At 57.2% G+C, this 53,702-nt stretch carries 47 protein-coding genes and 1 tRNA gene; 23 read left to right on the top strand and 25 right to left on the bottom strand.

Annotated features, from left to right (window positions below):
- Positions 1-109: 109 nt before the first annotated feature.
- From GHO32_RS21655 to GHO32_RS21635, 5 genes are all read right to left on the bottom strand, one after another.
- Positions 110-811: an ABC transporter ATP-binding protein gene (locus GHO32_RS21655; protein ID WP_123751931.1), complete on the bottom strand. Its 702-nt coding sequence runs from the start codon at positions 809-811 to the stop codon at positions 110-112.
- On the bottom strand, positions 812-1,579 hold the full coding sequence (livG, locus tag GHO32_RS21650) for a high-affinity branched-chain amino acid ABC transporter ATP-binding protein LivG (RefSeq protein WP_123751932.1): 768 nt from the start codon (positions 1,577-1,579) through the stop codon (positions 812-814).
- Positions 1,576-2,832, bottom strand: a complete 1,257-nt coding sequence (locus GHO32_RS21645) for a high-affinity branched-chain amino acid ABC transporter permease LivM (RefSeq protein WP_153332397.1) — start codon at positions 2,830-2,832, stop codon at positions 1,576-1,578. The genes livG and GHO32_RS21645 overlap by 4 nt, the downstream gene beginning before the upstream one ends.
- A complete protein-coding gene (gene livH / locus GHO32_RS21640) occupies positions 2,829-3,752 on the bottom strand; it encodes a high-affinity branched-chain amino acid ABC transporter permease LivH (protein WP_123751934.1) in 924 nt (307 codons plus the stop codon). The genes GHO32_RS21645 and livH overlap by 4 nt, the downstream gene beginning before the upstream one ends.
- A 246-nt stretch (positions 3,753-3,998) precedes the next feature.
- Positions 3,999-5,126 (bottom strand): branched-chain amino acid ABC transporter substrate-binding protein, encoded by a 1,128-nt coding sequence (locus GHO32_RS21635; RefSeq protein ID WP_368668499.1) that lies wholly within the window; start codon positions 5,124-5,126, stop codon positions 3,999-4,001.
- Positions 5,127-5,484: 358 nt separating this feature from the next.
- Here GHO32_RS21635 and GHO32_RS21630 point away from each other — a divergent pair, with 358 nt between their 5' ends.
- Positions 5,485-5,790, top strand: coding sequence for a DUF2288 domain-containing protein (locus GHO32_RS21630; RefSeq protein ID WP_123751965.1), 306 nt, complete (start codon positions 5,485-5,487; stop codon positions 5,788-5,790).
- Positions 5,791-5,957: 167 nt separating this feature from the next.
- Here GHO32_RS21630 and GHO32_RS21625 read toward each other — a convergent pair whose 3' ends face one another.
- Together GHO32_RS21625 and rapA are read right to left on the bottom strand one after the other, a co-directional pair.
- The gene (locus tag GHO32_RS21625; RefSeq protein WP_153336690.1) at positions 5,958-8,153 is read right to left on the bottom strand and encodes a bifunctional diguanylate cyclase/phosphodiesterase; all 2,196 of its coding nucleotides are present in this window, start codon (positions 8,151-8,153) and stop codon (positions 5,958-5,960) included.
- 236 nt (positions 8,154-8,389) lie between these two features.
- A complete protein-coding gene (gene rapA, locus GHO32_RS21620) occupies positions 8,390-11,236 on the bottom strand; it encodes an RNA polymerase-associated protein RapA (protein WP_153442992.1) in 2,847 nt (948 codons plus the stop codon).
- 155 nt (positions 11,237-11,391) lie between these two features.
- On the opposite strand from rapA, the gene GHO32_RS21615 reads away from it, so the two are divergent.
- From GHO32_RS21615 to ccoM, 3 genes are all read left to right on the top strand, one after another.
- On the top strand, positions 11,392-11,703 hold the full coding sequence (locus tag GHO32_RS21615) for an aspartate-semialdehyde dehydrogenase (protein WP_153336692.1): 312 nt from the start codon (positions 11,392-11,394) through the stop codon (positions 11,701-11,703).
- A gap of 96 nt (positions 11,704-11,799) precedes the next feature.
- On the top strand, positions 11,800-11,961 hold the full coding sequence (locus GHO32_RS26515) for a hypothetical protein (protein ID WP_088500241.1): 162 nt from the start codon (positions 11,800-11,802) through the stop codon (positions 11,959-11,961).
- Between the two features lie 143 nt (positions 11,962-12,104).
- Positions 12,105-12,218 carry a cytochrome c oxidase subunit CcoM gene (ccoM, locus tag GHO32_RS27085; protein WP_048386544.1) on the top strand — a complete coding sequence of 38 codons (114 nt, stop codon included), beginning with the start codon at positions 12,105-12,107 and terminating at the stop codon, positions 12,216-12,218.
- 132 nt (positions 12,219-12,350) lie between these two features.
- Here ccoM and GHO32_RS21610 read toward each other — a convergent pair whose 3' ends face one another.
- Together GHO32_RS21610 and GHO32_RS21605 are read right to left on the bottom strand one after the other, a co-directional pair.
- Positions 12,351-13,823 carry an inorganic phosphate transporter gene (locus tag GHO32_RS21610; protein WP_123751938.1) on the bottom strand — a complete coding sequence of 491 codons (1,473 nt, stop codon included), beginning with the start codon at positions 13,821-13,823 and terminating at the stop codon, positions 12,351-12,353.
- A gap of 346 nt (positions 13,824-14,169) precedes the next feature.
- The gene (locus GHO32_RS21605; RefSeq protein WP_048369479.1) at positions 14,170-14,370 is read right to left on the bottom strand and encodes a hypothetical protein; all 201 of its coding nucleotides are present in this window, start codon (positions 14,368-14,370) and stop codon (positions 14,170-14,172) included.
- A gap of 798 nt (positions 14,371-15,168) precedes the next feature.
- Here GHO32_RS21605 and pcaR point away from each other — a divergent pair.
- The 8 genes from pcaR (at position 15,169) to pcaC (ending at position 23,071) form a co-directional block, all read left to right on the top strand.
- Positions 15,169-16,011, top strand: coding sequence for a pca regulon transcriptional regulator PcaR (pcaR, locus tag GHO32_RS21600; RefSeq protein ID WP_048386546.1), 843 nt, complete (start codon positions 15,169-15,171; stop codon positions 16,009-16,011).
- 196 nt (positions 16,012-16,207) lie between these two features.
- Complete coding sequence (locus GHO32_RS21595; protein ID WP_048369484.1) at positions 16,208-17,065, top strand: CoA transferase subunit A; 858 nt, start codon at positions 16,208-16,210, stop codon at positions 17,063-17,065.
- Positions 17,062-17,844 carry a CoA-transferase subunit beta gene (locus tag GHO32_RS21590; protein WP_368668498.1) on the top strand — a complete coding sequence of 261 codons (783 nt, stop codon included), beginning with the start codon at positions 17,062-17,064 and terminating at the stop codon, positions 17,842-17,844. Before GHO32_RS21595 ends, GHO32_RS21590 begins: the two co-directional genes overlap by 4 nt.
- Positions 17,841-19,046, top strand: coding sequence for a 3-oxoadipyl-CoA thiolase (gene pcaF, locus GHO32_RS21585; RefSeq protein ID WP_368668496.1), 1,206 nt, complete (start codon positions 17,841-17,843; stop codon positions 19,044-19,046). The genes GHO32_RS21590 and pcaF overlap by 4 nt, the downstream gene beginning before the upstream one ends.
- Before the next feature lie 114 nt (positions 19,047-19,160).
- Positions 19,161-20,453 (top strand): MFS family transporter, encoded by a 1,293-nt coding sequence (locus tag GHO32_RS21580; RefSeq protein WP_153335696.1) that lies wholly within the window; start codon positions 19,161-19,163, stop codon positions 20,451-20,453.
- 48 nt (positions 20,454-20,501) lie between these two features.
- Positions 20,502-21,854: a 3-carboxy-cis,cis-muconate cycloisomerase gene (locus GHO32_RS21575; protein WP_153335695.1), complete on the top strand. Its 1,353-nt coding sequence runs from the start codon at positions 20,502-20,504 to the stop codon at positions 21,852-21,854.
- Positions 21,855-21,867: 13 nt separating this feature from the next.
- On the top strand, positions 21,868-22,659 hold the full coding sequence (gene pcaD / locus GHO32_RS21570) for a 3-oxoadipate enol-lactonase (protein ID WP_368668495.1): 792 nt from the start codon (positions 21,868-21,870) through the stop codon (positions 22,657-22,659).
- Positions 22,660-22,678: 19 nt separating this feature from the next.
- Complete coding sequence (gene pcaC / locus GHO32_RS21565; protein WP_368668494.1) at positions 22,679-23,071, top strand: 4-carboxymuconolactone decarboxylase; 393 nt, start codon at positions 22,679-22,681, stop codon at positions 23,069-23,071.
- A 58-nt stretch (positions 23,072-23,129) separates the two neighbouring features.
- On the opposite strand, the gene GHO32_RS21560 is transcribed toward pcaC, so the two are convergent.
- Genes GHO32_RS21560 through GHO32_RS21550 form a run of 3 tightly spaced genes read right to left on the bottom strand, consistent with a single transcriptional unit; the run spans position 23,130 to position 28,888 of the window.
- The gene (locus GHO32_RS21560) at positions 23,130-24,581 is read right to left on the bottom strand and encodes an AdeC/AdeK/OprM family multidrug efflux complex outer membrane factor (RefSeq protein ID WP_153335693.1); all 1,452 of its coding nucleotides are present in this window, start codon (positions 24,579-24,581) and stop codon (positions 23,130-23,132) included.
- Positions 24,578-27,733 (bottom strand): efflux RND transporter permease subunit, encoded by a 3,156-nt coding sequence (locus GHO32_RS21555; RefSeq protein WP_153338304.1) that lies wholly within the window; start codon positions 27,731-27,733, stop codon positions 24,578-24,580. Before GHO32_RS21555 ends, GHO32_RS21560 begins: the two co-directional genes overlap by 4 nt.
- A 3-nt stretch (positions 27,734-27,736) precedes the next feature.
- Positions 27,737-28,888, bottom strand: coding sequence for an efflux RND transporter periplasmic adaptor subunit (locus GHO32_RS21550; RefSeq protein ID WP_048369498.1), 1,152 nt, complete (start codon positions 28,886-28,888; stop codon positions 27,737-27,739).
- Positions 28,889-29,153: 265 nt separating this feature from the next.
- Here GHO32_RS21550 and GHO32_RS21545 point away from each other — a divergent pair, with 265 nt between their 5' ends.
- A complete protein-coding gene (locus GHO32_RS21545) occupies positions 29,154-29,804 on the top strand; it encodes a TetR family transcriptional regulator (RefSeq protein WP_123751945.1) in 651 nt (216 codons plus the stop codon).
- A 211-nt stretch (positions 29,805-30,015) separates the two neighbouring features.
- Here GHO32_RS21545 and fdxA read toward each other — a convergent pair whose 3' ends face one another.
- Entirely contained in the window at positions 30,016-30,339 is a 324-nt protein-coding gene (gene fdxA / locus GHO32_RS21540; protein WP_123751946.1) for a ferredoxin FdxA, read from the bottom strand.
- Positions 30,340-30,468: 129 nt separating this feature from the next.
- The gene (gene mutS / locus GHO32_RS21535) at positions 30,469-33,048 is read right to left on the bottom strand and encodes a DNA mismatch repair protein MutS (protein WP_123751947.1); all 2,580 of its coding nucleotides are present in this window, start codon (positions 33,046-33,048) and stop codon (positions 30,469-30,471) included.
- 192 nt (positions 33,049-33,240) lie between these two features.
- Here mutS and GHO32_RS21530 point away from each other — a divergent pair, with 192 nt between their 5' ends.
- The 5 genes from GHO32_RS21530 (at position 33,241) to recX (ending at position 36,848) form a co-directional block, all read left to right on the top strand.
- Positions 33,241-33,975 (top strand): XRE family transcriptional regulator, encoded by a 735-nt coding sequence (locus GHO32_RS21530; protein ID WP_153335691.1) that lies wholly within the window; start codon positions 33,241-33,243, stop codon positions 33,973-33,975.
- A 280-nt stretch (positions 33,976-34,255) separates the two neighbouring features.
- Positions 34,256-34,597 carry a phage holin family protein gene (locus GHO32_RS21525; RefSeq protein ID WP_048386556.1) on the top strand — a complete coding sequence of 114 codons (342 nt, stop codon included), beginning with the start codon at positions 34,256-34,258 and terminating at the stop codon, positions 34,595-34,597.
- A 77-nt stretch (positions 34,598-34,674) separates the two neighbouring features.
- Positions 34,675-35,175 (top strand): CinA family protein, encoded by a 501-nt coding sequence (locus GHO32_RS21520; protein WP_153335690.1) that lies wholly within the window; start codon positions 34,675-34,677, stop codon positions 35,173-35,175.
- 84 nt (positions 35,176-35,259) lie between these two features.
- Positions 35,260-36,372, top strand: coding sequence for a recombinase RecA (gene recA / locus GHO32_RS21515; protein ID WP_153335689.1), 1,113 nt, complete (start codon positions 35,260-35,262; stop codon positions 36,370-36,372).
- 8 nt (positions 36,373-36,380) lie between these two features.
- Positions 36,381-36,848, top strand: a complete 468-nt coding sequence (gene recX / locus GHO32_RS21510) for a recombination regulator RecX (protein WP_153335688.1) — start codon at positions 36,381-36,383, stop codon at positions 36,846-36,848.
- 84 nt (positions 36,849-36,932) lie between these two features.
- Here the strand turns inward: recX and GHO32_RS21505 are convergent, their stop codons facing one another.
- On the bottom strand, positions 36,933-38,042 hold the full coding sequence (locus GHO32_RS21505; RefSeq protein ID WP_153335687.1) for a TIGR00730 family Rossman fold protein: 1,110 nt from the start codon (positions 38,040-38,042) through the stop codon (positions 36,933-36,935).
- Between the two features lie 197 nt (positions 38,043-38,239).
- A complete protein-coding gene (locus GHO32_RS21500; RefSeq protein WP_048369514.1) occupies positions 38,240-38,650 on the bottom strand; it encodes a PA3611 family quorum-sensing-regulated virulence factor in 411 nt (136 codons plus the stop codon).
- 229 nt (positions 38,651-38,879) lie between these two features.
- On the opposite strand from GHO32_RS21500, the gene GHO32_RS21495 reads away from it, so the two are divergent.
- From GHO32_RS21495 to GHO32_RS21485, 3 genes are all read left to right on the top strand, one after another.
- Positions 38,880-39,626 carry a tRNA-uridine aminocarboxypropyltransferase gene (locus GHO32_RS21495; protein WP_153335699.1) on the top strand — a complete coding sequence of 249 codons (747 nt, stop codon included), beginning with the start codon at positions 38,880-38,882 and terminating at the stop codon, positions 39,624-39,626.
- A gap of 302 nt (positions 39,627-39,928) precedes the next feature.
- Positions 39,929-40,579 (top strand): response regulator transcription factor ErdR, encoded by a 651-nt coding sequence (gene erdR / locus GHO32_RS21490; RefSeq protein ID WP_153335686.1) that lies wholly within the window; start codon positions 39,929-39,931, stop codon positions 40,577-40,579.
- 75 nt (positions 40,580-40,654) lie between these two features.
- Complete coding sequence (locus GHO32_RS21485) at positions 40,655-41,017, top strand: diacylglycerol kinase (RefSeq protein ID WP_048369518.1); 363 nt, start codon at positions 40,655-40,657, stop codon at positions 41,015-41,017.
- Here the strand turns inward: GHO32_RS21485 and GHO32_RS21480 are convergent.
- On the bottom strand, positions 41,014-41,940 hold the full coding sequence (locus GHO32_RS21480) for a LysR family transcriptional regulator (RefSeq protein ID WP_048369520.1): 927 nt from the start codon (positions 41,938-41,940) through the stop codon (positions 41,014-41,016). The genes GHO32_RS21485 and GHO32_RS21480 overlap by 4 nt on opposite strands.
- Positions 41,941-42,057: 117 nt before the next feature.
- Here GHO32_RS21480 and fpr point away from each other — a divergent pair, with 117 nt between their 5' ends.
- Positions 42,058-42,837, top strand: coding sequence for a ferredoxin-NADP reductase (gene fpr, locus GHO32_RS21475; protein ID WP_048369522.1), 780 nt, complete (start codon positions 42,058-42,060; stop codon positions 42,835-42,837).
- 108 nt (positions 42,838-42,945) lie between these two features.
- On the opposite strand, the gene tsaA is transcribed toward fpr, so the two are convergent.
- The 5 genes from tsaA to rimO all read right to left on the bottom strand — a co-directional run bounded on the left by tsaA (position 42,946) and on the right by rimO (position 46,896).
- Positions 42,946-43,647, bottom strand: a complete 702-nt coding sequence (gene tsaA / locus GHO32_RS21470; RefSeq protein WP_048386569.1) for a tRNA (N6-threonylcarbamoyladenosine(37)-N6)-methyltransferase TrmO — start codon at positions 43,645-43,647, stop codon at positions 42,946-42,948.
- A 15-nt stretch (positions 43,648-43,662) separates the two neighbouring features.
- Complete coding sequence (locus GHO32_RS21465) at positions 43,663-44,124, bottom strand: DUF1456 family protein (RefSeq protein ID WP_048386571.1); 462 nt, start codon at positions 44,122-44,124, stop codon at positions 43,663-43,665.
- A 75-nt stretch (positions 44,125-44,199) separates the two neighbouring features.
- A complete protein-coding gene (locus GHO32_RS21460) occupies positions 44,200-44,910 on the bottom strand; it encodes an rRNA pseudouridine synthase (RefSeq protein ID WP_123751954.1) in 711 nt (236 codons plus the stop codon).
- Between the two features lie 71 nt (positions 44,911-44,981).
- Complete coding sequence (locus GHO32_RS21455; protein WP_153335685.1) at positions 44,982-45,455, bottom strand: GNAT family N-acetyltransferase; 474 nt, start codon at positions 45,453-45,455, stop codon at positions 44,982-44,984.
- Positions 45,456-45,558: 103 nt separating this feature from the next.
- Complete coding sequence (rimO, locus tag GHO32_RS21450) at positions 45,559-46,896, bottom strand: 30S ribosomal protein S12 methylthiotransferase RimO (RefSeq protein ID WP_123751956.1); 1,338 nt, start codon at positions 46,894-46,896, stop codon at positions 45,559-45,561.
- 309 nt (positions 46,897-47,205) lie between these two features.
- On the opposite strand from rimO, the gene GHO32_RS21445 reads away from it, so the two are divergent.
- Complete coding sequence (locus GHO32_RS21445; protein WP_153335684.1) at positions 47,206-49,107, top strand: potassium transporter Kup; 1,902 nt, start codon at positions 47,206-47,208, stop codon at positions 49,105-49,107.
- A 105-nt stretch (positions 49,108-49,212) separates the two neighbouring features.
- On the opposite strand, the gene GHO32_RS21440 is transcribed toward GHO32_RS21445, so the two are convergent.
- The 3 genes from GHO32_RS21440 to GHO32_RS21430 all read right to left on the bottom strand — a co-directional run bounded on the left by GHO32_RS21440 (position 49,213) and on the right by GHO32_RS21430 (position 53,469).
- Positions 49,213-50,493, bottom strand: coding sequence for a virulence factor family protein (locus GHO32_RS21440; RefSeq protein ID WP_153335683.1), 1,281 nt, complete (start codon positions 50,491-50,493; stop codon positions 49,213-49,215).
- Positions 50,493-53,135, bottom strand: coding sequence for a bifunctional lysylphosphatidylglycerol flippase/synthetase MprF (gene mprF / locus GHO32_RS21435; protein WP_048386654.1), 2,643 nt, complete (start codon positions 53,133-53,135; stop codon positions 50,493-50,495). Before mprF ends, GHO32_RS21440 begins: the two co-directional genes overlap by 1 nt.
- A gap of 257 nt (positions 53,136-53,392) precedes the next feature.
- Positions 53,393-53,469: transfer RNA gene (locus GHO32_RS21430), tRNA-Met, on the bottom strand.
- Between the last annotated feature and the right edge of the window lie 233 nt (positions 53,470-53,702).

Here is a 53,702-nt window from a genome sequence, read left to right as displayed (position 1 = left end):
GCGAGCAGTGAAGCAGCGCCCAGCAAAATATCCGACCCGAAAATAAAAATGCCAGTCAGCTTAACTGACTGGCATTACCCCGAAGGGCCGTTTTGTGCAGCAGGCAGGGTTAACCGCCCAGGTACGCGTCACGCACTTTTGGATCGTTGAGCAGTTGCTCGCCAGTGCCTTGCATGACCACCCGGCCGTTTTCCAGCACGTAGGCGCGGTCAGCAATTTTTAGCGCCTGGTTGGCGTTTTGCTCAACCAAAAACACGGTCACGCCTTCATCACGCAGTTGTTCGATGATGTCGAAAATCTGCTGAATGATGATCGGCGCCAGCCCCAGCGACGGCTCATCGAGCAGCAGCAGCTTGGGCTTGCTCATCAGCGCACGGCCAATGGCGAGCATCTGTTGCTCGCCACCGGACATGGTGCCGCCGCGCTGTGTAAAGCGCTCTTTAAGGCGCGGAAACAGGTGCAGAACCTTGTCGAGTTGCTCCTGATAATCGTGCTTTTCAGTAAAGAACCCGCCCATGGCGAGGTTCTCTTCTACGGTCAAGCGGGCAAATACCCGACGACCTTCCGGCACGACCGCGATGCTTTTGCGCATGATCTGCGCCGAAGTCAGGCCCACCAGCTCTTCACCCATGTAGCGAATACTGCCGCTATGGGCTTGCGGCGAACCGCACAAGGTCATCATCAGCGTCGATTTGCCGGCACCGTTGGCACCGATCAGGGTCACGATTTCACCCTGACGCACTTCGACGTTGACGCTGTGCAGGGCCTGGATCTTGCCGTAGAAGGTCGAGACGTTTTCGAACTGCAGCATTTACGCTTCCCCCAAATAGGCTTTGATCACGTCAGGGTTGTCGCGGATTTGCTCCGGGGTCCCGTCGGCCAAAGGTGTGCCCTGATTGATCACCACGATATGGTCGGAAATGCTCATGACCAGTTTCATGTCGTGTTCAATCAGCAAGACCGTCACGTTGTGCTCATTGCGCAGTACGCTGATGAGCATCTTGAGGTCTTCGGTCTCTTTAGGGTTGAGGCCCGCCGCGGGCTCGTCGAGCATGAGCAGACGCGGGCGCGTCATCATGCAGCGAGCGATTTCCAGACGGCGTTGCTGCCCGTAGGCCAAGGTGCCCGCCGGGCGGTTGGCGAACTCGGTCAGGTTGACCTTGTCCAGCCAGTACGCGGCATATTCCATAGCCTCGCGCTCGCTTTTACGGAACGCCGGGGTCTTGAACAGACCGGCCAGGAAGTTGGTGTTGAGGTGACGGTGCTGTGCGATCAGCAGGTTCTCAACGGCAGTCATGTCCTTGAACAAACGAACGTTCTGGAAAGTGCGCACCACGCCTTTGCGGGCGATTTCATGGCCAGACAGCCCTTGAATCGGCTCGCCATCGAGCAGGATGGTTCCCGCAGACGGTTTATAAAAGCCCGTCAGGCAGTTGAACACGGTGGTTTTACCGGCACCGTTAGGGCCGATCATCGATACAACCTGTTTTTCCTGAACGGTCAGGGCTACGCCATTCACCGCCAACAAGCCGCCAAAGCGCATGCTCAGGCCGCTGACTTTCAGTAACTCGCGGCTCATTTTCGCAGCTCCAGGTGAGGACGTTGCATAGGCAGCAGACCTTGTGGCCGCCAGATCATCATCACAACCATCAGGGCTCCGAACAGCAGCATCCGGTACTCACTGAATTCACGCATCATTTCTGGCAGCAGGATCATCACCACGGCCGCCAGAATCACGCCTAGTTGCGAGCCCATGCCACCCAGTACCACGATCGCCAGAATGATCGCCGACTCAAGGAAGGTGAACGATTCCGGGGTCACCAGGCCTTGGCGAGCGGCAAAGAAGCTGCCTGCGAAACCGGCAAAGGTAGCGCCCAGGGTGAACGCCGACAGTTTGATAATGGTCGGATTCAAGCCCAGTGCGCGGCAGGCGATTTCGTCTTCACGCAGGGCTTCCCACGCGCGACCAATCGGCATGCGCAGCAAACGGTTGATCACGAACAGCACGATCAGCACCAGTACCAGCGCGATCAGGTACAGGAAGATGACCTTGTTGATCGAGTTGTAGGCGATACCGAAGTATTCGTGGAAGGTTTGCATGCCTTCGGCAGCAGTCCGGTCGAAGCTGAGGCCAAAGAGGGTAGGTTTTGGAATGTTGCTGATGCCGTTCGGTCCGCCGGTGATGTCCGTCAGGTTACGCAGGAACAAACGGATGATTTCACCAAAGCCCAAGGTCACGATCGCCAGGTAGTCACCGCGCAAGCGCAGCACCGGGAACCCCAGCAGGAAACCAAAGGTTGCGGCCATCAACCCCGCCAATGGCAGGCACACCCAGAAGCTCAGGCCGAAGTAATGCGCGAGCAGCGCGTAGGTGTAGGCACCGACCGCGTAGAACCCCACATAGCCCAAGTCCAGAAGGCCGGCCAGGCCGACCACGATGTTCAGGCCAAGGCCCAGCATCACGTAGATCAGGATCAGGGTGGCGATGTCGACGGCGCCGCGCGAGCCGTAGAACGGCCAGATCAACGCTACAACGACCAGCCCTAGAATGATCCAGCGTTGGGTGCTGGGCAGGGTCAGGAAGTTGGTCGCTTTGGCAGGGACTTTCGGTAAGCCCGGTGACGCACGCCAGGCAGCGCTCAGTTGGTGGTGGAACAGCACGCGTAAAAACATCAGCAAAGAGCAGATCGCAATCACGCTCAGGGTGAAGGTGCTGGTGTTGTGAACTTCAATGTTGATCCCGACGATTGTCAGTTTCAGGCCGAGTACCGGGTAGGCGACGGCCCAGACCAACAGGGCGCTGAAGAGCGCCGCTTTAAGATTCCTGATCATACTTTTTCAATCTCCGGACGTCCCAGAATGCCGGTCGGACGGAACAGCAGTACCAACACGAGCAGGCTGAATGCCACGACGTCTTTGTACTGGTCGCCGAAAATATCAGCACCAAAGGCCTCAGCTACGCCGAGCACCAGGCCACCGAGCATCGCGCCGGGAATGCTGCCAATCCCGCCCAATACCGCTGCTGTAAAGGCTTTAAGCCCTACAAGGAAGCCGGAGCCGGGGTTGATAACACCGTATTGAACGCTGATCAGAACAGCGGCAACGGCTGCCAGGGCAGCACCAATCACGAAGGTCAGGGCGATCACGTTGTTGGTGTTGATGCCCAACAGGTTGGCCATCTTCATGTCTTCGGCGCAGGCGCGGCAGGCGCGGCCCAGGCGTGAACGGGAGATGAACAGGGTCAGGCCGAGCATGGCCACCAGAGTGACGACGAAAACCACGATTTGCATGTAGGAGACGACAACTTCGCTCGCACCACCCGGGCCGAAGCTGAAGCCGCCGGGGATCAGGTTAGGAATCGATTTGTCTTTTGAGTCCTGGGACAGCAGCACCATGTTTTGCAGGAAGATCGACATACCAATGGCAGAGATCAAGGGGATCAAGCGGTTACTGCCACGCAAGGGACGGTAAGCCACCCGTTCAATGCTGTAGCCGTAGGAACTGGTTACTACGATGCTCGCGATAAACGCCCCGGTCAGCAGCAATGGCACGCTGTCCAGGCCCATCATGGTCAGACCGGCGATGGCGATAAACGCAATGTAGGAACCAATCATGTACACCTCGCCATGGGCGAAGTTGATCATTCCAATAATGCCGTAAACCATCGTGTAGCCGATGGCGATCAGGGCATACGTGCTGCCAACGTTGAGGCCGTTAACCAGCATTTGGAAGAAGTGATAGATGTCAGGCATTACAAGCTCCTAAAAACCTGAGACGCATTTCACTGGTGGAGTCATTTTCCGGCCTGTTTCGTACGCTTTTTTAGCCGTTTGAGCACAGGTCTTTTGCCAGCGAACCGCTGGTGACGGTTTTAAAGATTTTCAGGTGGGGAGACTTTCGGATCACGAAAGCGCGGCCCAATTTCTGTGGGCCTACGGCCCTAAAACAAAGCCCACCGTTCGCGCAGTGGGCTTTGTAGTCAGATCAAGAACCGACCCTTATTGAGGGCTTACTTCTGTTTTAGGCTTGCCGAAGTGCCATTCGTAGACCACGAATTTGAAGTCTTTGAGGTCACCTTTGGCGTCGTAGCTCAGATCACCAGTAGGGGTTTTGAACGTGCCAGCATGGATGGCTTCAGCCACTTTGGCCGGGTCTTCGCTCTTGGCGGCGGTGATGCCCTGGGCAATCAGCTCAACCGCAGAGTAAGCCGGGAACACGAACGGGCCGCTCGGGTCCAGCTTGTCAGCCTTGATGGCATCCGCAATCGCTTTGTTTTCCGGGTCTGTGTCAAAGGATTTCGGCAGAGTGACCAGCAGACCTTCGGAAGCATCCTGGGCAATTTGCGAGATGGAGTCGTTGCCCACGCCTTCAGGGCCCATGAACTTGGCGTTCAGGCCTTTCTCTTTGGCTTGGCGCAGGATCAGGCCCAGTTCAGGGTGATAGCCGCCGTAGTACACGAAGTCGACGTTGGCTTGTTTGAGCTTCTGAATGACGGACGCGAAGTCTTTATCGCCAGCGTTGACGCCTTCAAAAACTGCGACCTTGATGCCGTCTTTTTCAAGCGTCTGTTTGACTGCAGTCGCGATGCCTTCGCCGTATTGCTGCTTGTCGTGCAGGACAGCAACGACTTTAGGCTTCACAAACTTGGCGATGTAGTTGCCCGCTGCCGGGCCTTGGGCGCTGTCCAGACCAATGGTGCGGAAGACCAGCTTGTAACCACGATTGGTGATGTCCGGGCTGGTAGCAGCCGGGGTGATCATGATGATGCCTTCGTCTTCGTAAATGTCCGAAGCCGGCTGAGTGGAGCTGGAGCACAAGTGGCCTACAACGAACTTGACGCCATCATTGACCACTTTGTTAGCGACAGCGACGGCTTGTTTTGGGTCGCAAGCGTCGTCGTATTCTTTGGCTTCCAGCATCTTGCCATCGACACCGCCTTTGGCGTTGATGTCTTTGATAGCTTGTTTGGCGCCCATGAACTGCATGTCGCCGTACTGGGTCACAGGCCCGGTTTTAGGGCCAGCAATACCGATCTTGATGGTGTCTGCAGCAAACGAATGGCTGGCAACCCCGGCCAAAACCATAGCGGCAAACAGTTTAGTAATCTGCTTCTTAGCCATCTTTATTGGTGCTCCACTCTTCTGTTGTAATTTTTATAGTCCTGGAAGCCAAGGCAGCCGGACCGGGTTTTTTCTGAGCGAAATTCCCGACCTATCTCCCCTGCAACTGTACCGGTACAGTGTAGAGCGCCGGTTCAACGCTTGAATAGCGGGCTACCGGGAGAAAAAGCAGGAAATGTCGCTTAAACGAAAGAAAGAGACAGAATGGCGGCGGATTATGTTGTTGATCTATATCGGGATGTTGCCAGCTCAACAGGTTCGTCCTTGGCGCGTCGCTCTTTCCTCGTTTCCATACCTCTTTTCGGGTTTTTCTACCGGGTGCGCGGCGCTATCATTGCGCCGATTTTTTTACCTGGTGAATCCCATGAATCAAGAACCTAGCACCCTCTATGCCAAGCTGCTTGGTGAGACCTCAACAATTGAATGGAAGGTGTTGCAGCCGTTCTTCGCCAAAGGTGATTTGTTGTGGGTTGACCCCGCACTGGACTTGATCGACGCGGCCATTGCCGTGACTCAGGATGAAGCAGAGAAGATCAAGGCCTGGATGGCTTCTGGCGTCTTTGGAAAGATGACTGCAGAGCACGCGCTAGACGTTAATGCACGTGATCCTGAGCTGTGGGCCGTAGTGGTTTCGCCTTGGGTGATGGTCCAGGAAAGGGCAAAAAATTAATTGAGCGCACCAAACAGGAGCGTTTATTGAGGTGCGATTTGGGCGAGGTGGTGTGTAGGCCAGTAACTGGTTTCACAATAGTGGCCACTTGCCGTAGAGAAACGCCACAGTCAGTTCTGTGGCATTTCGCTAAATGGGTCGCTGCGAAATGGCTGGCGATTACGTCACTACAGTTGAAGCGCCGAATAGCCCGATGCAAAGCGGTGAGATTGATTGAGCTGTTCCAGCACGCCGGACAGCGCTTCAAACGGCACAGGGCGGCTGATCAGATAGCCCTGGATAAAGTCGCAACCGTAGTGACTTAAAAGCTCGAGTTGCTGGGGGGTTTCGACACCTTCGGTCACCACTTGCAGTTGCAGCGTGTGGGCCATGACGATAATCGCCTGAACGATTTCCATGTCCTGGCTGGAGGTTTGGATGTCCTGGATAAATGAGCGATCAATTTTCAGGGTATTGAGGGGCAGGCGTTTTAAATAGGCCAGGGACGAGTACCCGGTGCCAAAGTCGTCAATCGATAAGGACACGCCCAGTGCGCGTATCTGCCTTAACAGCTGCGAGGTATTGCTGATATTGCCCATCAGCGCGTTTTCAGTGACTTCCAGTTCCAGCCGATGCGGGGCGATCCCGGATGAATACAGCGCATTTTCAATGTCTTCAGCCAGTTCTTCGCGCACCAGATTGAGGGCTGAGCAGTTCACGGCAACCCCAAGCTGCTGCCAGCCGAGTCGTGAAAGCGTGGCCAGGTCGGTGCAGGCTCTGCGTAACACCCAATGATCCAGTTCGGCTATCAGCCCGTTGGCCTCAGCAATATTGATAAAACGATCCGGGCCGAGAAGGCCATGTTCCGGGTGCTGCCAGCGGATCAATGCCTCCAGCTTGGCGACTCGCCCCAGCTTCAGGTCGATGATGGGTTGGTAGTGCAAAAGCAACCCGGTGTCTTCATTCAGCGCCTGGCGCAGTTCCTCTTCGATTTGCAGTTCCAGTGAGGCGCGGGTAGTCAGGTTCGGGCTGAAAAAATTCAGGCTGTTGCGGCCACCGCCCTTGGATTGATAGAGCGCCAGATCCGCGTGCTTGAGCAGCTCAATGCTGCTGGTGCCGTCGTCCGGGAACACACTGATGCCAATGCTGGTGGTCATGACCATGCGCCTGCCCGTCAGCTCGATGGGCTCTTTGAGCGTGTGCATGATGCGCTTGGCCATGCTTTGCGCTTCGTCGCGATCGTGGATGTCGATCAAAATACAAAACTCGTCGCCGCCAAATCGCGCCACCACATCCCCGTGATTGCGAGCGGCGCCTCTGATCTGATTGGCAATGGTCTTGAGCAACTCATCACCTGCGTCGTGGCCCAGGCTGTCGTTGATCCGCTTGAAGTGATCGATATCGAGAAACAGCACCGCCAGTTTGCTGTTCTTGGCGGCCGCGTCTGCGAGTTTTTCAGCAAAGATCTGGTTGAAGCCGCGCCGATTTATCAGGTTGGTCAGCGGATCGTAATGCGCCACTTGCTGCAATGACATGCGGGCTTCATCAAGCTGGCTGAGCAGGGCATTGACCCGTGCCAGGTCGTGTTCTTTTTGCTGCAGCTTCTTGTCGACCAAGGCGGCACTGATGCTGCTGCCGATCAACAGCAGCGTGATCATGGCGACCATCAGGGCGACTTGCCAGTGGTTGGTTTCAATGTGGGTCTGGTTGATGTCGCCCTCTGGCGAAAGCGTGTGCAACGCCCACATGCCAATAAAGTGGACGCATAGAATGGCGGTGCCCGCGGTGAGGCTGATGGCGTATTTAAAAAACTGATGGGCTATACCGTGGGTCGTGCGCAAGGCTATGGCCATCTGCAATGCCCAATAACTGGCACCCACGGCCAGGATTAATGAAAGGGCAACGCCGATGAATTCGTAGTGCTGCTCGCTGTTGGAGTGCATGGCAGTCATGCCGGTGTAGTGCATGCCGCCGATGCCCAGGCCAAAAATCAGCGCCGCGAGCATTAAGGGTGTACGCGAAAGGCCGGGTTGGTTGAGCAGGTGCATGGCAATCAGAGCGCTGACCCAGATGATAACCAGCGAGCCGATGGTGATGCTCAGGTTGTAATGAACCTCAAGCGATGACTCAAAGGCCAGCATGCTGATGAAGTGCATGGCCCAAATACCGCCTGCCAGGCAGCTAGCGCCGAGCCACCGCCAGACCGTTTTGGCTGTCGGTTTTTCTGCATTGGCGGCACGTTCACCCATGTGCAGCGCGGCCAAACTCGAGGCGCAGGCCACCAGCCAGGCAAGAAACACCAGGTACAGGTTGTGGCTGCTGTGCAGTGTCTGGAGGCCGTGCTCAGCATGTGAGCTGAGAAACTGCCATTCGAACCATTCCATTGCGGCCCTCGGCACTGAGTCCAAGTGTTGCTAGTCAACAGGTGCTGACGTGTTTTCAGTGTAGAGGCTGGGATAAGGCGGGGGAGGGTGGTGGCTATATGATGCTAATCATTTCGTAATAAACAATTAGTTTTTAATCGCGAAGTGAGGTTGAAAATCTGTAGGAGCGAGCTTGCCTCGCGATCTTTTAAGGATCAAAAGATCGCGAGGCAAGCTCGCTCCTACAGAGAGCCGGGTTAGCCGGCGACCAGTACGCGAATCGCTTCTAGGCGCAGCGCGGCTTTTTCAAGCATGGCCAACCCTTGTTCACGTTGTTTGCGCAAGGCAACCAACTCGCTGTCACGAACGGTCGGGTTGACCGCTTGCAGTGCAGTCAGGCGCGCCAGTTCTTCTTCCGTGTCGGCTGCCAGACGGCGTTGCGCTTCGGCCACACGTTCAGCATGACGTGGCGCAACCTTGGCTTCGCCGGCATTGATTTTCGGCGTCAGGTTATCGCGCTGCGCCTGGATGAACTTGTTGGCGCTGGCACGGGGCACGCTTTCCAGTTGTTCATTCAGGGTGTCGAAGGCCACGCGCGAAGATAGATCGTTGCCGTTGGCATCGAGCAGGCAGCGCAGCGCAGCCGGCGGCAGGTAGCGGCCCAGTTGCAGGGAGCGCGGGGCAACGGCTTCACTGACGTAAATCAGTTCGAGCAGAACGGTCCCGGGCTTGAGCGCCTTGTTTTTGATCAGTGCCACGGCGGTATTGCCCATCGAGCCCGAGAGCACCAAGTCCATGCCGCCCTGCACCATCGGGTGTTCCCAGGTGATGAACTGCATGTCTTCACGCGACAGCGCCTGGTTGCGGTCGTAGGTGATGGTCACGCCTTCGTCGTCACCCAGCGGGAAGCTGGCGTCGAGCATTTTCTCGCTCGGCTTGAGAATCAGGGCGTTTTCGGAATGGTCTTCACTGTCGATGCCGAACGCGTTGAACAGGGTTTCCATGTAGATCGGCAGGGTGAACTGATCGTCCTGCTCAAGAATCGCTTCTACCAGGGCTTCGCCTTCACCTGCGCCACCGGAGTTGAGCTCCAGCAGGCGGTCACGACCGGTGTGCAGTTCTTGCTCCAGACGCTCGCGCTCGCTGCGGGCTTCGTTGATCAGCGCTTGCCACGGGGTGTCGTCGGTTTCTTCAAGCAACGGCAGCAGGCGTGGGCCGAACTGGTGTTGCAGGGCGTTGCCGGTCGGGCACGCGTTGAGGAACGCGTTCAGGGCCTCGTGGTACCACTGGAACAGGCGCTCTTGCGGGCTGGTTTCCAGGTACGGCACGTGCAGTTCAATGATGTGCTTCTGGCCGATACGGTCCAGACGGCCGATACGCTGTTCCAACAGGTCCGGGTGGGACGGCAGGTCGAACAGCACCAGGTGATGGGCGAACTGGAAGTTGCGACCTTCACTGCCGATTTCCGAACAGATCAGCACTTGTGCACCGAACTCTTCATCAGCGAAATAAGCAGCTGCGCGGTCACGCTCAAGAATGTTCATGCCTTCGTGGAAGACCGTGGCAGGAATGCCGGAGCGAACGCGCAGGGCGTCTTCCAGATCCATGGCGGTTTCGGCGTGGGCACAGATCACCAGCACTTTGGTGCGCTTGAGCATTTTAAGGGTGTCGGTGAGCCACTCAACGCGTGGGTCAAAGCGCCACCAGCGCTCTTCATCGCTGGCGTCCGGCTGGGCCTGGAAGCTGACTTCCGGGTACAGCTCGGCGTGATCACCGATGGGCAGCTCGAGGTATTCGTCCGGGCATGGCAGCGGGTAAGCATGCAGTTTGCGCTCCGGGAAACCTTGGATCGCGGCGCGGGTGTTACGGAACAAAACGCGGCCAGTGCCATGACGGTCGAGCAGTTCGCGGACCAGGCGCGCGCTGGCTTCGGTATCGCCTTCGTTGACTGCGGCGAGCAGCGAGTCGCCTTCAGCACCCAGGAAGTTATGGATGGTGGTGTGCGCTTCAGGGGACAGGCGGCCTTTATCCAGCAGTTCCTGTACCGCTTGGGCGACCGGGCGATAGTTCTCACTCTCGGCGCGGAAGGCAGCCAGGTCGTGGAAACGGTTGGGATCGAGCAGGCGCAAACGTGCAAAGTGGCTGTCCTGGCCCAGTTGTTCCGGGGTCGCCGTCAACAGCAGTACGCCAGGGATTACGCCGGCCAGTTGCTCGACCAGACCGTATTCCGGGCTGACTTGATCTTCGTGCCACACCAGGTGGTGAGCTTCGTCGACCACCAGCAGGTCCCAGTCTGCGTCGAACAGGGCTGCTTGCGCTTTAGGGTCGTCAACCAGCCATTCCAGGGCCACCAAGGCCAACTGGCAGTCTTCAAACGGGTTGCCGGCATCGCTTTCAATGAAGCGTTCTTCGTCAAACAGCGCGACTTCAAGGTTGAAGCGGCGACGCATTTCGACCAGCCATTGGTGTTGCAGGTTTTCCGGGACCACGATCAGCACACGGCTGGCGCGGCCACTGAGCAGTTGGCGATGAATCACCAGGCCCGCTTCGATGGTTTTACCCAGGCCCACTTCGTCAGCCAGCAGTACGCGTGGCGCGATACGGTCGGCCACTTCACGGGCAATGTGCAGTTGGTGAGCGATGGGTTGCGCACGCACGCCACCCAGGCCCCACAGCGGCGATTGCAACTGACGGCTAGTGTGTTCAAGGGTGTGGTAACGCAGTGAAAACCACGACAGCGGGTCGATTTGCCCGGCGAACAGACGGTCGCTGGCCAGACGGAACTGGATAAAGTTCGACAGTTGCGTCTCTGGCAGGGTCACCAGCTCGTTTTGTTCGTTGAAACCGTGATAAACCATCAGACCGCTGGAGTCATCGACTTCGCGGACGGTCATCTTCCAGCCTTCAAAGTGGATGATGGTGTCGCCCGGCGAGAAACGCACGCGCGTCAGTGGGGCGTTACGCAGCGAATATTGGCGGGTTTCGCCAGTGGCCGGATAGAGCACGGTCAGCAAGCGACCGTCCTGTGCCAGAACGGTGCCTAAGCCTAGCTCAGCTTCGCTGTCACTAATCCAGCGTTGCCCCGGTTGATACTGCTGCGCCATGCTGCCTGACTCCCGCTTTGAAAAAGCCGAGTATATTAACGCAGCAGAGTCCTCAGTCCAAAGGACTCTGACAAAAAGCTGCTCTACTCAAAAGAAGCCAAGGGTGCTTTTCGATGAGTGGTTTTCAGCCGGACGCAGAACAGGAGCACACGATCATGCTGCCGCCGATTCTACCGCTGAGCGTTGTCCCCGTGACGTCACAACAAGACCCGGTACGCCCGCGCCCTGAAATCCCCGCGGTGGTGCCTGCCCAGGCCAGCTCTGGGGACAGTACGGTCAACCTCAAGCACCATGATGCTGATCAGGCAGCGTTGTTACTGCGCGAAGAGCAGCAGCGTCAGCAACACAAACGCCAACAGGAGGGGCAGCCGCCGCTGTCCGATGAAGTCCAGGCGGATCAGCCCGGCCCTGATACCGTGGTCGATGGAACACAGCGTCAGGGTTTATGGATTGATATCGAGGTATGACTGGATTTTTTCTGGCCTGTTGTCCGGCCTCAACGCATTATTGCGCTGTCCCTTGAACCCTTTTAGCCAACAGCCTCTGACAGTGACCTGATTTTTATGAGCCAAGACAGCAATCTGGTTGACCTGGGTGCAGAACGTGCCAAGCGTGTGCATGACCTTAAAGAGAAGCGTCTGAACGAAGTGCGCCAGGCATTCGAGCAAGCAATGCCATTGGCAAATGCCAAGAAAAAGCCGAAAAAGAAACCTAAAAAGCGCTGATCTACGGCTTTTTTGCTGATCTGCATCAACTTTTCTTCCACGTCCCCGCCGTGCCGCGACCACTATTGATCCCGGTCAAGGTATGCGCCTGCTTGTGTGGTTAATCTAGCTCCAACACAAACAGACACGAGCAGGAGGCCGTCATGTTTCTCGACAATGTGGTTATCGCAGGGGTAGTGACGGTCGGTCTCATGGTGTTGTTCTTCGCAGGTCTGGGTTTTTTTATCTGGAAAGACTCCCAGAAGCGCAATAAGTAGCGCCGGGTCTTTCTGGTACACGAGCACGCAAGGCATTTTGGGCGACTTCGGTCGCCTATTTTTTTGCCTGTAACAAACGCAAAAAAAAGGTACGCCCCGTGAGGGACGTACCTTTTTTTGTCAGGCGCTGGATCAGTTGAGGGCGATGGACGCCAACCAGAACAGTGCTGCAGACAGCCCGACAGTGGCTGGTAGGGTCAGCACCCAAGCCATCAGGATGGTCTTGATGGTGTTGCCTTGGAGGCCGCTTTTGTTGGCAACCATGGTACCCGCCACGCCTGAAGACAGGATATGTGTGGTCGACACCGGAAGGGCGAAGACGTTAGCCAGGCCAATCGCGATGGTGGTGGTGATCTGAGCGGCCATGCCTTGGGCATAGGTCATGCCTTGCTTGCCGATCTTCTCGCCGATGGTTTTAACCACGCGTCTCCAGCCAACCATGGTGCCCAGGCCCAAGGCCAGTGCAACGGCCAGAATCACCCAGAACGGGGCGTATTCAGTGGTAGTGGTCAGGTCTTTACGCAGTTTTTCGAGATCCGCTTTTTCACTGGCGTCGAGCACTGGCAGCTTGCTGACTTTTTTCGCCGTGTCATCCAGGCACAGCAGGTAGCGACGAATTTCGATGCGCTGCTCAGAGGTCATGGAGTGGTAGTCGGTCACGCCCTTGAGTGAGCTCAGCAGAGCGGCAATGGTCGGCTCGGTTTGCTGCGGGTTGCAACTGAACTTGCCCGGCAGGTCGCTTTTAACGCTTTTGCCCAGTGCCAGATATTCGTTCAGGCTCTCGTGGTTACGCTGATAGAACTGGCTCAGGTGCAGCGTCGCGTCGCGCGTTCGCTCGATCTGGTAAGTGCTGCTGTTCAAGTCCAGAACGAAGGCGCTCGGCACGATACCGATCAGTACCAGCATGATCAGGCCAATACCTTTTTGACCGTCGTTAGAGCCGTGAACGAAGCTCACGGTCATGGCAGAAATCACCAAAACCAGACGGTTCCAGAACGGTGGATGCTTTTTATCATCCAGCTTGCGGCGTTCTTCTGGCGTCTTGTGCATCTTGGAATTCGGACGCCACCACTTCAGGCCCACCAGCATGAGGCCGGCAATGATGAAGCCTGCCAGCGGCGAGAACACCAATGAAGCGCCAATCTCGATAGCCTTCTGCCAGTTAACGCCTTCGCTCACCGGGATGCCGTTGATCAGGGCGTTGGCCAGGCCGACACCGAGGATCGAGCCGATCAGGGTGTGGGAACTGGAGGCCGGAATCCCGAAGTACCACGTACCCAAGTTCCAGGTAATGGCTGCAGCCAGCAGCGAGAACACCATGGCGAGGCCATGACCGGTATTCACGTTGACCAGAAGCTCTACCGGCAGCAAGTGGACGATGGCGTAAGCCACCCCGACTCCGCCCAGCAGAACGCCCAGAAAGTTGAATACACCGGAGAAGAACACCGCCAGGTGAGGCGGCATGGCTTTGGTGTAGATGACAGTCGCTACCGCGTTCGCGGTGTCATGAAAGCCGTTAATGAACTCGAAGGCGAGAACAAAGGCTAGGGCGAAGAAGAGGCTGATAAGAACCCAGGCATCCAATCCGCTTAGTAGATCGATCATGAAGGTTTTCTGACACGGTCATAAAGGGGGCCGGATTATGCCAGAAAACCTTGGTAATCGATGCACTTGGTGCTCGCCGGTAACATCTATAAATGAAAAAAGCGGTAGGACACCCCGATTTACAGAGACCAAAAAACAGCTCCAAGCCGCTGATAACAAAGGCTATAAGCGTTTCAGAGGGGAGGGCCTGTGCCTACGTGACGGTCTGATTTGAGTGTGTGAAATTTCTGTAATCAGACAGTTTGGTGGCTTGGGCAGACCTTTTGTCGGGCAAAGGTCTGCCTCCGGTCAATCCAACGGCATGAGGCGTTGTAGCCTTTTTTGCGCAGATTTCAGGCGTGGTGATTCACGACTCTTCAGCTTTGAGTTCTTTCTCAATTTTTTGAATTTCTTGAGAAAACGCCTGATCCAGCAGGCTTGCACGTTTGCGCCAAGGCTTGCGCTCGGGCTCCGGCTTTGCGGCATAAGTGGTGACTTCGCCGCCGTAAACATCCTTGTAACGTTGTTCCTGACGCTCAAGTTCTGCGCGCAGTTCGTCTTTCGTCACAGTGCTACCTAATTAAGTAAAGATTAAACCTGGTGAACCACTCGGCAGAGAGGTTGATACATCTGACGTTTGAGTCAGCTTTAGACGGATATCTATAAGCAACGTCAAGGTTAAATCAACCACTCTGTGCACGCGGCAACGTCATTAATTAACACATGAGCGCTGCTGCACTTAAGTGCTCACCCCAGAGGGTGGACAATTCAGGTCGCACTTGGAAGTTAAGCCTTTCGGCCTATTGAGTTCAACGAGCGGGTTGGATCCAAAAGGCGGGAATGCTTGACTCTGTGCATTCAATTACTTGCGGGCCATAAAGGCTTGAGTAAGGCGTCTACTATCGCCGAAGCGCTTTAGGTCCGTCAACTTCCAAGTGCAAACTTTGTTGCAAAAATTCAGGGAATGAACAGCTTCTGGCATTTTTTAGAACTATTAATACGGGTGAAGGTAAATGTAGTGTCAAGTTGTTGAGCGCTACCGTCAGCTTAATTGACCGGGCATATAAGGAAAATGCACTCCAATGAGTGGGGGAGGCTGTTTGTCGCAGTGTAGCCGGTAAAAAAAGCTTAATGGAAATCAGACGCAGGTGTTATCTGTAGTTATAAAGTACGGCAATGGAACTTTATTAAACGCACAGGATCATGAGGCGTTGCCTACGTCACATTCATATCCGTGATGGAGGGTGAGGATATTGCGATTATCGGTCGTCGGTTCGATAATCGGCCAATATTGCATCTGCCGTGTGTCTGTTGTTACCGGGGCCGATCTGTAATAACAATAAAAGCGACATCAGGGGGATAGGGTATGAGTGAGCAATTGCGCAATGCAGTGACTGGCCTGGCGCCACCGATTGTGGCGTCACCTGCCAAACGTATTCAGGCGTTTACCGGCGACCCCGACTTCATGGCCTCGCTGGCCCGTGGTCTGGCCGTGGTGCAGGCGTTTCAGGAACGTAAACGGCACCTGACGATTGCGCAGATCAGCCATCGAACCGAGATCCCGCGCGCCGCTGTACGGCGTTGCTTGTATACGTTGATCAAACTGGGCTATGCCACCACCGATGGCCGGACCTATTCCTTGCTGCCCAAAGTGCTGACCCTCGGCCATGCCTATTTGTCGTCGACACCACTGGCGGTGTCGGCCCAGCCGTATCTGGACCGCATGAGCGAGCAACTGCACGAAGCCTGCAACATGGCGACGCTCGAAGGTGACGACATCCTCTACATCGCCCGTTCGGCCACCACCCAACGGCTGATTTCCGTCGACCTTTCGGTGGGCGGTCGTTTGCCTGCGTATTGCACGTCGATGGGGCGTATTTTGCTGGCAGCCCTTGATGATGTGACCCTCAACGAATACCTGGCCCATGCTGAGTTTCAGGCCAAAACCAGTCGCACCCTGCACACCCCCGAGGCGTTGCTTGAATGCTTGCAGAAAGTCCGCGAGCAGGGCTGGTGCATTGTCGATCAAGAACTGGAGCAGGGGCTGCGTTCGATTGCCGTACCGGTGTACGACGCTTCCGGCCAGGTACTGGCGGCCCTGAACGTCAGCACCCACGCCGGGCGCGTCTCACGCACAGAGTTGGAGCAGCGCTTTTTGCCGATCATGCTCAGTTCAAGCCGCGAACTGAGCGCGCAGCTGTTCACTTGACCCCACCGTTTATCACGCGAATCTCACCGATTTTTTGGTCAATTCCAAGCAGGCTAACTATGTGTTCGATTACCGAACACATCGTCGATTATCGGATTGTTTGAGCCGGGAGGGCGGCTTAACCTGCTGACAGTCCGGTGCCGCTCGACGCACCGTTTTCTATTCAGTGGCAAACAAGAAACGGGAGCTACCCCTCATGGCAGAAATCATTTCGTTACACGACGCCGTGAAACAGTTTGTGAATGACGGTGATACGGTCGCCCTCGAAGGTTTCACTCACTTGATTCCGACCGCAGCAGGTCATGAAATCATTCGTCAGGGCAAGAAAGACCTGACGTTGGTTCGTATGACACCTGACTTGATCTACGACCAATTGATCGGCGCCGGCTGTGCACGAAAGTTGATTTTTTCCTGGGGCGGCAACCCTGGTGTCGGTTCGTTGCACCGCCTGCGCGATGCCGTCGAAAAACAGTGGCCGCAGCCGCTGGAAATCGAAGAACACAGCCACGCCGACCTGGCCAATGCCTATGTGGCTGGCGCTTCGGGCTTGCCATTCGCGGTACTGCGCGCCTATGCCGGTTCCGACTTGCCCAAGGTCAACCCGCTGATCAAGACCGTTACCTGCCCGTTTACCGGTGAAGTGCTGGCGGCGGTGCCTTCGGTGCGCCCTGACGTCACGGTGATCCACGCGCAAAAGGCTGACCGCAAAGGCAACGTGCTGTTGTGGGGCATTTTGGGCGTGCAAAAAGAGGCCGCCTTGGCCGCCAAGCGCTGCATCGTGACGGTTGAAGAGATTGTCGATGACTTGCAGGCACCGATGAACGCCTGCGTTCTGCCAACTTGGGCCTTGAGCGCCGTGTGTCACGTACCGGGTGGTGCGCATCCTTCCTACGCACATGGTTACACCGAGCGTGATAACCGTTTCTATCAGGCCTGGGACCCAATTGCCCGTGACCGCGAAACCTTTACCGCATGGATAAACGAATACATCCACGGCACCGCCAATTTCAGTGAGTTCCAGGCCAAGCTGGCCCGCGCTTCGGAGGCAAAATAATGGCTTACTCCACCAACGAAATGATGACCGTTGCCGCCGCCCGCCGTTTGAAAAATGGCTCGGTGTGTTTTGTCGGCATTGGCTTGCCTTCTAAGGCTGCGAACCTGGCGCGGCTGACCTCGTCGCCGGATGTGGTGCTGATTTACGAGTCTGGCCCGATTGGCGCCAAGCCCAATGTGCTGCCGCTGTCGATTGGCGACGGTGAGCTGGCCGAAACGGCTGACACGGTTGTCTCCACCAGCGAGATTTTCCGCTACTGGTTGCAAGGTGGTCGGGTTGATGTCGGCTTTTTGGGTGCCGCTCAGGTAGACCGCTTCGGCAACATCAACACAACTGTGGTCGGTGACTATCACCATCCAAAGGTCCGCCTGCCGGGCGCGGGCGGCGCACCCGAGATCGCGGGCTCGGCCAAAAGCGTGCTGATCATCCTCAAGCAATCGGCCCGTTCGTTTGTCGACAAACTGGACTTCATTACCTCGGTCGGTCACGGCGAAGGCGGCGACTCGCGCAAGCGTTTGGGCCTGCCAGGCGCAGGGCCGGTGGGGATCATCACGGATCTGTGCATCATGGAACCTGAAGCGCAGACCAACGAATTCGTGGTCACCGCCTTGCACCCCGGCGTGACGCGTGAGCAAGTCGTGGCGGCAACGGGCTGGGCCATTCGCTTTGCTGACAAGGTTGAGCACACCGCCGAGCCAACCGATATTGAGCTAAGCGCTTTGCGTGACTTGGAAGCGCGCACGGCTCTGGCCCACGGTCAGGCACCAGGAGAAGCGTGATGCGTGAAGTGTTTATCTGTGACGCCATTCGTACCCCGATTGGCCGTTTTGGTGGGGGCTTGTCGGCCGTTCGTGCCGATGATCTGGCGGCAACGCCGATCAAGGCGCTGATCGAACGCAACCCCACGGTCAAGTGGGATGAAGTCGACGAAGTGTTTTTGGGCTGCGCCAACCAGGCGGGTGAAGACAACCGCAATGTCGCGCGCATGGCCGCGTTGCTGGCCGGGCTGCCGGAGAGCATCCCCGGCGTCACCCTCAATCGGTTGTGTGCCTCGGGGATGGACGCGATCGGTACGGCGTTCCGTGCCATTGCCAGCGGTGAAATGGAACTCGCGATTGCCGGTGGCGTTGAATCGATGTCACGGGCCCCGTTTGTGATGGGCAAGGCCGATGCCGCGTTTTCGCGCAACATGAAGCTGGAAGACACCACCATTGGCTGGCGTTTTATCAACCCGTTGATGAAAGCCCAATACGGTGTCGATGCGATGCCGCAAACCGCCGACAACGTGGCCGATGACTACCAGATTTCTCGCGCCGACCAGGACGCCTTTGCCCTGCGCAGCCAGCAGCGCACAGCGGCCGCACAGGCGGCGGGCTATTTTGCTGAAGAGATTGTGCCGGTGCGTATCGCCCACAAAAAAGGCGAAAGTGTGGTTGAGCGCGATGAACACCCGCGTGCCGACACTACCCTCGACACTCTGAGCAAACTCAAGCCGGTCAACGGCCCGGACAAAACCGTCACCGCAGGCAATGCCTCGGGGGTCAACGATGGGGCTGCGGCGTTGATTCTGGCCTCGGCTGATGCGGTCAAACGTCATGGCCTGACTGCCCGCGCACGGGTGCTGGGCATGGCCAGCGCCGGGGTTGCGCCGCGGGTGATGGGCATTGGCCCGGTGCCTGCAGTACGCAAACTGGTCGAGCGCCTGGGTCTGGCGGTCAGTGACTTTGATGTCATCGAGCTCAATGAAGCCTTCGCCAGCCAGGGTTTGGCCGTGTTGCGTGAGCTGGGGCTGGCGGATGATGCGCCGCAGGTTAACCCCAATGGCGGCGCCATCGCGTTGGGCCATCCACTGGGCATGAGCGGTGCGCGGCTGGTGCTGACGGCCCTGCACCAACTGGAAAAAACCGGCGGTAAAAAAGGCCTGGCGACTATGTGTGTAGGGGTTGGCCAAGGCTTGGCGCTGGCGATAGAACGGGTCTGATTTGCCCGCACGGTGCGCCAGACGATTAAGGACTCAATCGTTTGGCGCATTGTGGTTGCGGGGTACTTGTTGCAAGGTATGTCTGAAAATAACTAAACAGATGAGTCTAAAATCATGACAACAGACACTCACTACACAGGAGAAGAACGTAGAAAACGGATCTTCGCGATCGTCGGTGCCTCCTCGGGCAACTTGGTCGAATGGTTCGATTTTTACGTTTACGCGTTCTGTGCAATCTACTTTGCGCCTGCCTTTTTCCCTTCCGATGACCCAACGGTGCAGTTGCTGAACACGGCCGGTGTGTTTGCGGCGGGCTTCTTGATGCGTCCTATCGGTGGCTGGCTGTTTGGCCGGGTGGCCGACAAGCACGGGCGCAAGAACTCAATGATGATCGCGGTGATGATGATGTGCGCCGGTTCATTGGTCATCGCCTTTTTGCCGACTTACGCCTCGATTGGTGCGTGGGCACCTGCATTACTGTTGCTTGCGCGGCTGTTTCAAGGCCTGTCGGTGGGTGGTGAATATGGCACCACGGCCACTTACATGAGTGAGGTTGCCCTCAAGGGACAGCGTGGTTTCTTTGCCTCGTTCCAATACGTCACCTTGATCGGCGGTCAATTGCTGGCAGTGCTGGTGGTGGTAATTCTTCAGCAGATCCTGTCAGAAGAAGAGCTGCGCGCATGGGGCTGGCGCATCCCGTTTGTGATTGGCGCCATCGCGGCGGTGATTTCGTTGTTGCTGCGTCGCTCCCTGAAAGAAACCACCAGCGCTGAATCCCGTGAAGACAAGGACGCCGGTAGCATCGCGGCGCTGTTTCGTGACCACAAAGCGGCGTTTATCACCGTGCTCGGCTACACCGCTGGCGGCTCGCTGATTTTCTACACCTTTACCACGTACATGCAGAAATACCTGGTGAACACCGCCGGAATGCACGCCAAAACCGCCAGTTACATCATGACCGGCGCGCTCTTCCTTTATATGTGCATGCAGCCGTTGTTCGGCATGCTTGCGGACAAAATCGGCCGTCGAAACTCGATGCTCTGGTTTGGCGCCTTGGGCACGTTGTGCACCGTACCGATTTTGCTCAGCCTGAAAACCATTACCAGCCCGTTTTTGGCCTTTGTGTTGATCACTCTGGCGCTGGCGATTGTCAGCTTCTACACCTCGATCAGCGGTTTGGTTAAGGCCGAGATGTTCCCGCCACAGGTGCGGGCGTTGGGTGTGGGCCTGGCCTACGCTGTGGCTAACGCAGTGTTTGGCGGTTCGGCGGAATATGTGGCCTTGGGCCTGAAGTCCATGGGCATGGAAAACACCTTTTACTGGTACGTGACGGTCATGATGGCCATCGCCTTCCTGTTTAGTTTCCGTTTGCCGAAGCAGCCCAAATACCTGCATCACGATTTGTGATGAGTTTGCGCGCGCCGGTGTGCGGCGCGCGCCTGCAAAGGAAGGTTTATGAGTAACCAACTGTTCGACGCCTATTTCACGGGCAAGGCCATGGGCGCGGTGTTTTGTGATCATGGCCGGGTTCAAGCCATGCTCGACTTCGAGGCCGCCCTGGCTCGGGCTCAAGCCAGCACTGGGCTGATTCCGTCGTCAGCAGTTGCACCGATTGAAGCTGCTTGCCGCGCCGAACTCTACGACTTTGAAGCCTTGGGGCTGGCCATCGCCAGCGCTGGCAACTCGGCCATCCCGTTGGTGAAAGCGCTCGGCAAGCAGATTGCCAGCGTCAGCCCCGAGGCCGAGCGTTATGTGCACTTGGGCGCCACCAGCCAGGACGTGATGGACAGCGGGCTGGTCTTGCAACTGCGCGCCGCCCTGGAACTGATCGAGCAGGATTTGCAGCAGTTGGGCGAAGTCCTCGCGCAACAGGCCCAGCGCTATGCCACCACGCCTTTGGCGGGTCGCACCTGGTTGCAGCAAGCAACGCCTGTGACCTTGGGGATGAAAATCGCCGGTTGGCTGGGCGCCGTCACGCGCAGCCGTCAGCGGCTTCAAGCGTTAAAACCGCGTTTGCTGAGCCTGCAGTTTGGCGGCGCTTCGGGCACTTTAGCCGCGCTGGGTGAGCAAGCGTTACCCGTGGCGCACGCGTTGGCCGCCGAGTTGAAGCTCGCGTTGCCCGACCAGCCCTGGCACACCCAGCGTGACCGTCTGGTGGAGTTTGGGGCGGTGCTCGGGTTGGTGGCAGGTAGCCTAGGCAAGATGGGCCGCGACATCAGTTTGCTTATGCAGACCGAGGCGGCGGAAGTTTTCGAGCCTTCAGCGCCGGGCAAGGGCGGGTCTTCGACCATGCCGCACAAGCGCAATCCGGTGGGTTCTGCCGTATTGATCAGCGCGGCGACGCGGGTTCCTGGCCTGCTCAGCACCTTGTTCAGCGCCATGCCACAAGAGCACGAGCGCAGTTTGGGCTTGTGGCATGCCGAGTGGGAAACCCTCCCGCAGATTTGCTGTTTGGTGGCAGGCGCGTTGGCTCAAGCCCTCAATATTGCCCAGGGGGTGGAAGTGGATGCCCAGCGCATGGCGCAAAACCTCGATTTGACCCACGGCCTGGTATTGGCCGAAGCCGTGAGTATTGAATTGGCGCAGCGAGTGGGGCGCGAAACCGCGCATCACCTGTTGGAGCAATGCTGTAAGCGGGCCGTGGCCGAGCATCGGCATCTGCGTGCGGTGTTGGGCGATGAGCCCGAGATTACCGCGCAGTTATCGTCAGCCGAACTGGATCGCTTGCTCGATCCTGCTCATTACCTGGGGCAAGCGACGACGTGGGTCGAGCGGGCAAGGGCTGAACATTTTGCGTTGGCAGTCTAAAAAGGAGATGGCCGTGGGGCGTGTACAACTGGCAGAAGGTGAACTCAACTACCAACTCGATGGCCCGAAAGGCGCCCCGGTGTTGGTGTTGTCCAACTCATTGGGCACGGACCTGGGCATGTGGGCGACGCAAGTTCCAGCGTTCGCGGAGCATTTTCAGGTACTGCGATACGACACCCGTGGCCATGGCCAGTCGCTGGTGACCGAAGGCCCGTACAGCATTGAGCAGTTGGGCGGCGATGTACTGGCGTTACTCGATGCGCTGCATATTGAGCGTGCGCATTTTTGCGGCTTGTCGATGGGCGGCCTGATTGGCCAGTGGTTGGGCATACATGCCGGTTCACGCCTGAATTCACTGGTGGTGTGCAACACTGCGGCCAAGATTGGTGAGCCGTCGGTGTGGAACCCGCGAATTGAAATGGTGCTGCGTGACGGTGCAGCGGCGATGGCCGGGTTGCGTGATGCCTCGATTGCCCGCTGGTTTACCGCAGATTACGCCCAAGCCCACCCGAATCAAGCCAAACGCATTACTGACATGCTGGCGGCCACCTCGCCGCAGGGCTATGCCGCCAACTGCGCGGCGGTGCGCGATGCCGATTTTCGTGATCAGCTCGGTGCGATTCGTGTGCCGACGCTGGTCATTGCAGGTACCGAAGATGCCGTGACGCCGCCTTCGGGCAGCCATTTCATTCAGGAGCACGTGGCCGGTGCCGAATACGCAGAGTTTTACGCGGCGCACTTGTCCAACGTGCAGGCCGGTGATGCGTTCAGCCAGCGGGTGTTGGCCTTTTTGTTAGCACAATAAGCGGTTTAAGGAGCGTTTTGTGGACGAGAAACAACGTTATGAAGAGGGCATGGGCGTACGCCGCGCCGTGCTAGGCGATGCGCACGTCGACCGTAGCCTGAACGCCCTGACCGAGTTCAACAGCGAATTCCAGGAAATGATCACCCGCCATGCATGGGGTGATATCTGGACGCGGCCTGGATTGCCACGTCATACCCGTAGCCTGATTACCATTGGGATGCTGATCGGCATGAACCGCAGCGAAGAACTCAAACTGCACCTGCGTGCCGCTGCCAACAATGGCGTTACCCGCGCAGAGATCAAAGAAGTGATCATGCAGAGCGCGATCTACTGCGGCATTCCGGCAGCCAACGCGACCTTCCATTTGGCGGAGTCGGTATGGGACGAGTTGGGCGTGGAGTCCCGGGAATAGTCATATGACCAACAAAAAACCCGCCAAGTGGCGGGTTTTTTGTTTTATCGGGTCGCTATCAAGCTTTTGGCGGCTTGTCCGATACAGGCCGGTTTTGCCCGGTCTGCTCGTACCAGCCACCGCCCAGCGCCTTGTACAGAGTGACTTCGCTGGTCAACTGCGACAGACGATCGGTGATCAACGCCTGTTGCGCGCTGAACAACGAGCGCTGTGCATCAAGGAACGTCAGGTTGCTGTCGACACCAATCCGATAACGACGCTCTGCCAGACGGTAGTAGTCCTGGTTGGCGTTAACGAAATCGGCTTGCGCCTGCAATTGCTGGTTGTAGGTTTGACGTGCTGCCAGGCCGTCAGAGACTTCCTGGAATGCCGTCTGAATCGCCTTCTCGTATTGCGAGACGGTGATTTCCTTTTGGATTTTCGAGTAGTCCAGGCTCGCGCGCAGAGCGCCAGCGTTGAAGATCGGCAGGTTGATCTGTGGCGAGAACAGCCAGGTGCCCGAACCGCCCTTGAACAGACCCGAAAGGTCTGGGCTCAAGGTCCCGGCATTGGCGGTGAGGCTGATGCTCGGGAAGAACGCGGCGCGTGCGGCACCAATGTTGGCGTTGGCCGCCAACAACTGGTGCTCGGCCTGAAGGATGTCCGGACGACGTTGCAGCAAGTCAGACGGCAAGCCCGCTGGCATTTGGGTCAGCAAATCAGCCGACAGCGGTTTGGCTGGCGGCAGATTGTCCGGGACGGTAGTGCCGAGCAGCAGGGCCAGGCTGTTTTCATCCTGGGCAACCTGACGGGTGTACTTGGCCAATTGAACTTTGGCGTTTTCCACTGACGTGCGCGACTGACTGAGTTCCAGGGCCGAAGCCACACCCACTTCATTGCTGCGCAGAGTCAGCTTGTAGCTTTCATCGAACGCCTTGAGGGTGTCTTCAGTCAGCTTGAGCAGCTCTTTGTCCGCTTGCCAGGTCAGGTAAGCAGTCGCAACGTTGGCCACCAGACTGATCTGGGTGGAACGGCGGGCTTCTTCGGTGGCGAAGTAGTTTTCCAGAGCCTGATCGCTCAGGCTGCGGATACGTCCGAACAAGTCCAGCTCATACGCACTGACCCCAAGGGTCGCGGAGTATTGGCTGGTAATGCCCGCCTTGCCGGTTTGCGACATGCGCGCCGGGGTGCGTTGACGGCTGCCGCTGGCATCTGCGGTCACCGCCGGGAACAGGTCCGCACGCTGGATACGGTACTGCGCGGCATAGGCGTCGATGTTCAGCGCCGCGACCCGAAGGTCGCGGTTGTTGACCAGTGCTGTCTGGATCAGCTGTTGCAGGGCTGGGTCATGGAAAAACTGACGCCAGCCTTGTTCTGCAGCGGCCTGGTTTGGCGCCTCATTCGGCGAGTAGGCCGGGCCCTGCGGGTATTGCGCGGCTATCGGCGCTTCGGGGCGCTGGTAGTCCGGTATCAGCGAGCAGCCACTCAGCGTAAACGCTGCAACCGCTACTGCGAGAAGCGACTTGCTCATTGGCCAGCCTCTTTGTTTGGAGTGTTAGTCAGTTCTTCTTTTTGCTCAGTGTCTTTTTTATTGCCAATCGAGGAGACGGCAACAAAGAACAGCGGCACCCAGAAAATAGCCAGCAGGGTCGCACTCAGCATCCCGCCGATTACACCTGTACCGATGGCGTGCTGGCTGCCCGAGCCTGCGCCGTGGGAGATGGCCAGCGGCACAACACCGAGAATGAACGCCAGGGACGTCATGATGATCGGTCGCAGACGCATCCGGCACGCTTCAATCGCGGCATCGAACAGACTACGCCCTTGTTCATGCAGTTCCTTGGCAAACTCGACGATCAGAATGGCGTTTTTCGCTGCCAGACCGATGGTCGTCAACAGACCTACCTGGAAGTACACGTCGTTGGACAGGCCACGCAGGCTGGTAGCCAGCAGCGCACCAATAATCCCCAGCGGTACAACGAGCATGACCGCGATCGGAATCGACCAGCTTTCATACAATGCGGCAAGACACAGGAAGACCATCAGCAAGGAAATCGCGTACAAGGCAGGGGCTTGCGAACCTGACAAACGTTCCTCGTAAGACAGACCGGTCCAGGAAATACCGACACCTTTAGGGAGTTTCTTGGCGATGGCTTCAACTTCTGCCATGGCCTCACCACTGCTGTAGCCCGGAGCAGGTGTACCCAGAATCTCCATGGCTTCTACGCCGTTATAACGCGACAGTTTGGGTGAGCCGTAAATCCACTCGCCCTTGGCAAAGGCCGAGAACGGCACCATGGTTCCCTGGTCGTTACGCACATACCACTTCTTCAGGTCTTCCGGGCTCATGCGGGAAGAGGCGGTACCTTGCAGGAACACCTTTTTTACCCGGCCGTGGTCGATGAAGTCGTTGACGTAGCTGGCACCCAGCGCGATGGACAGCGTGTTGTTGAGGTCCGACAGACTTACGCCCAGCGCTTGTGCGGCTTCATCGTCGATGATCAGTTTGTACTGAGGTTCGTCGTTCAAGCCGTTTGGACGTACGCCCGCGAGGATTTTGCTTTGCGAAGCCATACCGAGGAACTGGTTACGCGCTTCCAGCAATTTCTCGTGGCCAATGCCTGCCTGGTCTTGAAGGAAAAAGTCAAAACCGGTGGCGTTACCCAACTCCATGACCGCTGGCGGAGCAAACGCAAACACCATCGCATCGCGGAAAGTGAAGAAGTGCTGCTGGGCACGTGCTGCCAGTGCAAACACGCTGTTATCGGCATCACGCTCGCCCCAAGGCTTGAGCATGATGAATGCCAGGCCCGAGCTTTGACCACGACCTGCGAAGTTGAAGCCGTTAACGGTAAACACCGAGGACACCGCCGATGTTTCGTCGGTGAGCAGGTATTCACGCATCCGGTCGATGACTTCCTGAGTTCGCTCGGCCGAGGTACCCGGTGGGGTTTGAACCTGAGCAAAGAGTACACCCTGGTCTTCTTCCGGCAGGAAGGAGCTAGGAATGCGGGTGAACAGGAACACCATGCCCACAACGATCAGGACATAGGCCAGCAGGTACGGTGCTTTGTGGCGCAGAATGCTGCCTACGCTTTTTTCGTAGCCGCGTACGCCGCTGTCAAAAGTACGGTTGAACCAGCCGAAGAACCCACGCTTGTTCTGACCGTGATCACCCTTGGTGATCGGTTTGAGCATCGTGGCACACAGAGCCGGGGTGAACACCAGGGCGACCACAACCGACAGGGCCATGGCCGATACGATGGTGATCGAGAACTGACGGTAGATCACACCGGTGGAGCCGCCGAAGAACGCCATTGGCAGCAATACCGCCGACAGTACGAGGGCAATACCCACCAGAGCGCCCTGGATCTGGCCCATGGACTTCTTGGTAGCTTCTTTGGGCGGCAGGCCTTCCTCGGCCATTACCCGCTCGACGTTTTCCACCACAACGATGGCATCGTCCACCAGCAAGCCGATGGCCAGGACCATACCGAACATGGTCAGGGTGTTAATGCTGAAGCCTGCAGCGGCCAGGATCCCGAAGGTACCCAGCAATACAACCGGTACGGTCATCGTGGTGATGATGGTGGCGCGGAAGTTTTGCAGGAACAGGAACATCACCAGGAACACCAGCACGACTGCTTCTACCAGTGTTTCAACAACCCCTTTGATAGAGGCCGAGATCACCGGAGTGGTGTCATACGGGAATACGACTTCCATCCCTGGCGGGAAGAAGGGTTCCAAGTCAGTAATGGTTTTGCGAACGGCTTTGGCTGTGTCCAGAGCGTTAGCGTCAGACGCCAGTTTGATTGCAATACCGGAAGATGGCTTGCCGTTGTACTGGGCGCTGATGCTGTAGTTCTCACCGCCAAGGCCCACTTCGGAGACATCACCCAGGCGAACCTGAGAGCCGTCGGTGTTCACTTTCAGCAGGATCTTTTTAAACTCGTCTGCGGTTTGCAGGCGGGTTTTACCAATGATCGTTGCGTTCAGTTCCTGGCCTTTCAGCGCAGGCAGACCACCCAGTTGACCGGAAGACACCTGTACGTTCTGCGCCGAGATCGCGGATTTAACATCCACCGGGGTCAGGTTGTACTTGTTCAACTTGGCCGGGTCCAGCCAGATACGCATGGCGTACTGAGCACCGAACACCTGGAAGTCACCCACACCTGCCGTCCGCGACAGCGGGTCTTGCATGTTGGAGACGATGTAGTTCGACAAGTCGTCCTTGTTCATGCTGCCGTCGGTGGACACCACGCCGACTACCATCAGGAAGTTTTTCACTGCCTTGGTAACCCGGATACCCTGCTGCTGCACTTCTTGCGGCAGCAGTGGGGTGGCCAGGTTCAGCTTGTTCTGGACCTGGACCTGAGCGGTGTCAGGGTTGGTACCCTGGTCGAACGTTACGGTAATGGTCATGCTGCCGTCGGAGTTACTTTCCGATGACACGTAACGCAAGTGGTCAATACCGTTAAGTTGCTGCTCGATCACCTGAACCACGGTGTCCTGTACGGTTTGTGCCGAAGCACCCGGATATGTCACGGAAATCGAGATGGCCGGTGGTGCGATGCTCGGGTACTGGTTTATCGGCAGCTTGAGGATCGATAAAGCCCCGACCAGCATGATCACCAGGGCTATTACCCAGGCGAAAATTGGACGGTCGATAAAAAATTTCGACATGGTTTATTCCCCTTTACTGCCCGAAGCTTTATCAGTGGCCGGGGCCGATGCCGGGGTTGCGCCTGGAGTCTTGTCCATGATTTTGACTTCAGCGCCTGGACGGACGTACTGCAGGCCGTCTGTAATCAAACGGTCACCGGCGTTCAGGCCTTTTTCTACCAGCCAGTCGCTGCCAACCGTGCGCGTTGCTTGCAACACACGCAGCTCAACTTTGTTGTCCGGACCGACGATAAGGGCCGTTGGCTCGCCTTTGGCGTTGTGGGTGACGCCAATTTGTGGGGCCAGAATGGCATCGCTGTTAATGCCCGCTTCCAGTTGGGCGTGAACGAACATACCAGGCAACAGAACGCTGTCAGGGTTCGGGAACACCGCACGCAGGGTGACGGAACCGGTGGTTTCGTCTACCGAGACTTCGGTGAACTCAAGACGACCTTCCAGTGGGTATTCGCTACCGTCCGGCAGGGTCAGTTTGACCTTGGCAGCGTTCTCACCGGCCTTTTTCAGACGGCCATCTGCCAGGTCGCGACGCAGTTCCAGCATCTCTACCGAGGACTGGGTTACGTCTACGTAAATCGGGTCCAGTTGAGTGATCACGGCCAATGCATTGGCTTGGCCACTGGTTACGAGTGCGCCTTCAGTGAACAGCGAGCGACCAATACGACCTGACAGCGGCGCCAGGACCTTGGTATAGCGCAGGTTTACCTGAGCGGTTTTCAGTGCAGCTTCGGCTTCAAGGCGAGCGGCTTCGGCGTTGTCGTATTCCTGACGGCTTACGGCTTGCTCTGCAACCAGTTGCTTGTAGCGATCAGCCAGGGACTTGGCCGATTGCAAGGTCGCCTTGGCGCTCAGCACGCTGCTTTCGTAGATAGCCGGATCGATTTGATACAGCTGCTGGCCTTCTTTAACGTCGCTGCCTTCTTTGAAGTAGCGCTTAAGGATAATGCCGTTCACTTGAGGGCGAACTTCTGCCGAACGATACGAAGTCGTCCGACCTGGAAGATCGGTGGTCAAGGTAAATGGCTGGGTTTTCAGCGTCACGACGCCGACCTGAGGGGTTTGTGGGGCAGGTGCTGCCTCTTCCTTCTTACATCCGCTGAGCAGCGAAGCTAGGGTGATGGCAGCAACCAGAGCGGTAACAGCTGGCTTAAATTGCATGAAGATCCTCGGGTCAGGCACGCGAAAGCGCACAAGAATAGTGGAAGGGTATAGAAAGCTGTTCCGGGTGGATAAAGAGCTTGCTAAGGAATATACTTACATTCATGTCTGTTTGTAAACAGTGGGAATCTGTCGCAAGCAGCGTTCCAGAGTCCATTTTTGAGTCCGTAGTAGACCGGGATAAGGCAGAACAAACGCCACCCGATGCCGGTTTGGATACCGAACTGAAATTGTCCAGACCCTCCTGATTGAGGTTGTGATTGTTATGGTGCGTCGTACCAAAGAAGAAGCTCAGGAAACCCGGAGCAAAATCCTCGAAGCAGCCGAGCAGGCCTTTTATGAAAGAGGGGTTGCCCGCACCACGCTGGCTGATATCGCTGCGTTGGCGGGTGTCACCCGGGGCGCTATCTACTGGCATTTCAGCAACAAGGCTGACCTGGTTCAGGCCATGCTGGACAGTCTGCGTGAACCTTTGGAAGAACTGGCCAAAGCCAGCGAGAGCCAAGAGGAGCTTGATCCGCTGGGCTGCTTGCGCAGTTTGTTGGTTCATCTGTTTCGTCAGGTGGCGACTGATCCGAAAACTCGGCGTATCAATGAGATTTTGTTTCATAAGTGCGAATTCACTGACGAAATGTGCGATTTGCGCCGTCAACGCCAAATGGCAAGTGTCGACTGTAACAGCCGGATCGAGCTCACGCTGAGTAATGCAGTCCATCGCGAACAACTCCCTTCGAACCTGGATGCCCGTCGTGCGGCAATCGCTTTGCACGCCTATATAGACGGTATTCTTGGGCAATGGCTGCTGGTTCCCGACTGCTTTGAACTCTATAAAGAAGCCGAAACCTGGGTCGACACCTGCATTGACATGCTGCGTCTCAGTCCTAGCCTGCGTAGCCCGCAGCTCAATAGAGCTTGAGTCTAGTTGCCTGAAGGCATAAGGCTAGTGAAGTTTTTACCCGTGGCGTGAATTGATACCAGATGGCCTTTATATATGTCTACGCTGCGGGTTTAAAGTTAGTCAGCTAAGTATTTTGTAGTGTAATTGTTACCAGTCGGGTGTCCTTATCGCCCTTAAACGCAAAAAGCCCCGGCTCGCAAGAGACCGGGGCTTTTTGGTGCAGCGTGAATCAGCGTTCGAGATCTTTGATCTTGCCTGCCACGCCATCCCACTCTTCCGCGTCCGGCAGAGCGTCTTTCTTTTCAGTGATGTTTGGCCAGATTTCAGCCAGCTCAACATTCAACTGAATAAATTGTTCCATGCCGGCAGGCACTTCATCTTCCGAGAAGATGGCTTGTGCAGGGCATTCAGGCTCACAAAGCGCGCAGTCAATGCACTCATCCGGGTGAATTACCAGGAAGTTCGGGCCTTCGTAGAAGCAGTCCACCGGACAGACTTCTACGCAGTCGGTGTACTTGCACTTGATGCAGTTGTCGGTGACGACGAAGGTCATTTCTAATTTTCTCCTCAGGCGGCGGCAGCGAAGCCCTTACAGTTCGGGTTCGCAGGGCTCAGGAGTGATATCTACTGACCAGGCTAAAAGGCCAGTAGCATCCCGAACCGCGCGCGATTCTAGCAGCTTTTAAAGGCGTGTCTTTAATGTGTAGAGCAAATCAAGTGCTTTACGCGGCGTCATGTTGTCCAGATCGAGCTTGGACAGGTCATCCAGTACGGGGTGCGGCAGGCTGGCAAACAGATCGCTTTGCTGCGGTACTGCTTTTTTGCCAGGTGCTGGTCGCGGTACTTCATGAGGCAGGCTGGTCGTTTCGAGTCGGCTCAAATGTTCACGTGCCCGGGTGATGACATTGGCTGGAACCCCGGCCAATTGTGCAACGGCCAAACCATAGCTTTGACTGGCCGGGCCTGGCAAGACATGGTGCAAAAACACGATGCGTTCATTGTGTTCGGTTGCGCTCAAATGCACGTTGGCGACCAGCGGTTCGTTCTCGGGCAGAACAGTCAGCTCAAAGTAGTGCGTGGCAAACAGGGTGTAAGCGCGCAAGTGAGCGAGGCGTTCGGCGGCTGCCCACGCCAGGGACAAACCGTCGAACGTACTGGTGCCACGGCCCACTTCATCCATCAGCACCAGGCTGCGATCGGTCGCGTTGTGCAGAATATTGGCTGTCTCGCTCATTTCCACCATAAAGGTAGAGCGGCCGCCTGCCAGGTCATCGCTGGAGCCGATCCGGGTGAAGATCCGGTCGACCAGTGACAGTTCGCAACTGGCAGCAGGGACAAAGCTGCCGATATGGGCCAGCAAGACGATCAATGCCGTCTGACGCATGTAGGTCGATTTACCGCCCATGTTAGGACCGGTGATCACCAGCATGCGGGTTTTGTCATCCAGCGCCAGATCGTTGGCCACAAACGGTGTTGTCAGCACTTGCTCGACCACCGGGTGGCGGCCCTGTTCGATACGCATGCACGGCTCGTCGACAAAGCGCGGGCAGTTCAAGTCCAGGTTCAGTGCGCGTTCGGCCAGGTTGCTTAGCACATCGAGCTCGGCCAGCGCGGCGGCGGTGTCCTGCAAAGGCGGCAACTCGCCGATCAGGGTTTCCAGCAGCGCCTCGTAGAGCATTTTTTCGCGGGCCAGCGCGCGGCTTTTGGCCGACAGGGCTTTATCTTCGAAGGCTTTTAGCTCCGGCGTGATAAAGCGCTCAGCGCCTTTGAGGGTTTGCCGGCGAATGTAGTCGGCAGGTGCTTGTTCGGCCTGTTTGCTCGGCAGCTCGATAAAGTAGCCGTGCACGCGGTTGTACCCCACCTTGAGGTGGCTCAGGCCGGTTCGGGCTTTTTCTCGCGCTTCAAGATCAATCAGGAATTGCCCGGCGTTCTCGCTCAGCGATTGCAGTTCATCCAGCTCAGCGTCATAACCGGTTTTCAGCACGCCGCCATCACGGATCACCGCAGGCGGGTTGTCATTGATGGCTTTTTCCAGCAGCGCCGCCAGTTCCGGGTAGGTGCTGGTGATGATGGCCAGTTGTTGCAGATGTGGGGCTTCGAGGCCGATCATGGCATCTTGCAGTTCAGGCAACGCGCCCAGGGCGTCACGCAAGCGCGCCAAGTCTCGCGGGCGAGCATTGCGCAGGCCGATACGCGCAAGTATCCGCTCCAGATCACCGATCTCTTTAAGCTGTGGTTGCAGCTTTTCAAAGCGATAACCATCGAGCAGGCAGGTAATCGACGACTGACGGGCCAACAACACGCTCAAGTCACGCAGCGGCCGGTTCAGCCAGCGGGTCAGCAGGCGGCTGCCCATCGAGGTCTGGCAACGGTCGACCACCGATTGCAAGGTGTTGTCGCGACCACCGGCCAGGTTGGTGTCCAATTCCAGGTTGCGACGGCTGGCGCCATCCAGCACCACGGTGTCATCCAGGCGTTCATGGCGCAGGCTGCGCAAATGGGGCAGGGCAGTGCGCTGGGTTTCTTTGGCGTAGCTGAGCAAGCAACCGGCAGCGCCAATTGCCAGGGTCAGGTTCTCGCAACCGAAGCCTTTTAGGTCTTGGGTCGAAAACTGCTGGCACAGGCTTTTAAACGCCGAATCACGTTCAAAGTCCCACGGCGCGCGGCGACGAACGCCACGGCGTTTTTCGGCAGGCAGGCCTTGTGGCCAGTCGTCCGGAATCATCAACTCCACCGGGTTGATGCGCTCCAGTTCGGCCAACAGGTTTTCCCAGCCTTTAATCTCCAGCACCGAGAAATTGCCGCTGGTGATGTCCATCACCGCCAGGCCAAACAGACGCTCATCGCCCAGTACGGCGGCAATCAGGTTGTCACGGCGTTCATCCAGCAGCGCCTCATCGCTGACGGTGCCCGGCGTGATGATACGCACCACTTGACGCTCAACCGGGCCCTTGCTGGTTGCCGGGTCGCCGATCTGTTCGCAAATCACCACCGACTCGCCCAGCTTGACCAACTTGGCCAAGTAACCTTCGGCGGCGTGATAAGGAATCCCGCACATCGGAATCGCCTGCCCGGCCGACTGCCCGCGCGCCGTCAGGGTGATGTCCAGCAACTTGGCCGCCTTCTTCGCGTCTTCATAGAAAATCTCGTAGAAGTCGCCCATGCGATAGAACATCAACTGGTCGGGGTGCTGGTTTTTGAGGCGCCAGTACTGCTGCATCATCGGGGTGTGTGAAGACAGGTCGGAAGTATTCTTACTCATGAGAAGGCTTAGGCGGATTCGATTAAAAGGTGGGTGAAAAGCGGGCGTCAGGCGCGGCTATTTCGCAATGGGCGCAAGGTTAACATGTCAGCCCCCTGCATCTACAGGTGTGTACCGGGCGTGCTGACGCGTTGCTATAAATAGAAGAAATAGCATTTGCCATCTATAAACACGGCCAGCACTATTCTCGGCATGTCCAAACGAAATGTTTCAACGGTCTTGAAAGAACTGCTTGCCCGGCACCAGATCAGCGCGATGACGCTGCATCGGAGCACGGGAGTCCCGCAGTCCACACTCTCGCGGATTTTGAGCGGGAAAATTGTCGATCCTTCCGACAGACATATCTCCAAGATTGCCGAGTATTTCCACATCAGCACTGATCGCCTGCGGGGGCGAGATGATCGCGCCAGCTCAGTCTTTTCTGACAGTCCGCCCAGGCATGCTGAGTTGCGTGACATCTCGTTGTGGGATGACGACACCCCCGTGGCCGATGACGAAGTGTCCATTGCGTTCTTGCGCCAGGTCGAATTGGCCGCAGGCTCGGGGCGTTTTGCCATTGAAGAGAGCGAGCGGGCCAAGTTGCGTTTCGGCAAGCGCAGTCTGCGCCACAACGGCGTGGAGTTTGACCAGGCAAAGTGTGTGACGGTGCGCGGTGAAAGCATGCTTCCGGTGCTGCGTGACGGCGCCACGGTGGGCGTCAATGTCGGCAAGCGCTCACTTGAGGAGGTCATCGACGGTGACCTGTATGCGCTCAACCACAACGGCCAGCTGCGCGTGAAGCAGCTGTATCGTCTGGCCTGTGGCATTCGTTTACGTAGTTTTAATCGCGATGAGTATCCCGATGAGGACTATGACTACGCCGATCTGGAGGATGAGCAACTGGTGATTCTGGGCCATGTCTTCTGGTGGGGCATGTACGCTCGTTAGCCTGCAGTTTTAAGAATGAGCCCACGTCTAAGTGGGCTTTTTCTTACCTATTGAAAGACTGATCGCACTGCTCACGTTGCCTTTTCTGGCTGATAACGGTGTTCAAAACAAATATATGCATTGGTGCATTGACTGTATATCCATACATGCATAGTCTTTGTCACATCGCGGTTCCCCGATCTGACTCGCGCAGGGATGCGACGCGGCGGGCAGCGTGTCCGCTGTTCAGCTCAGGCCAGACACTGGCTTTTATCAGTAAGGATTCAGGAGTGATGGCACGATGAATGAGCCGCAAATATTGCAGGATATGCCGCTGCTGCTGGTCATCCTTCTCGCTTTGGTGGGCGGCGTCTTTGGCGAGATGTGGCGCGCAGATAAAGAAGGTGCAAGCGGCTGGCTGCTGGTCCGGCGGCTGGCGTTACGTTCCGGTGCATGCATGGTGTGTGGTGTTTCCACCTTTATGTTGTTGTACGCCGCCGGGATGTCGATTTTGGCGGCTGGTGCCTTTGGTTGCCTGACCGCGCTGGCGGGGGCCGATGCTGCAATTAGCGTGTATCAGCGTTGGGCCGCCAAGCGCCTGGGGGTCGACAGTGCGGCGCCGGACTCGCGCAGCGAGCGCTAGGCTTGGGTGGCATCGCCTTGCAACGCTCACCGGCTCGTGTAGGTTATGGCGCTTGGGCGCATCCACAGGAGAACCTTATGGACCCACTCTCTCAACTGGCGGCTGAACTTGGGCGCCACCTTCAGACTCTTAACGCTCACGTCACAACCGCAGAGTCGTGCACGGGCGGAGGGATTGCCGAGGCCATCACCCGTATCGCCGGCAGTTCTGCCTGGTTCGAGGCGGGGTTTGTGACCTATTCCAATCAACAAAAGACCCTGCAGCTTGATGTGCCGCAGGCGCTGTTTACTCAGGTTGGAGCCGTCAGCCGCGAAGTGGTCGAGGCGATGGTCCGCGGCGCGCAGGCGCACAGTGATGCACGCTTTGCTGTCGCCGTCAGTGGCGTCGCCGGCCCTGGCGGCGGTTCGCCAGAGAAACCGGTAGGCACGGTCTGGCTGGCGTGGGGCGTTGGTGACGAGGTGACGGCCGAGTGCAGGCACTTCCCGGGCGATCGCGACGAGGTCCGTCGACAAACCGTTATTGCGGCGCTGGAAGGCCTAATACGCCGAACGGTACGAGAAATAGAAAATCAGGGGTAGGCGATCGTTTAACCCTGTGGAATAATACTGGCTACTTATACAGTTATCGGCCGTCATGGCCTTATTGATTTTGAGAGGACTTTAATGGACGACAACAAGAAGAAAGCCTTGGCTGCGGCCCTGGGTCAGATCGAACGTCAATTCGGCAAAGGCGCCGTCATGTTGATGGGCGATCAAGATCGCCAGCCAATCCCTGCTATTTCTACAGGTTCGCTGGGTCTGGACATCGCGCTGGGCATCGGCGGTCTGCCAAAAGGCCGTATTGTTGAAATCTACGGTCCAGAGTCCTCGGGTAAAACCACCCTGACGTTGTCTGTGATTGCACAAGCGCAAAAAGCGGGTGCAACCTGTGCCTTCGTTGACGCCGAGCACGCGCTGGACCCTGAGTATGCGGGCAAGCTGGGTGTGAACGTCGATGACCTGCTGGTTTCCCAGCCCGATACGGGCGAGCAGGCACTGGAAATCACCGATATGCTGGTGCGTTCCAACGCTGTTGACGTGATCATCATCGACTCCGTGGCCGCGCTGACCCCTAAAGCTGAAATTGAAGGCGACATGGGCGACGCACACGTGGGCCTGCAAGCCCGTTTGATGTCGCAAGCACTGCGTAAAATCACCGGTAACATCAAAAACGCCAACTGCCTGGTGATCTTCATCAACCAGATCCGTATGAAGATCGGCGTAATGTTCGGTAGCCCGGAAACCACCACTGGTGGTAACGCCCTGAAGTTCTACTCGTCTGTTCGTCTGGACATCCGTCGTACGGGTGCCGTGAAAGAAGGCGACGTGGTGGTGGGTAGCGAAACCCGCGTCAAAGTGGTCAAGAACAAAGTGGCACCGCCATTCCGTCAGGCCGAGTTCCAGATTCTGTATGGCAAGGGCATCTACCTCAACGGTGAGATGATCGACCTGGGCGTATTGCACGGCTTCGTTGAAAAAGCGGGCGCCTGGTACAGCTATAACGGCAACAAAATTGGTCAGGGCAAGGCGAACTCCGCCAAGTTCCTGGACGATAACCCGGACATCAAGGACGCCCTCGAGAAACAACTGCGTGCCAAGCTGTTGGGCCCAAAAACTGACAGCGAACTGGCCGAGCTGAAGGTCATGCCCAAACTGAGCAAGGCTGCCAAAGTGGCGGCTGAAGAAGCAGAAGCGGCAGAAATCGAGCTCGAGAACTCTGCAGAAAACGATAACTGATAGAACTCATGACTGTCGTTTTGGATAACCTCGTCGCGGTGCGACGAGCTGCAATGGACCTGCTCGCGCGACGCGAGCATGGTCGAGTCGAGCTGATGCGCAAATTGCGTCAGCGCGGAGCTTGCCCCGACATGATCGACATCGCCCTCGACCGTTTAACGGAAGAAGGGCTGTTGTCGGAGTCGCGTTACCTCGAAAGCTATATCAATTACCGTGCAGGCTCTGGCTATGGCCCTTTGCGTATTCGCGAAGAGCTTGGACAGCGCGGTTTGTCGCGTGGCGATATTGAAGAGGCGTTGCGCGAAAGTGGCTTTAACTGGCAAGAACAGCTGGAAGACACCTGGCGTCGCAAGTTTGCAGGCAAGTTGCCTGAAGATGCAAAAGAGCGTGCCCGCCAAGGCCGCTTCTTGAGTTATCGCGGTTATACGATGGACATGATTGGTCGCGTATTAAGCGGCCGAGAATTCGACGACTAGCGACTACCTGTAGCCGCTGCCGAAGGCTGCGATGGGTCGCGAAGCGGCCCTGTTTTAATCCAGACACCCAACTCTGACGTCAGACTAGTCCGCCAGCGACTCACACTCTGCCGACGTGGCTGCCATGTCGGCCATTTCCCAGTGCTGCGGCAGATTGATAAAGTCGACCAACTCCCGCAAACGTCCCTGATTACGCCCGCTGAATGCAAAGCTCAAACGGTATAAGTTGAGTGACGCGTCATGGTCTATGCCGTCATCCGGCGACTGACAAAACCCATTGCTCAAGCAGATATCGGCGAATGCTTTTTGGATATGCGCGAGCGCGTGCACATTGAGCGGGTACTTCATGCGCACAACGAACGTTTTATTCAGCCAGCGGGTGGAATGGAAGTTGTTATAAAACTGATTGATCTCAGCCAATGCCTCTTCGGCACTAGAGGCAAAGCGCATCAGTTTCAGGTCGTTAGGCAGAATGTACTGATTGGCTTCCAACTCGTTGTGGACGAACTCCAGCGCACTTTTCCAATAGGTGCCGCCCGGCATGTCCAGCAACACGATGGGCACCAAGGGCGACTTGCCGGTTTGAATCAGCGTCAACACTTCTAAGGCTTCATCCAGCGTGCCAAAGCCACCAGGGCACATGACCAGAGCGTCCGCTTCCTTGATGAAAAACAGCTTGCGGGTGAAGAAGAAGTGGAAGGCCAATAGATTGGCAGAACCATTGATCGTCGGGTTGGCGCGCTGTTCAAAAGGCAGGGTGATATTAAAGCCCAGGCTGTGCTCAAGCCCCGCCCCTTCATGGGCGGCGCCCATGATGCCAGCACCGCCTCCGGTAATCACCATCATGTCAGCGCGTGCCAGTGTCGCACCCACTTCACGGGCCAGTGCATACAGCGGGTGTTCTACCGGCGTGCGTGCCGATCCGAAGACCGTGACTTTTCGGCGGCCTTTGAAGGTTTGCAGTACACGGAAGGTTTTTTCCAGCTCGCGAACAGCTTGCAACATGATCTTGGCGTTCCAGCGATCAAGATCATCGTGGGCCATGCGCAAAACAGTGAACAACATTTCGCGATACAGCGGCCGGTTGGGGCTGTCGGGTGCGACAAGCTGCAACTGCGCGTCCACGTGTTGAGCGAGGTCGAGGCCCTGGCCTTCGAAATACAGGGGAAGGGAGTCACTGGATTGATCGGGCATGCATTACTCCTTCAACACAACATCCTTTAAAACGCCGCACGTGGGGCTGCCCCCAAGACACAGCGTGTCACCATCATGCCTTGATAATGGTCCTGAGTTGTTGGCGCTGGCAACCGCTAATTGGCTGATGTAAATGAAGAATTGGAGAGGAGGAGGGTGCACGCCATTGTTAGCAACGGCGTGCAACAGACGCGGAATCAGCCTTTGCGCTTGCAGTTATCGGCGCGGATGTCTTGGGTCAGTACCGATTTGTTATTGCCGTACTCCCGGATGTCGAAGCGCATGGTGGCACCACGGGCCAACAGTTTGCGGAAGTTGGGGTCGCTGCAAACGCTACGGCCCAGCTGCGGGACGGCCAACTCGGGAGCAGAGCGCATTTTGGCGGCCATGTTCGGGCTGGCTTCCAGGCTGTTGATCAGTACGGTGCCATCAACCGTGAAGCCTTTATCCAGCAAATCGGGGCTGATAGCCCGTGGTTTCCCAACGTTGCTGGCTTCTGCGGTCGCTTGCAGGGACTTGTTCAGATTGAATTCTGCAAGAGAGGCCGCTTGCGCGCCCAAAGGCAGTGCCAGCATTAAGGCTACGGTTGGAATAATAGTGCGCAACATGAAACTCTCCTGTTGTACGTGACGCAGGCTTTGACCCACCATCGATCTGTGCGTTCAGTGGCGCAGGAGTATAGGTCAGCATTGTGTGTCAGGAAATGCCCGTGGTCATGGTTTGGCATGCAGGCGTGCGGCCTCTGGTAGACTGCGCGCCTTCCTCTATTGAATCCGCTTCTGCGCCAAACCGTGGCGAATCAGCGGTTGCTGGTGTAAGTAAAAACCCATGACCTTGATGACCTTTTCCCCTAACGCTGTAGCCCGTTTGCGAGACGAGCGCGAAGAGGAAAGCACTAAACCTTATTTGGCGCGTGGCTCGCGTGCACCGCGTTGCCATACCTGCCGTGTGATCGAAAGCCATTGCTTGTGCCGGTGGCGGCCAAAGGTCAATACGCGCGCGGGCGTCTGCCTGCTCATGACTAAAAAGGAAGTGTTCAAGCCGAGTAATACCGGCTGGTTGATCGCGGACGTGGTCAGCGACAACTTCGCTTTTATCTGGTCGCGTACTGAAACCGATAAAGACCTGCTGGCGTTGTTGGCTGACCCGCAGTGGCAGCCTTATCTGGTGTTTCCCGGCGAGTATGTGGCAGCTGAGCGAGTCACCCACACCGTCGAAGCCGACAACAGCAAGCGGCCGCTGTTTATCCTGCTGGATGCGACCTGGACTGAAGCGCGCAAGATCTTTCGCAAAAGCCCGTATCTGGATGGCTTGCCGATCCTGAGCCTTTTGCCAGAAAAGCTCTCACGCTACCGGTTGCGCCGATCAACGCGCAGTGAGCATTTGTGTACCGCCGAAGTGGCCAGTTTGTGCCTTGATCTGGCTGGCGATACGCAAGCATCGGCTGCCCTGGATGCGTACTTTGATGTGTTCAGCCAGCATTACCTGGATGCCAAAAACCAGTTGCCGGTGAATGAGTCGAGTACAGCGCATCAAGAACTGGGCTTTTTTGTAAAAGACCTTTCTCAGATCCGGGCTCAATAGACTAAAGAAGTAGCGCTACAATTTTCGAAGCGAAATAAGCGGCTGGCTCCAATCCCACTTGAATGCTGGCGCAGTAATGGCTGTTACTGGACCTCGGTGTCAGGTTTGACGCTTGACCCTACAGTTTTGGCTGGGCATGCTTGGCGCCGATTCGGCGGCAGATGCTGCTCAAACGCTTATAAGTTCTAACTTCTAGCGTAAATCTTGCCCTTTGATGCACAGTTTTCAGACTGTTGCTCGAGTTGCCTTAGCGGGTTCTGGCTTTAAACCGGGCCCGCCTGAAAAACAGGATCATTTAAACAATGGCCACATACGAAATCCTGATTGCTGATGACCATCCGTTGTTTCGCAGTGCCTTGCACCAGGCCGTTGCTCTGGGTTTGGGTTCTGATCTTCGCTTGGTCGAGGTCGCCAGTATTGCCGAGCTGGAAAAACAGCTGGCGATAAAGGCCGATTGGGATCTGGTGCTGCTCGACTTGAACATGCCAGGTGCTTACGGTTTCTCCGGGTTGGTGTTGTTGCGCGGTCAGTACCCGCAAATCCCGGTAGTGATGGTGTCTGCTCAAGAAGAAGCCTCGGTCATGGTGCGCTCGCGAGAGTTTGGCGCCAGTGGCTTTATCCCTAAGTCCAGTTCAATGGAAGCGATTCAAACCGCTGTTCGCACGGTACTGGATGGCGATGTTTCCTGGCCGCCCCAAGCCTTTGAAGAAGTGCCGGTGTCGGCAGAAGCCAAAGCGGCCAGCGAAGGTCTGGCCAGCCTGACACCTCAACAGTTCCGGGTGTTGACCATGGTGTGCGAGGGGTTGCTGAATAAGCAGATCGCTTACGAGTTAAGCGTTTCGGAAGCGACGATCAAGGCGCACGTGACGGCGATTTTCCGCAAATTGGGGGTGCGTACCCGCACTCAGGCCGCACTGCTGCTGCAACAACTCGAATCTATATCGAGCCATTAAACTGTCAAACTTCACGCATTTTTGACGCGGCCTGATTTAGTTTTTTACACTCATTTTTTACGCAGTTGCCTATCTATGTCGCCTTTCAAGGGTAAAACCGGATTTAAACGGATTTTGAATGCTGGCGGTTACTCGCTGGACGGTTTGCGTGCAGCCTTTACCGGTGAGGCGGCATTTCGCCAATTGGTGTTGCTCAATGTGGTGCTGATCCCGCTGACGTTCCTCCTGGATGTCAGCCGGGTCGAGCGAGCATTGCTGATAGCGGTATGCCTGTTGGCGTTGATTGTCGAGCTGCTTAACTCGGCCATTGAAGCGGCGATCGATCGAATTTCCCTCGATTTGCACCCGCTGTCAAAGAACGCCAAGGACATGGGCAGCGCCGCACAGTTTGTGGTGCTGACCCTGATTGCCGTGGTGTGGGCGGTGATTCTGCTTTAAGCGATCGCAGGCAGAACAATTTCGTCGCTGCGCTGAACCCCGGCGGTAAAGGCGCGGCACAGCTCCAAAAATTCGCGCATGGCGGAGGTTTGATACTTCTTCTTGTGCCAGATAAAGAAAAACTGCCGCGCCAGATCCAGGTCAGGGGTTTCGACCGCCACCAGGCTGCCGCGACGAAAAGCATCACGCAGTGCCAGGCGCGAGATACAGCCGATGCCCAAGCCGGACTCAACGGCCCGCTTGATTGCTTCGGTGTGTTCCAGCTCCAGGCGAATGTTAAGCGCGCTTTGATGATGGCGCATGGCTTGATCGAACGTGAGGCGCGTGCCCGAACCTTGTTCACGTAAAATCCAGGCTTCGCGGGTGAGTTCTTCGAGGGTGGCATGCCCACGGGCGGCCAGAGGGTGTTGAGGGGCGCAAAAGACCACCAGCTCGTCTTCAACCCAGCTCTGAACGTCGATGTCCGGATGGCTGCAGTCGCCTTCGATTAGACCCAGATCAATTTCATAGTGAGCAACTTGTTGCACGATATGAGCAGTGTTCTGGACAATCAGTTTGACCTGGCTTTCCGGGTGAGCCTGCATGAAGCTGCCGATCAGCAAGGTCGCCAGGTAATTGCCAATCGTCAGGGTCGCGCCGACGGTCAGTGAGCCGAAGCCGGACTTGCCGTTGAGCAGGTCTTCGATTTCCTTGGCCTGGTCCAGCAAGGCGACGGCCTGTGGCAATAACTGCCGACCCAGGGCGTTGAGGCTTAAGCGCTTGCCCGCGCGATCGAACAGTTGGCAACTGGTCTGGCGCTCCAGTTCGGTGATTGAGGTACTGGCTGCCGATTGTGAAAGGGCCAACAAGCCTGCCGCACGGGACACGCTCTCTTGTTGGGCGACGGTAACGAACACCTGGAGTTGTCTGAGAGTAAATCGCATATCGATATAACCGATAACCCTTATCTTAATAATTCAGTTAACAGATATTGTCGTCGCCATTAGAATGCTGTGCAATTGCGCTCATAGTCAGCGCTGGCGAATTTAGGAGCCCCGTACATGAGCAACATGAACCACGAACGTGTCCTCAGTGTTCACCACTGGAACGACACCCTTTTCAGTTTCAAGTGCACCCGTGATCCGGGCCTGCGCTTTGAGAACGGTCAGTTCGTGATGATCGGCCTGCAACAGCCCAATGGCCGTCCGCTTATGCGCGCCTACTCCATTGCCAGCCCGAACTGGGAAGAGCATCTGGAGTTCTTCAGCATCAAGGTGCCGGATGGTCCGTTGACCTCCCAGTTGCAGCATTTGAAAGAAGGCGACGAGATCATCATCAGCAAGAAGCCTACGGGTACGCTGGTGCTGGACGACTTGAAGCCTGGCAAGCATCTGTACCTGCTGAGCACGGGCACTGGCCTGGCTCCTTTCATGAGCGTGATTCAGGACCCGGAAACCTACGAGCGTTTCGAAAAAGTGATCCTGTGCCATGGCGTGCGTTACGTCAACGAAGTTGCGTACCGCGAGTTCATCACCGAGCACCTGCCGCAGAACGAATTCTTCGGTGAAGCGCTGCGTGACAAGCTGATCTACTACCCAACCGTGACCCGCGAGCCGTTTGAAAACCAGGGGCGTCTGACTGACCTGATGCGCAGCGGCAAACTGTTTAGCGACATCGGCCTGCCGCCGATCAACCCGCAGGACGACCGTGCCATGCTGTGCGGCAGCCCAAGCATGCTCGACGAAACCAGCGAAGTGCTGAACAGCTTCGGCCTGACCGTTTCGCCACGTATGCGTGAGCCGGGTGATTACCTGATCGAGCGCGCCTTCGTCGAGAAGTAAGCGTCGCTGCACAAAAAAGCCCGCGTACCTCAAGGTAGCGCGGGCTTTTTATTGTTGGCGACGACAGGACCTGTAGCAGCTCGCCTCGCAAGCTCTTGATCTTGGTGCTTAACCCTGGCTGGCTAAAACAACCTCAAGCACACGAATCACCCCCGGCTCCGGATAATGCCAGCGCACATCCAGATCCCAGAACTGCGCACCGTATTCACGCTCTGCAGTCGGCGTTTGGTAAGCCGGGCGTGGGTCTTGCGCCAGGCATTGCTCAATCAGCGCCACCAACGGTTCCTGCAAGCGCAACCCATGGGCGTGCGCCTCGTGCAGCGCTGAGTCAGCCCACTGCACGGGGATTAGCACCGGCGCCGCGCTGGCCATGCTGTTGCTCGCACTGCTGATAATGTCGGCGTAGGGCACATACGGCTTGATATCGAGAATCGGCGTCCCGTCGAGCAGGTCAATGCCCGAAATGTGCAAGCGACCGGCTTCGACCTTATCCAGTTTGACCACCGACTGGCCAATGCCATTGGGCCGGTGAGTCGCGCGGGTGGCAAACACCCCCATGGACTTATTGCCGCCCAGGCGTGGCGGGCGCACCTTGAGCCGGGGCTTGTCTTCCAGTGCCTGGTGAAACACAAACAACAGCCAGACATGACTGACCTGCTCCAGGCCTTGCACGGCATCGCCTTGGTCAAAGGGCGCAACCAGCTCCAGAACACCCCGGGCAGCGGGTGCCAGTTGGGGTTGTCGCGGAATGGCGAACTTCTCCTTGAAACAGGAGCGCACAAAGCCGACAGGCGAGACGGTGTAAGTCATGTGTTTGTCGCCGTATCAGCCACGAACCCGCAGGGTTAGCCCCTTCAGGAAGTTACGCAGCAACTGATCGCCACAGGTGCGGTAGTTGTTGTGGCCGAATTTGCGGAACAGGGCGCTCAGTTCTGGTTTGGACACCGGGAAGTCAACCGACTTGAGGATCGCGTGCATGTCGTCCTCTTTGAGTTCGAACGCCACGCGCAGTTTTTTCAGGATGATGTTGTTGGTCACAGGCAGTTCAACCGGCTGCGCTGGACGGCTATCGTCCTTGCCGCGCTTGAAGATCACCAGGCCATCAAGAAAGTGCGCCATGACGTTGTCCGGGCAGCGAACAAAGCCTTCTTCTTCGTCTTTTTTGAGGTAGGTTTCGATGTCAGCTTTGGTGACGTCCAAACCGCCCAGTTTGATGATCTCGACAACTTTGTTGTCGCTGATGTCTAGCATGTAGCGCACGCTGCGCAGTACGTCGTTATGAATCATGTGGGTAATCCTGATAATCAGCAGTGAGCACCGCAGGCAAGGCTGCGGTGTCGAAATAGGTGGGCGCGGCCGTGTTTAGAACTTTTCTTTGGCCGTCATGTAGCGCCATTGGCCAACGGGCAGCTTGCCCATCGACACGCCGCCAATGCGAATCCGGCGAATCGAAATAACGGTGAGGCCTACGGCCTGGCAGAACAATGCAATCACGCCCGGTTGCGGGTTCTTCATGGCAAAGCGTAGGCGGTTTTCACTCTGCCAGCTGGCTTTGACCGCAGGCAGCTCGCGACCTTTGTAGGTCAGGCCGTGGTTGAGCCGGTTGAGGCCGTGGGGAGCCATCTCGCCCGACACTTCGACCACGTACTCCTGCTCGATCTTGCTGGCATCGGCGGTCAACTTGCGGACGATTTTCCAGTCCTGGGTAAATACCAGCAAACCGCTGGCGTTGGCTTGCAGCTCGTTGCCCACGCTCAAACGCAAAAAGTGACCTTTAAGCGGGCGTTTGCCGAAGCGGTGCTCTTCGCTCAGGGTTTGTGGGCTGAGCAGTTGCATGGCGCTGTCAGTGTCCAGGCCCGCCGGTGCGTTGAGCAGCAGGGTCACAGGCTCTGGCGCTGTGGCCTTGGCGTGCGGATCAAGTTCGACCTTTTGCTGGTCGACCTTGAATTGCGGTTCGTCGATGACTTCGCCATCTACCGTGACCCAGCCACCTTCAATGAACAGTTCGGCCTCACGGCGCGAGCAGCCGACGAGTTCGATGAGGCGTTTGGAGAGACGTATCGGTTCAGACATGACAGGGGCCGTAATGGAATTGGGCGGCTATTGTACCCGCCTGGCGCCGGTTAAGCCCGGCAACATTTGCCTTAACTGCGCGTCAGCGGCTTTTGGCGTTTGTAGCGCAGGTGCAGCAACGGATAAGGCTGGCCCAGGCCGTCGTTTTCGCAGCGCCCGACCACCTCAAAACCCTGTTTGAAGTAAAAGCCAATGGCTTGCGGGTTTTGTTCGTTAACGTCCAGCCTCTCGGCATTCAGCTCGTTGATGGCGAACAGGAGCAGGCATTTGCCGACGCCTTGGCCGCGGTAGTCAGGGTGAATGAAGAGCATTTCTACTTTGCCGGCGGCAACCCCGGCGAAACCTGCAATGCGCTTGCTTGTAGGGTCTTTGCAGCAAATCAGCATCACCGCATCCAGGTACTGGCTGATGACCAGTTGGCGCAGCAAGACAATGTAACTGTCGGGTAAAAAATCATGGGTGGCTCGAACGGACGCTTCCCACACCTCGGTTAATGCTTCGAAATCTCTGAGACGTGGCGTTTGGATGGCCCATTGTTGTTTCATCGTGCGTGTCTCCGACACTGATGATTGAGGAGCCTCCTAACAATAGCCGTAAAAAAAGCCCTGGCGCATTCGCGGCAGGGCTTTTTTAAGCGCAGCGTGTGGATTACAACGCTTCAGCCCACAAGTCGTACTCGTCGGCGTCGGTCACACGGCACATGATCTTGTCGCCCGGCTTGATGTCTTTCTCGGTGGCGATAAACACGTTGCCGTCGATTTCCGGGGCGTCGAAGAAGCAGCGGCCAACAGCGCCTTGCTCGTCAACTTCGTCGATCAGGACTTCAATTTCCTTGCCGATCTTCAGTTGCAGGCGTGCCGCACTGATAGCTTGCTGGTGCGCCATGAAGCGCTCCCAGCGGTCCTGTTTGACGTCGTCCGGTACGATGGCAGCGTCCAGCAGGTTGGCCGGTGCGCCCTCAACGGGCGAGTACTGGAAGCAACCTACGCGGTCCAGCTGTGCTTCTGTCAGCCAGTCCAGCAGGTACTGGAAGTCTTCTTCGGTTTCGCCCGGGAAGCCGACGATAAAGGTTGAGCGGATGATCAGTTCCGGGCAGATCTCGCGCCAGTTTTTGATGCGGGCCAAGGTCTTGTCTTCAAAGGCCGGGCGTTTCATGGCTTTGAGTACTTTAGGGCTGGCGTGCTGGAACGGGATGTCCAGGTACGGCAGGATCTTGCCGGCCGCCATCAACGGGATCAATTCGTCAACGTGCGGGTACGGGTACACGTAGTGCAGGCGAACCCAAACACCCAGTGTGCTCAAGGCTTCGCACAGTTCGGTCATGCGGGTCTTGACCGGCGCGCCGTTCCAGAAGCCCGTGCGGTATTTGACGTCGACGCCGTAGGCGCTGGTGTCCTGGGAGATCACCAGCAGCTCTTTAACACCGGCTTTAACCAGGCGCTGGGCTTCGTCCAGCACATCGCCCACCGGGCGGCTGACCAATTTGCCGCGCATCGAAGGGATGATGCAGAAGCTGCAGCTATGGTTACAGCCTTCAGAAATCTTCAGGTACGCGTAATGGCGCGGTGTCAGTTTGATGCCTTGTGGCGGCACCAGGTCGATCAGCGGATTGTGGTCCTGACGGGGCGGCACCACTTCGTGAACCGCGTTGACCACTTGCTCGTACTGCTGAGGGCCGGTCACGGCGAGCACGCTTGGGTGCACGTCACGGATGTTGCCTTCTTCGACGCCCATGCAGCCGGTCACGATGACCTTGCCGTTTTCCTTGATGGCTTCGCCGATGACTTCCAGCGACTCGGCCTTGGCGCTGTCGATAAAGCCGCAGGTGTTGACCACCACAACGTCGGCGTCCTGGTAGGTGGAAACAACGTCGTAGCCTTCCATACGCAGTTGCGTAAGGATGCGCTCGGAGTCGACCAGCGCTTTCGGGCAACCCAAGGAAACAAAGCCAACCTTAGGGTTGGCTGGCGTGGTAACGGTGGACATGGCGAACCTCGGTATGTAGTGACGTTACATGCCCGTAAAGGCTGCACGACGAACGGGCGCTTGGAGTTTCTGCGCCTCTGATCAAAAAAAGTGCGCAATTTTAGCTATGGTGAACGCACTTGACCAGCGTTATACGGGGATTTACGACGAGTGCTGCGCTATGCTGCGCGCCGTTGCGAAACCCGCTTTTTAACGAAGCTGATTTCGTAGGTAAAAGTCGTGGCTTACAGTCAGAAAATCAGAGCATGCTGCACACCAAATGCGGTGCTCGCCATTAAGAAACACGGTCCAAAGTCGTAGGAGTGGTTAATGGGGCATGTCAGTAGTCCGGCAACAGAAGACGGTCACTCAAAGGCAAAACCTATCGGAATGCTGGTTGCCGCGGTTGGCGTGGTATATGGCGATATCGGTACCAGCCCGCTGTACACCCTTAAAGAGGTGTTTACCGGCGGGTATGGCGTACAGGTTAACCACGATGGTGTCTTCGGCATTTTGGCGTTGATCCTGTGGTCGCTGATCTGGGTGGTCTCGATCAAGTACGTGCTGTTTATCCTGCGCGCCGACAACGAAGGCGAGGGCGGGATCATGGCCCTCACTGCGCTGGCGCGCCGCGCGGCTTCGCCTTATCCCAAATTGCGCTCGGTACTGGTGATTCTGGGGTTGATTGGCGCTTCGCTGTTCTATGGCGACAGCATGATTACCCCGGCCATTTCCGTGTTGTCGGCGGTTGAAGGTCTGGAGCTGGCGTTTGCCGGGCTGGATCGCTGGGTCGTGCCGTTGGCGCTGATTGTGCTGATCGCGCTGTTTTTGATTCAGCGTCGCGGCACGGCCACACTCGGCAAGCTGTTCGGGCCGATCATGGTGCTGTGGTTTGTGGTGTTGGGCGGCCTGGGGATTCATGGCATCGCACAGCACCCGGAGGTGCTTAACGCGCTGAACCCGGTGTGGGGCGTGCGTTTCTTTGTCTCGCACCCGGGCATGGGGGTGGCGATTCTGGGCGCAGTGGTGCTGGCGTTGACCGGTGCTGAAGCGTTGTACGCCGACATGGGCCACTTTGGACGCAAGCCGATTGCCCGTGCTTGGTTCATCTTGGTGCTGCCTGCGCTGGTGCTCAATTACTTTGGCCAAGGGGCTTTGCTTCTGGAAAACCCGGAAGCGGCACGTAACCCGTTCTATCTGCTGGCGCCAAGCTGGGCGTTGATCCCTCTGGTGGGGCTGGCCACGCTGGCCACCGTTATTGCCTCTCAGGCGGTGATTTCCGGGGCCTTCTCGTTGACCCGCCAGGCCATTCAACTGGGCTACATCCCGCGCATGCACATTCAGCACACGTCCAGTGCCGAGCAGGGGCAGATCTACATCGGCGCGGTGAACTGGTCGTTGATGGTCGGGGTTATTTTGCTGGTGTTGGGCTTTGAGTCGTCGGGCGCCCTGGCGTCGGCCTACGGTGTGGCCGTGACCGGGACCATGTTGATCACTAGTATTCTGGTGTCGGCGGTCATGCTCATGCTGTGGAAGTGGCCACCTGTGTTGGCGGTGCCGGTATTGGTCGGCTTTCTGCTGGTTGACGGCCTGTTCTTCGCTGCCAACGTACCGAAAATCGTCCAAGGCGGCGCCTTCCCGGTATTGGCGGGGATCGTGCTGTTTGTCCTGATGACCACCTGGCGGCGCGGCAAACAATTGCTGGTTGATCGTCTGGATGAAAGCGCGTTGCCGCTGCCGCTGTTTATCAGCAGCATCCGCGTTCAGCCGCCGCATCGGGTGCAAGGCACAGCGGTGTTCCTGACCGCCCGGCCGGACGCAGTGCCGCACGCGCTGTTGCATAACCTGCTGCACAACCAGGTACTGCATGAGCAAGTGGTCTTGCTCACCGTGGTCAACGAAGACACCCCGCGCGTGCCTGCGCAGCGGCGGTTTGAAGTAGATGCTTACGGTGAGGGGTTCTTCCGGGTCATCCTGCACTTTGGCTTTATGGATGAAACCGACGTGCCCGAGGCGCTCAAACTGTGCCATCTCGACGAGCTGGACTTCAGCCCGATGCGCACGACCTACTTCCTGAGCCGCGAGACGGTCATTGCTTCCAAGCTGGTGGGTATGGCGCGTTGGCGGGAAGGGTTGTTTGCCTTCATGTTGAAGAACGCCAACAGCAACTTGCGATTCTTTAACCTGCCGGTAAACCGGGTGATCGAACTGGGAACCCAGGTCGAGATGTAGCCAGTGCTGTAGCGATGTTAAAACACGGTAGGAGCGAGCTTGTCTCGCGATCTTTCAAGATCAAAAGATCGCGAGACAAGCTCGCTCCTACCGGGGTTGCATGTGTTACGGGGCAGTAGCCTGGTGCTTTTTGATCATGTCTACCAGGCGTTGAGCCAAGGCCGGGTAGTTTTCGTCAAAGTGATGACCGCCTGGCAGCTTGACGCTTTCGCCTACAGTCGTTTTGGCCGTGCAGCCGCTTTCGTCTGTCTCTTCGGCGCCATAGATGCACACCACTTTGTTGGCTGGCAGCTTGGACATCTCTTCGCCGGTATCGGCTTCAGCGCCTGCTTTGCCGAGCCAGCCATCAACGTGAATCTCAAAGCTGCCACTGCGGGCGAAGGCCAACAGGATAATCGCGTCTACGCGTTTCTGTTCGGCTTCAGGCAGGCGATTGAACGTGGCCGGCAGAACGTCTGCACCAAATGAGTAGCCGACCAGAACAAAGCGCTGGGTGCCCCACTTTTGACGGTAGTGCTGCATCAATTCAGTCAGGTCGGTAGCGCTTTGTTCCGGAGTCTTGTGCTGCCAGTAGTAACGCAGCATGTCGATACCGACCACCGGATAACCGATCTTGGCCATCTCGCCGGCCACATCACGGTCCAGGTCGCGCCAGCCGCCATCACCCGACAGGAACAGCGTCACGGTGCTGTTTTGCTGGCCTGCAGGCACTTCAACCACAGGCATGTTCAGCCCGCCGTTGTTGTCGCCGACCAGAATCTTGCGCAGTTCGTTGCTCAATACCTGAGGGAAGTGAATGTCATAGTCGCTGATGCTGGTCTGAGCGTTCGGCTGATCACGTACGAAAGCAGCGCTAGGGTCGTCAGGGTTGTCGTTCCAGGCCACCAGCCAGCTGCCGTGTGCGGCAGATTTAGGCACGGGCAGCGTGCAGCCAGGTTGCTCAAGCGCAAAACCCACCGACACGGCTTGGGCCTTGTCGTTGGTTTGCTCGGCCAGCCAGCGCCAGGCCAGGGTTGCGCCCGGGCCGATGCCGCTAACCAGCGTAGGCGGGCCTTTCAACTGCTGCAGTGCCGTTTGCAGGGCTTGCTGCTGCAGGGTGCAGTCTTCCTTGGGCAAAATGACCTGTACCAATTGCGCTTTGCCGCCACGGCTCAGCGCCGAGAGTTGAGCGTCAGTCAGGGCCTCTTCGGCCGGTGTTGCAATCACCACTTGGGCGCGCGCGGTCTGGCCAGGTGTCACTTTGGTCAGGGTCGAGCCATCGGCTTGGCTCAGGTGCTCAACCGTCGGCTCAGGGGCCGGGCGATTCCAGAACCAATAGCCGCCGGCTGCCAGCGCAGCCAGTATCACCAGAATTAACAGCAAAAAACGCCAGGAACGATGTTTCATTAACGTTTCACCAATCCAGTCAAGCCGCCTGCAATCAGGGCGGCGGTATCAGCCAGCGCTACCAGCGGGTCAAGTCCGGCAGGCACGGCCATATAACGAGGTTCCCAGTCGGGCTGGAATTTGTCTTTAAAGCGACGCAAACCCTGGAAGTTGTACAGGTGCTCACCGCGCTGGAACAGCATTGACCCTAGACGCTGAGTCAATGGCGCGCCACGACGGGGTTGGAGGCCAGACAATGGGACCATTCCCAGGCTAAAACGGGCGTATCCATGCTTTTTATAATGCTGAATCAGGCCGACCATCATGTACTCCATGGTCAGTTTCGGCGCTTGCGGGTGGGCACGCATCAAGTCGAGGCTCGACAGCTCATGGCTGTGAGTCTCAAGCAAGTTGGCAAAGGCCACGGGCTTGCCCTCAAAGCGGATGATGGCAACGCGGAAGTGCTTGATGTAATCCTCGCTGAAACGTCCGAGCGAGAAGCCTTTTTCCCGGACATTCTTGCCGGTCAGCCATGCATCGGAAATAACCTTCAGCTCATCCATCGGCGCTTCGCCCGGTTCATGGATCTCCAGCGACAGGCCGTCGCGGGTGCCGCGGTTCCAGGTGTAGCGCAGGTCTTTCATCTCTTTGCCCTTGGCATCGAGATCAAAGCGGTGCAGGTCAACCCGGGCTTCTTCGCCCAATTTGATCGCGGTCAGGCCGATGTCCATATAGAACGGCAGGTTCTCGGCGCGCACTTGATAAAACACAGGGCGGGCGTGGAAGGTGTCGCACAAGTCACGGAACTGCCAGATCAGCTCGGCGCGCTGTTGCGCAGGGCCGATGGGGTCATACAGCGCAACCAGGCTGCGGCCGCGGCGGGCGTACATCAAGAACGCGCTGTCGTCCGGGTGGAACAGCAAGGCTTTGTCGCCGGTCAGGGCCAGGCCGCCATCTGGCTGGTCTGAAGCCAGCAAGATCTTCTCGGCGCGTTCCAGTTCACTGGCATCCGGCAAGTGGATGGTAGGGCGCGCCGTGCGCAGCAACCAGGTCAGGGCCACGATCACCAGCAGCACCGCCGCGCCCATCAGTGAGCGCAGGCCGCGTGGGGCATCCGAGTCGAGGGTGAATTGCCACCACAGTTGATGGCTGTATGGCACATCCTGATAGGCAAACAGCAGCAACCACACCGAAGCGCCAAGTACACAGGCACTGGCTACCAGATAAAGCGGTGAAAACGGCAGCTCGGTCAGACGGCTCGGGCGATAGAACGAGCGGCGGAACAGGCCCAGTAAGCTTGCGGTCAGGACCAGAATGCACGCCTCTTCCCAGTCGAAGCCTTTAAGCAGAGACAGTACGGCGCCGACCAACAACAGGATCGTGGTCAGCATCCAGGCCGCCGACAGTCGACGACGCAGGCCTTGAGCCAGCAGCAGGCAGAGCACGCCGATCAAGCTGGCACCGAAGTGCGAGGCGTCAATCAGGCGGTGAGGGATCAGAAAGCCGATGTGCTCAAGGCGGGTATCGATTTCCGGAGTAGCCCCGGAAAACAGCAGAACCACGCCCGACATGAATACCAATACCGCCAGAATCGGCGCAGCAAGGCCGGAGGCCACGCGCAAGCTTTGGCGTGTCTGAATCAGGCGTTGGGCTTCATTGATCAGTAGCATCAGGCAGGCAAGCAGCAGCGGCAAGATCACGTAGATCAAGCGATACAGCAGCAGCGCGGCGGCCAACGGTGCGGCGCCGAGTTTGTCGGCGAAGGCGGCCAGCAAAATCGCTTCAAAAACCCCGACACCGCCCGGCACGTGGCTGAGTACACCGGCGGCCAGCGCCAGTAAGTAAACCAGCATGAAGGCGCCAAACGGCGGCGCTTCGGGAAGCAGCAAATACAGCACCGTGGCCGCAGCGGCGACGTCCAGCGCGGTAATCACCAGTTGCAGCAGGGTCAGTCGTGCACTTGGCAGGCGCAGGGTGCGGCGCCCCGCTTTGACCAGCAGGTTGTCCGGGATGGGTTGCTCGGGCAGGCGACGGCGATAAATGCCCAGCGCCAGCAAGCCAAACAACAACAGCACGGCGACTGAAATGGCCGCCAGGATGTAAACCGGAATATGCAGGGCAGCGGAAGCGGCAGGCAGGTTGCTTAGGGTTGCCAGGGCGGCAAGCGGTGGCAAAGCGCAGCCCAACGACAAGCTGGCGAACAGCGTCATGTGCGCGACTTCGGAGGCACCTACGCCATGGCGTGCGTACAAACGATAGCGCACAGAGCCGCCGGACAAGAGCGACAGGCCAATGGCATTGCCAATGGCAAAGGCGGTAAACCCGCCCAGTGCCAGGGTTTTGGGTGGCAGTTTGACGCCGGCATAGCGACTGGCAGACCACTCGTACCCAAGCAAAATCACAAAGCCGACAGCCGTTGCAGCCACGGCGCCGAGCAGGGCGGGCCTGGGGACGTCCATGATGGAGTCGTGCAAGGCGTAAAGGTCGAGTTCGCTGAGCAGATGGCGGCAGGCAATCAGGGCTATGGCAAACAGAAGCAGGGTGAGTGCGAGTCCAATAGGTTGGCGGTACTTGCTCAACAGGTCCAGTAAATGCAGGCGTTTGGCTGCAATCGGGTGGGCTGCTGAAGCGGGTTCTTTAAGTTCTGGCGAGTTATCGGGCATCAATCACCTCGTGAATCGTGCGCGATAGGATGGAGGCATAAACTCAAGTTACCAATCCTTTTGGTTAAAATATTTCAAAATACTGTCAACTGTTTGCCTGATGTTCAGGTTTGGCATGTGAAAAAAAGGTAATTGCTGCCGCTCAGCATAGACGAGCCAATCTTCAGATAGATGACAGAACCTTTAAGCGCAGGAGAGAAATACTTTTTGATCACGCACAAAAAAGGCCACTCTTTCGAGTAGCCTTTTTCGATGTTTGGTTGCGGGAGCCGGATTTGAACCGACGACCTTCGGGTTATGAGCCCGACGAGCTACCAGACTGCTCCATCCCGCGTCTGTGTGGGCGCATTCTACAGAGGCGCGCTGAGTTGTCAACCTTAAATCACCTAAGCGATTGAATTATCCGGTTTTAATCCCTTTCTCCTGATCACGGAAGGAGGGTGGAAAACACTCAGGCACAAAAAAGGCCGCTCTTTCGAGCAGCCTTTTAATGTTTGGTTGCGGGAGCCGGATTTGAACCGACGACCTTCGGGTTATGAGCCCGACGAGCTACCAGACTGCTCCATC

The sequence above is a fragment of the Pseudomonas sp. FSL R10-2189 genome, from assembly GCF_009600325.1.
Taxonomy (GTDB): domain Bacteria; phylum Pseudomonadota; class Gammaproteobacteria; order Pseudomonadales; family Pseudomonadaceae; genus Aquipseudomonas; species Aquipseudomonas helleri.
The sequence above is the reverse complement of the archived record's forward strand: the minus strand, read 5'-3'. Positions and strand labels throughout refer to the sequence as shown.

What these genes read in the sequence shown, in the direction of transcription:
- GHO32_RS21530 (WP_153335691.1), top strand. Translation starts at nt 33,241, where the DNA reads ATGTCCAAACGAAATGTTTCAACGGTCTTGAAAGAACTGCTTGCCCGG.
- tsaA (WP_048386569.1), bottom strand. Translation starts at nt 43,647, where the DNA reads ATGACTTACACCGTCTCGCCTGTCGGCTTTGTGCGCTCCTGTTTCAAG.
- GHO32_RS21465 (WP_048386571.1), bottom strand. Translation starts at nt 44,124, where the DNA reads ATGATTCATAACGACGTACTGCGCAGCGTGCGCTACATGCTAGACATC.
- livG (WP_123751932.1), bottom strand. Translation starts at nt 1,579, where the DNA reads ATGAGCCGCGAGTTACTGAAAGTCAGCGGCCTGAGCATGCGCTTTGGC.
- mutS (WP_123751947.1), bottom strand. Translation starts at nt 33,048, where the DNA reads ATGAGTAAGAATACTTCCGACCTGTCTTCACACACCCCGATGATGCAG.
- recX (WP_153335688.1), top strand. Translation starts at nt 36,381, where the DNA reads ATGACTGTCGTTTTGGATAACCTCGTCGCGGTGCGACGAGCTGCAATG.
- GHO32_RS21505 (WP_153335687.1), bottom strand. Translation starts at nt 38,042, where the DNA reads ATGCCCGATCAATCCAGTGACTCCCTTCCCCTGTATTTCGAAGGCCAG.
- fpr (WP_048369522.1), top strand. Translation starts at nt 42,058, where the DNA reads ATGAGCAACATGAACCACGAACGTGTCCTCAGTGTTCACCACTGGAAC.
- GHO32_RS21545 (WP_123751945.1), top strand. Translation starts at nt 29,154, where the DNA reads ATGGTGCGTCGTACCAAAGAAGAAGCTCAGGAAACCCGGAGCAAAATC.
- GHO32_RS21525 (WP_048386556.1), top strand. Translation starts at nt 34,256, where the DNA reads ATGAATGAGCCGCAAATATTGCAGGATATGCCGCTGCTGCTGGTCATC.
- recA (WP_153335689.1), top strand. Translation starts at nt 35,260, where the DNA reads ATGGACGACAACAAGAAGAAAGCCTTGGCTGCGGCCCTGGGTCAGATC.
- GHO32_RS21550 (WP_048369498.1), bottom strand. Translation starts at nt 28,888, where the DNA reads ATGCAATTTAAGCCAGCTGTTACCGCTCTGGTTGCTGCCATCACCCTA.
- GHO32_RS21520 (WP_153335690.1), top strand. Translation starts at nt 34,675, where the DNA reads ATGGACCCACTCTCTCAACTGGCGGCTGAACTTGGGCGCCACCTTCAG.
- GHO32_RS21500 (WP_048369514.1), bottom strand. Translation starts at nt 38,650, where the DNA reads ATGTTGCGCACTATTATTCCAACCGTAGCCTTAATGCTGGCACTGCCT.
- GHO32_RS21625 (WP_153336690.1), bottom strand. Translation starts at nt 8,153, where the DNA reads ATGGAATGGTTCGAATGGCAGTTTCTCAGCTCACATGCTGAGCACGGC.
- livH (WP_123751934.1), bottom strand. Translation starts at nt 3,752, where the DNA reads ATGCCTGACATCTATCACTTCTTCCAAATGCTGGTTAACGGCCTCAAC.
- pcaR (WP_048386546.1), top strand. Translation starts at nt 15,169, where the DNA reads ATGAGTGAGCAATTGCGCAATGCAGTGACTGGCCTGGCGCCACCGATT.
- GHO32_RS21495 (WP_153335699.1), top strand. Translation starts at nt 38,880, where the DNA reads ATGACCTTTTCCCCTAACGCTGTAGCCCGTTTGCGAGACGAGCGCGAA.
- GHO32_RS26515 (WP_088500241.1), top strand. Translation starts at nt 11,800, where the DNA reads ATGAGCCAAGACAGCAATCTGGTTGACCTGGGTGCAGAACGTGCCAAG.
- mprF (WP_048386654.1), bottom strand. Translation starts at nt 53,135, where the DNA reads ATGCCCGATAACTCGCCAGAACTTAAAGAACCCGCTTCAGCAGCCCAC.
- GHO32_RS21460 (WP_123751954.1), bottom strand. Translation starts at nt 44,910, where the DNA reads ATGTCTGAACCGATACGTCTCTCCAAACGCCTCATCGAACTCGTCGGC.
- GHO32_RS21445 (WP_153335684.1), top strand. Translation starts at nt 47,206, where the DNA reads ATGGGGCATGTCAGTAGTCCGGCAACAGAAGACGGTCACTCAAAGGCA.
- GHO32_RS21555 (WP_153338304.1), bottom strand. Translation starts at nt 27,733, where the DNA reads ATGTCGAAATTTTTTATCGACCGTCCAATTTTCGCCTGGGTAATAGCC.
- GHO32_RS21630 (WP_123751965.1), top strand. Translation starts at nt 5,485, where the DNA reads ATGAATCAAGAACCTAGCACCCTCTATGCCAAGCTGCTTGGTGAGACC.
- GHO32_RS21485 (WP_048369518.1), top strand. Translation starts at nt 40,655, where the DNA reads ATGTCGCCTTTCAAGGGTAAAACCGGATTTAAACGGATTTTGAATGCT.
- GHO32_RS21580 (WP_153335696.1), top strand. Translation starts at nt 19,161, where the DNA reads ATGACAACAGACACTCACTACACAGGAGAAGAACGTAGAAAACGGATC.
- GHO32_RS21615 (WP_153336692.1), top strand. Translation starts at nt 11,392, where the DNA reads ATGCTGCCGCCGATTCTACCGCTGAGCGTTGTCCCCGTGACGTCACAA.
- GHO32_RS21595 (WP_048369484.1), top strand. Translation starts at nt 16,208, where the DNA reads ATGGCAGAAATCATTTCGTTACACGACGCCGTGAAACAGTTTGTGAAT.
- GHO32_RS21455 (WP_153335685.1), bottom strand. Translation starts at nt 45,455, where the DNA reads ATGAAACAACAATGGGCCATCCAAACGCCACGTCTCAGAGATTTCGAA.
- GHO32_RS21645 (WP_153332397.1), bottom strand. Translation starts at nt 2,832, where the DNA reads ATGATCAGGAATCTTAAAGCGGCGCTCTTCAGCGCCCTGTTGGTCTGG.
- GHO32_RS21610 (WP_123751938.1), bottom strand. Translation starts at nt 13,823, where the DNA reads ATGATCGATCTACTAAGCGGATTGGATGCCTGGGTTCTTATCAGCCTC.
- rimO (WP_123751956.1), bottom strand. Translation starts at nt 46,896, where the DNA reads ATGTCCACCGTTACCACGCCAGCCAACCCTAAGGTTGGCTTTGTTTCC.
- rapA (WP_153442992.1), bottom strand. Translation starts at nt 11,236, where the DNA reads ATGGCGCAGCAGTATCAACCGGGGCAACGCTGGATTAGTGACAGCGAA.
- GHO32_RS21560 (WP_153335693.1), bottom strand. Translation starts at nt 24,581, where the DNA reads ATGAGCAAGTCGCTTCTCGCAGTAGCGGTTGCAGCGTTTACGCTGAGT.
- ccoM (WP_048386544.1), top strand. Translation starts at nt 12,105, where the DNA reads ATGTTTCTCGACAATGTGGTTATCGCAGGGGTAGTGACGGTCGGTCTC.
- GHO32_RS21480 (WP_048369520.1), bottom strand. Translation starts at nt 41,940, where the DNA reads ATGCGATTTACTCTCAGACAACTCCAGGTGTTCGTTACCGTCGCCCAA.
- erdR (WP_153335686.1), top strand. Translation starts at nt 39,929, where the DNA reads ATGGCCACATACGAAATCCTGATTGCTGATGACCATCCGTTGTTTCGC.
- GHO32_RS21440 (WP_153335683.1), bottom strand. Translation starts at nt 50,493, where the DNA reads ATGAAACATCGTTCCTGGCGTTTTTTGCTGTTAATTCTGGTGATACTG.
- GHO32_RS21575 (WP_153335695.1), top strand. Translation starts at nt 20,502, where the DNA reads ATGAGTAACCAACTGTTCGACGCCTATTTCACGGGCAAGGCCATGGGC.
- GHO32_RS21655 (WP_123751931.1), bottom strand. Translation starts at nt 811, where the DNA reads ATGCTGCAGTTCGAAAACGTCTCGACCTTCTACGGCAAGATCCAGGCC.
- fdxA (WP_123751946.1), bottom strand. Translation starts at nt 30,339, where the DNA reads ATGACCTTCGTCGTCACCGACAACTGCATCAAGTGCAAGTACACCGAC.